General features: G+C 40.0%; 43 protein-coding genes (2 of these 43 running past the window's edge). 30 read left to right on the plus strand and 13 right to left on the minus strand.

What is annotated here, in order from left to right; translation table 11 throughout:
* From E0E36_RS12005 to E0E36_RS12025, 5 genes are all read right to left on the minus strand, one after another.
* On the minus strand, positions 1-648 hold the 5' end (the start) of the coding sequence (locus E0E36_RS12005) for a hybrid sensor histidine kinase/response regulator transcription factor (protein WP_130856162.1). The gene continues 3,510 nt to the left of window position 1, outside the view; 648 of the gene's 4,158 nt are visible here — the first part of the coding sequence; it begins with the start codon at positions 646-648; its stop codon lies beyond the left edge, outside the window.
* A gap of 298 nt (positions 649-946) precedes the next feature.
* Positions 947-1,981 (minus strand): glycosyl hydrolase, encoded by a 1,035-nt coding sequence (locus E0E36_RS12010; protein ID WP_130856163.1) that lies wholly within the window; start codon positions 1,979-1,981, stop codon positions 947-949.
* 645 nt (positions 1,982-2,626) lie between these two features.
* A complete protein-coding gene (locus E0E36_RS12015; protein WP_130856164.1) occupies positions 2,627-3,700 on the minus strand; it encodes a glycosyl hydrolase in 1,074 nt (357 codons plus the stop codon).
* A 322-nt stretch (positions 3,701-4,022) separates the two neighbouring features.
* The gene (locus E0E36_RS12020) at positions 4,023-5,180 is read right to left on the minus strand and encodes a PepSY-associated TM helix domain-containing protein (RefSeq protein ID WP_130856165.1); all 1,158 of its coding nucleotides are present in this window, start codon (positions 5,178-5,180) and stop codon (positions 4,023-4,025) included.
* A 125-nt stretch (positions 5,181-5,305) separates the two neighbouring features.
* The gene (locus E0E36_RS12025; RefSeq protein ID WP_242627195.1) at positions 5,306-6,391 is read right to left on the minus strand and encodes an aldose epimerase family protein; all 1,086 of its coding nucleotides are present in this window, start codon (positions 6,389-6,391) and stop codon (positions 5,306-5,308) included.
* Positions 6,392-6,676: 285 nt separating this feature from the next.
* Here E0E36_RS12025 and E0E36_RS12030 point away from each other — a divergent pair, with 285 nt between their 5' ends.
* The 3 genes from E0E36_RS12030 (at position 6,677) to E0E36_RS12040 (ending at position 9,257) form a co-directional block, all read left to right on the plus strand.
* Positions 6,677-7,081, plus strand: coding sequence for a hypothetical protein (locus E0E36_RS12030; RefSeq protein WP_130856167.1), 405 nt, complete (start codon positions 6,677-6,679; stop codon positions 7,079-7,081).
* A 514-nt stretch (positions 7,082-7,595) separates the two neighbouring features.
* Positions 7,596-8,276, plus strand: coding sequence for a PALP domain-containing protein (locus E0E36_RS12035; protein ID WP_130856168.1), 681 nt, complete (start codon positions 7,596-7,598; stop codon positions 8,274-8,276).
* Positions 8,277-8,447: 171 nt separating this feature from the next.
* A complete protein-coding gene (locus E0E36_RS12040; protein ID WP_130856169.1) occupies positions 8,448-9,257 on the plus strand; it encodes an AraC family transcriptional regulator in 810 nt (269 codons plus the stop codon).
* Positions 9,258-9,268: 11 nt separating this feature from the next.
* On the opposite strand, the gene E0E36_RS12045 is transcribed toward E0E36_RS12040, so the two are convergent.
* A complete protein-coding gene (locus E0E36_RS12045; RefSeq protein ID WP_165446972.1) occupies positions 9,269-9,958 on the minus strand; it encodes an RluA family pseudouridine synthase in 690 nt (229 codons plus the stop codon).
* A gap of 150 nt (positions 9,959-10,108) precedes the next feature.
* On the opposite strand from E0E36_RS12045, the gene E0E36_RS12050 reads away from it, so the two are divergent.
* Both E0E36_RS12050 and E0E36_RS12055 read left to right on the plus strand, forming a co-directional pair.
* A complete protein-coding gene (locus E0E36_RS12050; protein ID WP_130856171.1) occupies positions 10,109-10,864 on the plus strand; it encodes a hypothetical protein in 756 nt (251 codons plus the stop codon).
* Between the two features lie 17 nt (positions 10,865-10,881).
* Positions 10,882-12,078, plus strand: a complete 1,197-nt coding sequence (locus tag E0E36_RS12055; protein ID WP_130856172.1) for a DUF5009 domain-containing protein — start codon at positions 10,882-10,884, stop codon at positions 12,076-12,078.
* 87 nt (positions 12,079-12,165) lie between these two features.
* Here E0E36_RS12055 and E0E36_RS27750 read toward each other — a convergent pair whose 3' ends face one another.
* Both E0E36_RS27750 and E0E36_RS12060 read right to left on the minus strand, forming a co-directional pair.
* Positions 12,166-12,330, minus strand: a complete 165-nt coding sequence (locus tag E0E36_RS27750) for a hypothetical protein (RefSeq protein WP_165446973.1) — start codon at positions 12,328-12,330, stop codon at positions 12,166-12,168.
* 142 nt (positions 12,331-12,472) lie between these two features.
* Positions 12,473-13,495, minus strand: coding sequence for a GntR family transcriptional regulator (locus E0E36_RS12060; RefSeq protein WP_130856173.1), 1,023 nt, complete (start codon positions 13,493-13,495; stop codon positions 12,473-12,475).
* Positions 13,496-13,719: 224 nt separating this feature from the next.
* Between E0E36_RS12060 and E0E36_RS12065 the strand changes: the two genes are divergently transcribed.
* From E0E36_RS12065 to E0E36_RS12100, 8 genes are all read left to right on the plus strand, one after another.
* Positions 13,720-16,704: a SusC/RagA family TonB-linked outer membrane protein gene (locus E0E36_RS12065; protein WP_198140328.1), complete on the plus strand. Its 2,985-nt coding sequence runs from the start codon at positions 13,720-13,722 to the stop codon at positions 16,702-16,704.
* 223 nt (positions 16,705-16,927) lie between these two features.
* The gene (locus E0E36_RS12070) at positions 16,928-18,427 is read left to right on the plus strand and encodes a RagB/SusD family nutrient uptake outer membrane protein (protein ID WP_242627196.1); all 1,500 of its coding nucleotides are present in this window, start codon (positions 16,928-16,930) and stop codon (positions 18,425-18,427) included.
* Between the two features lie 30 nt (positions 18,428-18,457).
* Positions 18,458-21,034, plus strand: a complete 2,577-nt coding sequence (locus tag E0E36_RS12075) for a glycerophosphoryl diester phosphodiesterase (RefSeq protein WP_130856175.1) — start codon at positions 18,458-18,460, stop codon at positions 21,032-21,034.
* Positions 21,035-21,115: 81 nt separating this feature from the next.
* Positions 21,116-23,401, plus strand: a complete 2,286-nt coding sequence (locus E0E36_RS12080) for an early set domain-containing protein (RefSeq protein ID WP_168204538.1) — start codon at positions 21,116-21,118, stop codon at positions 23,399-23,401.
* A 6-nt stretch (positions 23,402-23,407) separates the two neighbouring features.
* Entirely contained in the window at positions 23,408-25,534 is a 2,127-nt protein-coding gene (locus tag E0E36_RS12085) for an SGNH/GDSL hydrolase family protein (RefSeq protein ID WP_130856177.1), read from the plus strand.
* A gap of 51 nt (positions 25,535-25,585) precedes the next feature.
* Positions 25,586-27,865, plus strand: a complete 2,280-nt coding sequence (locus tag E0E36_RS12090) for a TIM-barrel domain-containing protein (protein ID WP_130856178.1) — start codon at positions 25,586-25,588, stop codon at positions 27,863-27,865.
* Between the two features lie 136 nt (positions 27,866-28,001).
* Positions 28,002-30,296: an FAD-dependent oxidoreductase gene (locus E0E36_RS12095; RefSeq protein WP_130856179.1), complete on the plus strand. Its 2,295-nt coding sequence runs from the start codon at positions 28,002-28,004 to the stop codon at positions 30,294-30,296.
* 31 nt (positions 30,297-30,327) lie between these two features.
* Positions 30,328-31,971, plus strand: a complete 1,644-nt coding sequence (locus tag E0E36_RS12100) for a sodium:solute symporter family protein (protein WP_130856446.1) — start codon at positions 30,328-30,330, stop codon at positions 31,969-31,971.
* A 42-nt stretch (positions 31,972-32,013) separates the two neighbouring features.
* Here the strand turns inward: E0E36_RS12100 and hrpB are convergent, their stop codons facing one another.
* Complete coding sequence (hrpB, locus tag E0E36_RS12105; protein WP_130856180.1) at positions 32,014-34,506, minus strand: ATP-dependent helicase HrpB; 2,493 nt, start codon at positions 34,504-34,506, stop codon at positions 32,014-32,016.
* A gap of 44 nt (positions 34,507-34,550) precedes the next feature.
* Positions 34,551-35,678: a DUF418 domain-containing protein gene (locus E0E36_RS12110; RefSeq protein ID WP_130856181.1), complete on the minus strand. Its 1,128-nt coding sequence runs from the start codon at positions 35,676-35,678 to the stop codon at positions 34,551-34,553.
* 174 nt (positions 35,679-35,852) lie between these two features.
* Here E0E36_RS12110 and E0E36_RS12115 point away from each other — a divergent pair, with 174 nt between their 5' ends.
* The 14 genes from E0E36_RS12115 (at position 35,853) to E0E36_RS12180 (ending at position 51,749) form a co-directional block, all read left to right on the plus strand.
* Complete coding sequence (locus E0E36_RS12115) at positions 35,853-36,602, plus strand: tyrosine-protein phosphatase (protein WP_130856182.1); 750 nt, start codon at positions 35,853-35,855, stop codon at positions 36,600-36,602.
* A 205-nt stretch (positions 36,603-36,807) separates the two neighbouring features.
* Positions 36,808-37,725 carry a nucleotidyltransferase family protein gene (locus E0E36_RS12120; protein WP_130856183.1) on the plus strand — a complete coding sequence of 306 codons (918 nt, stop codon included), beginning with the start codon at positions 36,808-36,810 and terminating at the stop codon, positions 37,723-37,725.
* A gap of 31 nt (positions 37,726-37,756) precedes the next feature.
* Entirely contained in the window at positions 37,757-38,851 is a 1,095-nt protein-coding gene (locus E0E36_RS12125; RefSeq protein ID WP_130856184.1) for a mannose-1-phosphate guanylyltransferase, read from the plus strand.
* 19 nt (positions 38,852-38,870) lie between these two features.
* Positions 38,871-39,314 carry a VanZ family protein gene (locus tag E0E36_RS12130; RefSeq protein ID WP_165446974.1) on the plus strand — a complete coding sequence of 148 codons (444 nt, stop codon included), beginning with the start codon at positions 38,871-38,873 and terminating at the stop codon, positions 39,312-39,314.
* Between the two features lie 138 nt (positions 39,315-39,452).
* A complete protein-coding gene (locus tag E0E36_RS12135; RefSeq protein ID WP_130856186.1) occupies positions 39,453-40,844 on the plus strand; it encodes a UDP-glucose 6-dehydrogenase in 1,392 nt (463 codons plus the stop codon).
* Between the two features lie 458 nt (positions 40,845-41,302).
* A complete protein-coding gene (locus tag E0E36_RS12140) occupies positions 41,303-41,929 on the plus strand; it encodes a response regulator transcription factor (protein ID WP_013665289.1) in 627 nt (208 codons plus the stop codon).
* 467 nt (positions 41,930-42,396) lie between these two features.
* Positions 42,397-43,725: a T9SS ring complex lipoprotein PorK/GldK gene (gene porK / locus E0E36_RS12145; RefSeq protein WP_165446975.1), complete on the plus strand. Its 1,329-nt coding sequence runs from the start codon at positions 42,397-42,399 to the stop codon at positions 43,723-43,725.
* 73 nt (positions 43,726-43,798) lie between these two features.
* Positions 43,799-44,833: a type IX secretion system ring subunit PorN/GldN gene (gene porN / locus E0E36_RS12150; RefSeq protein ID WP_130856188.1), complete on the plus strand. Its 1,035-nt coding sequence runs from the start codon at positions 43,799-43,801 to the stop codon at positions 44,831-44,833.
* A gap of 257 nt (positions 44,834-45,090) precedes the next feature.
* A complete protein-coding gene (locus E0E36_RS12155) occupies positions 45,091-45,753 on the plus strand; it encodes a hypothetical protein (protein WP_013665292.1) in 663 nt (220 codons plus the stop codon).
* 7 nt (positions 45,754-45,760) lie between these two features.
* Positions 45,761-46,567 carry a type IX secretion system motor protein PorL/GldL gene (gene porL, locus E0E36_RS12160; RefSeq protein ID WP_013665293.1) on the plus strand — a complete coding sequence of 269 codons (807 nt, stop codon included), beginning with the start codon at positions 45,761-45,763 and terminating at the stop codon, positions 46,565-46,567.
* Positions 46,568-46,607: 40 nt separating this feature from the next.
* Entirely contained in the window at positions 46,608-48,140 is a 1,533-nt protein-coding gene (gene porM, locus E0E36_RS12165; RefSeq protein WP_130856189.1) for a type IX secretion system motor protein PorM/GldM, read from the plus strand.
* Between the two features lie 61 nt (positions 48,141-48,201).
* Entirely contained in the window at positions 48,202-49,143 is a 942-nt protein-coding gene (fcl, locus tag E0E36_RS12170; RefSeq protein WP_130856190.1) for a GDP-L-fucose synthase, read from the plus strand.
* 249 nt (positions 49,144-49,392) lie between these two features.
* Positions 49,393-50,829 carry a lipopolysaccharide biosynthesis protein gene (locus tag E0E36_RS12175; protein WP_130856191.1) on the plus strand — a complete coding sequence of 479 codons (1,437 nt, stop codon included), beginning with the start codon at positions 49,393-49,395 and terminating at the stop codon, positions 50,827-50,829.
* 20 nt (positions 50,830-50,849) lie between these two features.
* A complete protein-coding gene (locus E0E36_RS12180) occupies positions 50,850-51,749 on the plus strand; it encodes a glycosyltransferase family 2 protein (RefSeq protein ID WP_130856192.1) in 900 nt (299 codons plus the stop codon).
* Positions 51,750-51,799: 50 nt separating this feature from the next.
* Here the strand turns inward: E0E36_RS12180 and E0E36_RS12185 are convergent, their stop codons facing one another.
* The 3 genes from E0E36_RS12185 to E0E36_RS12195 form a co-directional block, all read right to left on the minus strand.
* Positions 51,800-53,539, minus strand: coding sequence for a phospho-sugar mutase (locus tag E0E36_RS12185; RefSeq protein WP_130856193.1), 1,740 nt, complete (start codon positions 53,537-53,539; stop codon positions 51,800-51,802).
* Between the two features lie 98 nt (positions 53,540-53,637).
* Positions 53,638-54,009, minus strand: a complete 372-nt coding sequence (locus E0E36_RS12190; protein WP_130856194.1) for a helix-turn-helix domain-containing protein — start codon at positions 54,007-54,009, stop codon at positions 53,638-53,640.
* 72 nt (positions 54,010-54,081) lie between these two features.
* Positions 54,082-54,591, minus strand: coding sequence for a UpxY family transcription antiterminator (locus tag E0E36_RS12195; RefSeq protein WP_130856195.1), 510 nt, complete (start codon positions 54,589-54,591; stop codon positions 54,082-54,084).
* A 384-nt stretch (positions 54,592-54,975) separates the two neighbouring features.
* Between E0E36_RS12195 and E0E36_RS12200 the strand changes: the two genes are divergently transcribed.
* The 3 genes from E0E36_RS12200 to E0E36_RS12210 form a co-directional block, all read left to right on the plus strand.
* Positions 54,976-55,731 (plus strand): GNAT family N-acetyltransferase, encoded by a 756-nt coding sequence (locus E0E36_RS12200; RefSeq protein ID WP_130856196.1) that lies wholly within the window; start codon positions 54,976-54,978, stop codon positions 55,729-55,731.
* A gap of 298 nt (positions 55,732-56,029) precedes the next feature.
* Positions 56,030-56,923 carry a glycosyltransferase family 2 protein gene (locus E0E36_RS12205; RefSeq protein WP_130856197.1) on the plus strand — a complete coding sequence of 298 codons (894 nt, stop codon included), beginning with the start codon at positions 56,030-56,032 and terminating at the stop codon, positions 56,921-56,923.
* A gap of 41 nt (positions 56,924-56,964) precedes the next feature.
* Positions 56,965-57,671, plus strand: partial view of a DegT/DnrJ/EryC1/StrS family aminotransferase gene (locus E0E36_RS12210; RefSeq protein ID WP_130856198.1) — the 5' portion only. The gene runs 373 nt beyond the window's last position; the window shows 707 of its 1,080 coding nt (coding positions 1-707); it begins with the start codon at positions 56,965-56,967; its stop codon lies beyond the right edge, outside the window.

The following is a 57,671-nucleotide window of genomic DNA, read 5'->3' on the forward strand; positions in this document are numbered from 1 at the left end:
CTGGATTGGATAAAAGGGCTTTAGGGTTTTGTTGTGTTGTGTGAACACCTGTAGCCCCGCATCCTGACTGCCTATCCATAGTAAGCCTTGGCTGTCTTCAAATATAGCCGTTACCATGTTGGAGCGCAAACCTTCTAGATTTTGCGTGGTATATCTTGTAAAAGATCCGGATTCTTTGCGAAAGCGATAGACGCCCAAGCCGTTGGCAGAAATCCATAAAACATTTTTGTCGTTTGAGTTGCTTATACAACCTACGTCCATTTTGTATTGACCTTTGACAGAGGCCAGGATTGGATAGTGTGTGAAAGATTCGGTTGTGCTATTATATTTGCTGACACCTTTTCTGGAAGAAACCCAAAGTATTCCTTCTTTGTCAATCAGGATTGTTTGTACATAGTTACCCAGTAAGCCTTGAGGCGACGAAACATCATAGCTGAAGTTTTTGAACACCTTCCCGTCGAAACGGCTTAAGCCATTCTCTGTTGCGATCCAAATAAAGCCGGTATTGTCCTGCTTAATATCCCGTATATTGTTAAACGGCAATCCATTTTGCAAAGTATAGTTATAATGACGGTAGATCGCACTGTCGTTAAAGGCAAATGCCGCTAAGGGAAGAAACAAGAGCCACAGATAGACCAGAATAGGCATAAAGCGAGTGATTCATTTTACTACCTGGTAAAAATACGAGAATTTACTTGGATTCATTGTGCTTTGTTGATTCTCTTAAATCGAAAATCCCTGAAGACGACTAGCGAACAAAGATGGAACCCATTTGAATAACGTGATATATTGGATGAGGCAAATTCAGCAGAGAGGAAATTTTCGTAAATTGTAAGATCCCTTTGAAAAAGAGTGGTTGCTATGGAACAAAACAGGATTCTTTTTCCTGAAGTCCTGTTTTGTTGATGAAAATTAATCAAGAAAAGCTACTGTTTCTATCTATTACTTATGGTGTTTCGTTTTCTTGCGCCCACAATTTTGGGGCAAAGGCTGAATAGGGCGTAATCCATCTATATAATCCATAATGGGCTTCAGTGCCTGAGAAATAAGGTTCATCTAGCAATTCGTAAATAATAGCTGCTTTAATTTGCGGGTTGTTCTGGCATTTGGTTAAGAAACTGTTGAGAAAATTCCGCTGGACGCTATCGGGTTTGGAGCCACCCGGGTTTTTTGAACCAGTTTCCGTAAACCAAATGGGCTTGGTGAATTTATCCGCCAGATATTCGGTGATGTCTGGAATAAAGTATGGTGAACCGGCAGCAAGCGTTTCCATATTGTCATACCAATGATAAGCAACAATGTTAAAGTTAACTCCGTAATTTTCAAGCATTTGTAAGTACTTGTAATGCAGCCATCCGGCTACAACCATCGTTTGCGCCGTTGGATCGGCTGCTTTTACACCCTCATCCATTCCCTTTAAGTGTGCTGCAATGATCTTAAATTTAACAGAATCATAATCCGACACATTTCTTCCTGAGCCACTTATTATGCACGCGTTGTCCAGTTCATTTCCTAAATTATAATAAGTGAAATCATTTTTATATAGGGATGCAAAATTAAAAGCACGGGTATAACCGCTTTGATAAGCTGTAGTTTCTGTGCCTGTAAAATCCAGCGTGGCAGCGGGAACCATTGGCAATAAAGTGATACCTGCTGAGTCAGCAGAACTTTTAATTTTTGTGTAAAAGCTAAGTGGTGTTATTTGGCCTGTAGTTGGAGAGAAAGGTACGTCGATACGATAGATACTCATTCCAAGCTTCTTAAGGAGGCCTATTTGCTTATAAGCTGGTGTAGCGCCGTAAGCAGTTTGATTAATTGGATGTCCATTGACACCTAGCATAAAATCACTTCGAAGAAGATTGATAGCTCCCGTTTTTTTGATAAGGGATGTTGAATTTAATTCTTTCTTCAATGACTCTTTTGAACAAGAGAAAGCAAATATGCCGATTAAAGCATAATAGAATAAGTGTTTTGTTTTCATAATCTGACTTTAATTTTTCATAAAGTTAATTGTTTTCTAAGTTATTAAGATACTATGTGGAAAAAAGATTCAGCGGTTCTGCTGTCGAATGATATTTTTTGATGGCTAAATTATCTGTAATGGTTTTCAGGTATATTGATATTATTTTAAGAATAAATGACTTATGACTTGTAACTTAGCCTAGTTTAAAACAGTAGTATGAGGTTTAGTCTAGAAAGCTTGAGTATATCCTTATGTAGGGAAATTGAATATACTGATGTATTTAACATTCCTTATCTTAGAATTGACAATCGATGGATAATAACCGCAAGTTTTGAAAGTGAAGAAGACATCGAGATAAATGATTTGATAAATTACACTTGGCGGAAGTTTGACCTAAACGATCTAAAAGCACTGACTACACTGACTAGGGTAGATTTTAATTGCATTTGAGAATTTAATAACCTTAGAAATTTTGCTCATTTTTATACAAAATAATACACATGTTTTACCTAAGGCAATAAATGCGCTGTTTTATAGTTAGCTTTGATTAGGTTAAAAACAAACGAGGATCTATTATGAGATAATAAGACTTCTACTAAGGTTACGGTTGGATACTTGATCAATGTAGAAACTGCTTATCTCGCCAGAGATAAGCAGTATTTTTTATGGGATAGAAAAGGCTATTCGTTGTATCTGTTCTTCTGCCCACAACTTAGGCTGATACTGCTTGTAACGCTGAGTCCAGGTAAAAAGGCCATAATGCGATTCAATGCTATTAAAGACAGGTTGATTAAATAGCTCGTATACCATCATTGCTTTTACTTGGGGGTTGCTTTTACATTTCATGTACATTTTGTTGAGAAAGGCACTTTGAACATCGTCAGCTACGTTTCCCATTGTATTTCTTATATTAACTTCTGTAAACCAGATCGGCTTTGAGAACTTCGTGCATAGGAACTGCGTTATATCGTCAATGTTATAAGTTTTGGCGGCTAGTTTGTCCATTTCGTCATACCAGTGATAGGCGACTACATCATAATTCACACCATAATCTTCCAACATTAACAAATAACGATAGTGCATCCAAGAAGCATTAACCATCGTTTCTGCTTCGGAATCAATAGACTTTATTCCGTCATTCATTCCTTTAAGGTGTGCAGCAATTATCTTAAACTTTTTCAAATCATAGTGAGACGACAATGTGCCGGACATCTTTGGTAATATACATCGATTGTCCAATTCGTTAGCTATGTTATAATACTTAAAATAATCTTTGTAAATTGCGGCAAAATTTCGCCCTCTTTGGTAGCCAGATTCGTACGAGTCTTGTTCAAAACCATCGAAATCCATTTGTACATGATATAACATTGGGAGCAATACAATGCCCATTTCGTCAGCGAGCCGGCAAAATTCCATTAAACGATTGTGCATTTTACTATATCCATTTTCATCAACCGCTATGTCAATTCGATATATATTGAACCCTAAAGATTTTATTAATTCCAGTTGTTCCTTTGCGGACAAGGCTTTGTATGCTGCTTGTGTAACAGGATGCCCATTTGCGCCGAAAAAGAATTTTCTTGCTGTTGAAGTGTCGGGCCCTGGTGTTACCAATGTGTCTGGCGGCGGAACGGGTTCTAGATCGCTCTCGCCACCTCCGGGAAATGGATCTTTGCCGCACGCTAAGGCTGCTAGCATTATAGCACTGCTTAAAATTTTACGTAAAACCTGCTTCATATTTCAATTTTTAAGTATTGAAGAAACATGGAGATATGGCGCTCTTAAACGGTAGGATCGGGCTGAAAAAATTAGTTGCTCGCAACATATTCTCTAAGTTTCGGTCGGATAGTGTAAAAATATGTATAAAAATGTATATAAAATGTGATAAATGTGAGAATGTGAAATTTCGGTCTTTATGTGCCTTTAAAAGCACTTTTATTGCTTGGAAATATTGGTTTCTAATTGTCAAATTGATGGTTGAGAACGATCAATCGAATAATTAACAGGAGATGCGGTATGTTGAAAGAAGAGATGCGGAGGAACTGATATTTGGCGAAGCTTAATTCACTATTTCGTAGTGGTTATGAACCTGCTTCTTGATCTTTGAATTTTTCTTCTTGTTCTTTCTTTTTAGCCAAATGATAAATCCTGTTATAGGAAGACTGGAGCCAATTAGGCAAGAAAGAAATGCGAGTAATTTGGTAGGTAAACCGTAAAGACTGCCGGTATGAATAGGAAAAATTAAACGCCGTACCTTCATACCTTTTGAACGCGTGGCATATAATTCTTTTTTGACAAGTTCTCCTGTGTTTCGATCGAAAAATAACTGGTCTACTACATTAGCTATTGACGCATGATGTTGCTCTTTGCTCACGCGAACGAGATTTATCGCGTCTTCCGGAAAATATAAGGTTACATCGCTTGAATAAGGAAGCAATCTTTGGGTTTGACTGTACATTTGCTCGAGTGATCCTTTTTGCTGCGATTTATTCTCTCCGCTGTGAATCAGTTCTTTTTGAGGTCCTTTCCCGTCAAATATAAAAAAAATGCCATTATTAAACCATTTATAGCTCCATGTTAGCCCAGTGAAGGCGATTAGAAACAAAATAGGAAGGCTATAGAAACCTGCTACTGCGTGTAAATCCCAATTTACGCGTTTAAATTTTGCATCCCATTTTATCTTTAAACGTTGTCGAAGAATTTTACTGTTTTTAGGCCACCATAAGAATAATCCTGTGATTAAAATGACTAAATAAGACAGGCAGCAGATGCCTGTAATGACTTTTCCTGTTTTACCCATTAGCAATTGTCTATGCAGCTCTTCTGAAAATGTGAAGAGATGTTGCTTTCCTTTAATATCTTGTTGAAGTTTTCCGGTGTAGGGATTAATCGAGAAAAGGTGTCGTGTCAAACGATCGCCCCGAGTTTGAAAGAATACGGCTTCTTGATGGTTCGTTTTCTCCCGTATTACCAAAGAGTTAATTGCTGCACCCTTCGCATATTGAAGAGCTAAGTTATATAAACTGTCAATGGATAAAGGGAGTTGATAAGCATCATTGTTTGACTGTGCGTAATATAAAGATGGATAGAGTAGGGGGTCGAGTTCATCTTCAAAAACTAATATAGCTCCGGTAGCTGCGGCGATGCTAAAGATGAGACCTACTGTTAAACCAACCCATAAATGTAACCAGGCAAAGATTTTCTTAGCTTTCTTCATGGACGGAGCCTCTTGAAATATTTATTTTTATTAAATCTAAATAACAAAGTAACGATATCGCGCAGATATTCACAAATTATTTTGTGATTTCAGGGAAGGCTTTGAGAGGCAATGGGATCAGGTAGCTATTCAATACTGAACTGATAAATACAAGTGCTTTTATATTGTTCACCGGGGTTTAGCGTAACGGATGGCCAGGTTGGTTGATTGGGTGTGTCGGGGAAATGTTGCGTTTCCAAGCAAATAGCGCCATATTTCTGAAAGGGAATATTATCTTTTCCTTTTTGCGTCTTATCTAACGTGTTACCCGTATAAACCTGTAATCCGGGCTCGTTAGAGAAAACAGTCAATTTGATGCCGCTTGTGGGAGAATATACACTTGCGGCGGGAATCTCTAGATTTCCATCTGTATCTAATACCCAGTTGTGATCTAAACCTGACACAAACACCAATTGTTTATGAGTGCTATCTCTATTTATGGCGCTTCTTATACTGGTTGGAACGGTAAAATCGAAAGGGGTATTAGAGACGGAGCGGATTTCACCAGTAGGAATGGCGTTGGAATCTACCGGGGTAAAATGTTTAGCTCTTACAAAGAGAATATCGTCAAGCACTGTTTTTTGAGGATTACCGCTTAAATTAAAAAAGCTGTGGTTTGTTAAATTGATAACGGTACTTTTATCAGTTTCTGCTTCGTAATTGATGATTAAGGCGTTTTCGTTTGTGAGCGTATATCGCACCTTTACTTTAACATTCCCCGGAAATCCGGATTCTCCATCAGGTGAAAGATAGGAAAGTACCAGCATGCTGTCGCTTAGTTGTGAGCCTCGGAATACCTGTTGACGCCACCCCTTACTCCCACCATGGATGGCATGTTGTCCGTTATTTTTGTCTATTTTAATGGTGTCTCCGTTTAATAAAAAGGTGCCGTTGGCAATGCGGTTAGTAACACGTCCCATGATAGCCCCGAAAGAATTTGGTTTAGCAAGGTAGTCCTGGATATTGTCAAAGCCTAGAACAACGTCCAATAATTTACCATTTTTGTCGGGTGCTAAAAGGGAAACAATTCGGCCACCGTAGTTCGTAATACTTACTTCCATGCCTTTTGTATTCCTTAAAACGTATAGATGAGTGGAGTCCCCGTTAACAAGTGCTTTAAAATTGGCACTTTTTAAGTCCGATTTTGCTTTTGAATCAAGAATTTTTTGCATACATGACGTAGCAACCGTTATTATGAAAATGCACAGGAAAAAGTTGTATTTTTGATTTAGCATGAAACGAGGCTTATTAACTACCAAACATACAAAAAACCATGCTATTATTAGAATTTCTCTGTTAACGCGAGGATATGAGACTTTTTAAGATCTCGAGGTGTTTGACGTTTTTGCTTGCTAAAATAAATTTTAACAAAATTGCAGAAAAAATGTTACCGAAGACAAAGATTACTGCTAAGTTGTGTTATCTTTAATTAAAAAGGTGCTTTCAAATGTCGCTGTATGGATACAAAGGAAATAACTTTTGTTAAAAAACGAATTGAAACAAATGCTTCAAAGGTTTACCTGATTCAATTGTTTTCAGTAAATCATTTAGTGACAAAAATCGATATCGGCCACTTCTGCCATTCTTTAGAAAAAGGACCTATTCATGGTGCAATGTTCCATGCAGCTATTTTTTTTGATGATAAGGAGTTTGCAGCATTTCCTTCGCAACCTATGACGTATGTTTATAGCCCGCATGAAGAGGGTGATGTCATGATGCATATTAAGGCAATTTATAGCTATGATGTGGCTAATAGATTAGGCAAATTGCATTATTATGATATAAACTATTTGATTAACCAGCCAGGAGACATCGTTTGCCTTGATGAAATCTCGGAAATGCCAAAAGACGATGAGAGCTAATCGGCTATGCGATGTTTAAGTTTTGGATTAAACATATTATTCTATTTGACCTAACCATTCAGAATTGTCAAAGATTTTCTGAAGTGTAATTCGAACTCTGATCGCACATTCCGTTTTACAGCGGATAACAAGAACACGATATTATTTGTATAAGCAATGATCAACAGCCTGATACTATCTCTGGAGATGAAATTGTTTACGAAACGCAGCTATTAATTAGCACTTAGTGATGTAAATTACGTCTGATATTTCTATTAATCACAGTCATGATATTGTGATAAGCAATTTCTTTATTCCCTGTTTTACTATAGTGAGCAACGGCTAGTGTGCAATAGCGTGAAAAAAGTACCCTTTTTTATGATAAAAACACCCGTTTGCAAAGCATCCATATAGTACATTTGCTGTTTACGTACTTTTAGAAGCTTTTTGTGTACAAATTTTTCCGGGAGACAGCAGCTCTAACCTATTGGATTGTCCGATTAAATGATTTATACAAGTCCGAAATACAATTAAAATGACTGATAAACATTTTCTTATTGATGAAAGTAACGCTTTTTATGCACATCCAGACGCCTCAACCGATAACTCGCTATTGGAAATTCACTATCAAAGTTGTGGTGTGACCGGAATTGTTTACGGAGAATATATCCGTCTTCCGCGAAAAGGCTGTTTTACGAAAGGCGATATGAAATTGAAATTAGGATCCTATAACAAAACAGGAATCTCCGATTTCTTCGTTGATAATGACCATAACGTATACTTGGATGATGTCGAAGCGTATTTACGGACCTTCAGTCCTTCAACCGAGATTTACAAACTGAGAGCGAGTGAACACGGTCTCTTGAAGCAAAAAAATTGGGAACTTTTTATGCCTAAGCCCCGTTCGGATATCACACAAGCTGATGAGAAAGAAGGCTTGATACAGTTAGCCCATGGGGATGGTATCATCCTTGCTCAAAAACTAGCCATTCAATTTGGATTACAGATAGATGCCCGGTCGGGGGTTAACTTACTGGCCGCCATCTGCCTGAAGATGATGTCAATAAATGAACTTACAGCACTTACACTCCTGCATGGTATTTGGAACGAGGATCAATCGAAAGAACTTGTATATCAGGCAGAAAGTGATGTTAATTACTATAGTGATAGGATTACATTTTTAGAATATCGGGTCGTTAATGAGATGCTTATGTAAAACGTTTACTTCCCATATATTCATTACAGATCCCTGTCGTTAGTACATTGCCGTTTTTGGCAGACAAGCACGGATGTCCTTTATGTAAGGCATTCTCCATTTCTAAAACTCTTTAGCATGATGATTGTTTTTTCCTTTATTTTAACAAAAATTTAAATACAATTTCAATCTATGCCATTAAATCCAAAGCTAACGCGTATTCAGGGACACAATCGAATCAAAGAAGCTTTAATACTTGATGCTGAATGCTATATAATTCTTTGGATAACAGGGGGTAAAGGTGTTTTAAAGATCGACTGTGAGGAGTATGAGCTTATAACTAATCGAGTATTTTATATGATGCCCGGCCAAAAAGTATCGTTTGTTAAGTTGCCGCAGACAGGGTATATTTTACATTTTACGGAAGAATTTCTGATTAATTCAACAGAAAATAGGGGAAAGAACATCTTGTTGGAGTGGTTGTTCATACCTCAAGTTTTTTTTGATCCGGATGATATACAGTTATTGGATTTTAAATCGCTTTGGGAAATATTGGAGCGAAATTGGAAGCAGGAATCTTTGGGTTTTCTAATTGCAAAATTAATCAATTTAATTTGGGTTTATCCACAGGCCATTCAGATGAGAAGTAGAGATAGCCGATTATTAAAAGAAGAATGGACGTTAATAAAGCATTTGAAAAGAAATGTCGAGCTGTATTACAAAGAGCGTAAGGATTCGAGTTTCTATGCAAAAGAACTGAATGTGCCGCTTTGGCGTTTAAATAAGATTGCCAGACAGGTGTTGGGTTCTTCTGTACATGATATTGTGCTGGCAAGAACCTTACTGGAGGCAAAACGGCTTCTTACTACTACACGTCGTTCCATAAAAGAGATCAACTTTGAACTGGGATTTAAAGATCCTTCTTATTTTAATAAGGTATTTAAAAGACTTTGTGGTGTCTCGCCGAGTACCTATCGTACTCAAGAAAGACGCTCTGATTAAGTTCGCCTATCCTAGAGAGAAGGAATTTGCTTAAAGCTATTCCATAATTGTGCGTCGGGAATCGGCGCTTCCAAGTAAACCGATCGATGGTCGATAGGATGTGGAAAACGCAATTGCTTGGCATGTAGTGCGATAGCTCTTCTGGGCTTCTCGCGTGGAAAGCCGTATTTATAGTCGCCAACTATGGGACAACCGATGGCTGCTAACTGCGCTCTGATCTGATGTGTGCGACCCGTAAAGGGATATACCTCAATTAAAAAGAAATCGTCCGCTTTTTCTAAGAGGCGATAAGCCAATTCTGCTTTGACACTATGGGGTTGGGGTTCGTTATGGGTATAGCTGATGTTCTGCTCTTTGTCGCGCGTCAGCCAATGAACTAGTTTGTCAGATGGGACAAGGGGAGGATTCGCGACAATAGCCCAATAAGTCTTTTCAACCAGTCTGGCTTTAAAGAGGGCTATCATGCCTTCGAGAGCCACAGGTGTCTTAGCAAAAAGTAATAATCCACTTACCCTGCGATCAAGCCGATGGACCGCGCGCGTTTGTATGTCCTTATGATGCTTCTCACTTAAATAAGCACTCAGCATTTCCTCCAATGCTCTTTTTTCTTTGGCAGAGGCCTCTACCAAATAACCGGATGGTTTATTGATAGCAACTAGGTGCTCATCTTCGTAAAGAATATGTTGATCTATTTTAGGCATAAACAGCATTCGCACGATATCAATGCAAAGATAATAAAAAGATCATTTCGGCTATATAAGAAAGGAAAATCTAACATAGACGAAAAAAATTAACTTGTAATTGCTTGATACCCTAGTTATTGCTATATTCATTGGGTCATTAAAAAAGCCATGCTACGAACCATAATATACCTACTTTTACTCCATTTTTTGCCTACTGGTGTCATTGCCCAAAGCCAGTACCCATCACATACGGCCTTTGCTACTTCTCTTGGCGTTCAATTAGGTTCAGCCGGTATTGGTGTCGAATTTAATTATCCGATTTATAATAATTTGAGTATAAGGTGGCAAGCAAATTACTTGCCTGAAGTGCGCAAACACTATCATGGGTTAATATATCAACCACAGCGGACATTAACGGGCGTGAATATGGATTGGCAACCGCTTTTTGGAGGGAATAGTTGGTTTGCGCGGAAGTGGTTTGTTGCTTTTGGTTTCTATTACTTTTTGAAACATCAGATGAGTACATTTAGGGAATCCAGGGTGATTGGTGAACCGAGGGAAAAGTATTACGAAGTTGATTTGGGTAAAGTAAGACCTTATTTAGGTATGGGGATTGGCCGGCTAGTGCTTACTGAACGTCTTTTTCTCAATCTGAATGGTGGATTTTTTATTCCCACCGCCAAAACCAAGGTTGAAATGGTTCATAAAGAACAGTATGACCCAAGCGTTATTGATCGGGTTGAAAGAGAAGAACAGAATAGATACAACCGTGTCTGGGCACATCTGGCAACCTCACTGAACATCCAAGTTGGGTTGTTTTATAATTTTGCATATCGATTTAATACCTATCAATGGCAGCCTAAGGAATGGAATAATAAAAAGAAGAAAAATTATAGACCATCAAAAAATCAACAATTCCGTTAAAGCTAATACATAGCAATATGAACGTAAAGAAAGTTGCTTCCGAAAGAATCTTGTCAGTTGATATCATGCGTGGTCTTACGTTGCTGCTGATGTTGTTTGTGAACGATTTGTTCGAACCGGGAGTCCCTGCTTGGTTACTCCATACAAAGGTGGATGTTGATGGAATGGGACTGGCGGATTGGGTGTTTCCCGGCTTCTTATTTATAGTGGGAGTGTCAGTGCCATATGCGATCCGTTCTAGACTGAATGAGGGAGAATCGAAGAGGCAAATAATCGGACATATCGCGGTGCGTACCCTGAGCTTACTTATTATTGGTGTTTATATCGTTAATATAGAACGTTTAAACGAATTGCTTACCGGAATGAGCAGGTATGCTTGGGCAATTTTGCTTTATGTGGGTGTTTTTTTAATTTGGAATAACTATCCTGACCGGCAGGAGCAGCGAATTTTTTTTGCATTAAAAGGATTGGGACTGGTAATCATGCTGATACTCGCTTTTATTTTTAGGGCGGGTGAGCCTGGAAATGTGTTGTGGTTAGAAACAAGTTGGTGGGGTATTTTAGGATTAATAGGTTGGGGATATTTTGTTGCGGCTTTAGCTAGCCTACTATTGAATGGACAAATAGTAGCACTTCTTTGTTTATGGATTTTTTTTGTTATATTGAATGTACTGTCTAGCTCGGGTACACTGGTTTGGCCCGAAATGATCAATTCAGTATTTGGGGTAGTACTTGACGGCAATATTCCCTCTATTGTTCTAATAGGGGTAATCGTTGGTATTCTAATCAAAAGTGAGAAGCTTGCAAAGGAGAAGATCGTATTCCTAATTAGCTTAATGGGAACGTTCAGTTTACTGTTGGGATTCTTTCTTCGAAACTGGTTTATTCTATCTAAGATTGGCGGGACACCAAGCTGGGCATTCGTCTGTAATGGTATAAGTCTTTTAATATATGTTTTTTTATATTTTTTGGTTGATATAAAAAGATATAGTACGCGCTGGGGTAATTTATTTCGTTTTGCAGGAAGAAACTCCTTAACAACCTATTTGGCTCCGGATGTCATTTATTTCGTCTGTTGGGGTTGGGGGATCTCTTTTTTTTATAAGCAAACATCCAGTCAATTATTGGCGATAGGAGGTTCGATGATATGGGCTTTTCTTATGCTTGGATTTGCCTGGCTCTTAACACGTATGCATATACGCTTAAAATTATAATATTAAAAGTAAACGAATATAAATTGAAGCGAATTGCCGAAGCAATTCGCTCTATCATGATGGTTAGCGTTATTCGTTGTGGTACAGCTAGTTGATACTTGCTGGTGCGGCCTTTTTGTAAAAAACCTCTCCATTGTCGCTTAATAAGTTAAGCGCGTTGACTAAATTATTCACTTCTTCCGCCTTTACTTCCCGGAGCACGATGGTGACCTCCCCTCGGTATCGCATATAAATATAAAATAGTGTTAGCATCACATTTCGCTAGGTAAGCAAATGTAGGTTTTTGAAACGGTTTGTCAATCAACACTTTTGGAGCATTATTTCTCAAAAAAGCGAGGTGTTATACGATGGAGGAAAATTATTCTTGAACTACGTCGCACGAAATAGGCCTATATTAAAGAGAGTTTCTTAAGATAAGCTTTGTTGGATTACGATGTCTAATAATTTTTTTTCCTTCAATAGTTTCTGCTACTTTTTTTGCCATCGCCTCAAAATCAGATGAAATTACAGTAATGCCTCCTTCCAGGATTTCCTTGACGTCCGTGTCGTTATAGGAAATTAAACCAATATCCTCGCCTAGACGATATTTTTTTCTGCGAGCAAGTTTGATGAGTGCTACATCATCTGTGTCATACCTGCTAAAGGTTATGTATACATTGCCTCTATAAAAGTTGGCAGACGAAATCTCGTGTTGAATAATATAAGGATATTGATGCTCCTGGCAGAATTGCAAGAAACCTTCGATGACCAAACGAGCATGAAACGCTTCAGGTGGCACAATTAATATCAACTGCTTATATTTTGCAAGCTGCGCTTCAACTTCCGATAGTGCATCGTAAATATCAGACTTGAAGTCCTGATAAATGGAAGAATAATTTCCCTGAAGATGAGCTTGGTCGAAATCTATCAAGATCCTTTTAGGAGCAGGTATGCTATTTAATATGGTAGAAACATCCTCTTTAAGGTAAGCCGCGATTACAAAATGCGTATAACTGTGAATGTTTTCGGTAATAAGTTTTTCGAAAACCTTGGAATTATGATGATGAAAATAAACGTCAATATCTGCTTTATCTTTAATGGCTTCAAACAGCGTATGATAAAATTTGTCTCGCATAAGATTCATTTTATCAAGCAGGAGAAAAACGCGAAAACTGTGATCAACTGATTTTTTCCGCACATAGTACCCCTTTCTGTAAACCGACTCAATAATTCCTTTTTCGAGCAGATAGTTCAAACCTTTTAGAACCGTTTCCTTACTGATACCAAACTGATGCTCAAATTGCTTAAGTGAGGGTAAGCGCTCGTTTAACTGTAGTTCACTCCTTTCAATTAATTGCAATATATGGTCGACGAGCTGTAGGTATTTCATTCGTTGCGCTGAAGAATCTCTGTTCTCTTGCAGGTTTTTAGTTTCCATATACGTTAAGGTGTTATTCCTACCAAAGCAAACCAGGTTTCTTGAAGATAATTGGTTTATAAAAACACTTTGGCAAGCGAAATTAAAAAAAATGTTTGGAATTTGAAATTGATTTCCTAATATTGCGATGTGGTTTTCTTACCAGACCAGACCATACCAATTAAAACTAAATTAATGAAACCATGTGTAGGCTTTTTTTAATCTTTCTCTGCGCTCTAATCGGAATGGGAACCGTGTCGGCGCAACAAAAACGAACAATTTCAGGTGTAGTTGCGGATGAAATAACTGGACAACCCTTACCTAGCGTTACTATATCGGTGGCTGGGAAACAACAGCGAACAAAAACGGACGCAAAGGGAAAGTACATACTTGAATTAGAACCCTCTGACCGAACTCTAACCTTTTCGTTGGTCGGCTACGAAACGCAAACCCAAACGTTTCAAGAAAATCGAACATTACTTAACGTACTGTTGAAAGAAAAAAAGGAATTATTGAATGAGGTTGTGGTAGTGGGATATGGTACCCAACGAAAAATCGAGACGACGGGTTCTATTGCTTCCGTAAAAGCTGATGAGCTGACCCAGATGCCGGTTGTGAATGTGGCGCAAGGACTTCAATCGCGGGTTTCAGGTGTTCAGATTAATCAAAATTCAGGCTCGCCGGGAGGAAATGTGAGTGTACGGATACGGGGAACGAACTCCATCAATGGTAATTCGGAACCGCTTTATATTGTAGACGGAATACAGATTTCAAACAGTGGGGGTATTAATGATGTCAGTCCGCTTTCTACGATTAACCCGAATGATATTGAATCGGTCGAGGTACTGAAGGATGCTTCGGCTTCTGCTATATATGGTGCGCGGGCGGCGAATGGCGTAGTACTGATTACTACAAAAAGAGGCAAAGAAGGTGCTACCCGCATTGCGCTGGAGAGTTACTATGGGATACAGAAGGTAGGTAAAAAACTTGATCTATTAAATGCGACTGAATTTGCTACATTAGAGAATGAGGTGTTTAAAGATAATTATTATCCAGATCCTGCATCTTTGGGTGAGGGCGTAGATTGGCAGGATCTAATTTTTCAAAGTGCTCCTATTAATAACCAACAGTTAGCTATAAATGGAGGTAACGAAAAAACACAGTTATCGCTATCCTTAAATTATTTTAAGCAGGATGGAATTATTGTGAATTCTGATTTCACACGTTATTCGTATCGCTTAAATGTGGATCATAAAATTAGTGATCGCCTGAAAATAGGAACGAGTATTTTAGGTAGTTATTCTACGAATAATGGTGTTAATGCGGGTGCCGAAACATTAGATGGTGGCGGGGTGGTAACCGGAAGTGTTTTGGGAGCAGCTGTTGGTGCTCCACCAGTATTGCAGGCGTATAAACCCGACGGTTCAGTATTTCCATTTGGCGAGCAAGGAAATGGTAGGTATAGGGAGGTAGTAAACCCGCTCAATTTCACCGAAATCTTACAGCGAAATAATATTAAAAGGACCTTGATCAATTTATTTGGCGAATATACGATTTTGCCAGGTTTGGTTTACAGAGCCTCCTTTAATTCGGATATTGAGAACCGTTTATATGATAACTACTCTCCCTTGTCTATTTTAAATGCTGCTGATATTAATGAGAATTCGGGTTCGGGGTCGAAGGAAAATCGCGACTATCTTAACTTGCTACATGAGAGTTTATTAACCTATACAACTAAAATTGGTGAAGATCATTCCTTGAAATTTACGGGTTTGTTTGCTACGCAAACAGAAAAATATAAAATGAACAGGATCAGCGCAACGGGCTTTCCAAATGATGCGACGGCAAATGAAGCTTTACAGCTTGCTTTAAACCGGACGGTATTGAGCGAAAGAACGTCGCAAAGATTGGATTCTTATATGGGGCGGGTTAACTACGGATTTAGAGACAAATACTTTTTGGATGTTACAGCACGTGTGGATGGATCAAGCAAATTTGGAGCTAATAATAAATACGGCTTTTTTCCCGCTATATCCGGCGCCTGGCGAGTAATTGAAGAACCTTTTCTAAAGGATATAAATGGGATATCTGATTTAAAACTCCGCGCTAGTTATGGTATCAGTGGAAATGCTGGGGGTATTATACCCTATCAGTCGCTCGCAACGGTAGCTTCTAATGGTGGCTATAATATGAATCATACATGGCTTACCGCGATCGGGCCGATGGGTATTGCGAACCCAAATTTACGCTGGGAAAAATCGAAGCAATTGGATATTGGGCTGGATCTTAGCTTATTTAACAATCGGCTATCGTTTGTAGGAGATTATTATCATAAACGTACAGACGATTTACTATATGTGCTGGCCCTTCCTTTATCTTCCGGATATCCTACCATGACGGGGAATTATGCATCCTTGGAGAATAAAGGAGTAGAACTGGCGGCGAATGCGACAATTTTTGAGGGCGATTTCAAGTGGTCGGTAGCGGCTAATGTGACGATAAACAGAAATAAAGTGCTGGATTTAGATGGCGGCGTGACACAGGAGCGGTTCATTACAAATTATACACTGCTCAAAGTGGGTGAGCCGCTTGGTGTTTTTAAAACCTACGTCTTTGATGGAATCAACCAAAGTGCAGAGGAGATTGTTCCGGGCTACGATGGCCGAGTAGGTGGGCATAAAGTAAAGGACATCAACAATGATGGAATTATTAATTCGAATGACCAAATCATTACAGGAAACCCTAATCCTAAATTTATTTATGGCTTCTCTACCAATTTAAGCTATAAAAACTTCGATTTGAGCGTATTCTTATCGGGAACACAGGGCAATGATATTTATAACATCAGTAGACTGTCATTTGAAAACCCCATCGGGCAACGGAATCTATTTAAAGGGGTGGTGAATCGTTGGACACCGGAGAATCACAGCAATCAATATGTCAGTCCTTTCGTAGGGGGAAGATTGCCGATAAGCGATTACTCCATGGAAGATGGTTCTTACCTACGCTTACGTAATGTGACTTTGGGATATAGATTGTCAGGACTAAAAGGTGTATTGCGTGATCTGAGAATATACGTAAGTGGCAATAATCTTTTTACAATTACTGATTATTCGGGTTATGATCCGGAGGTAAACACTTTTGCAGGTTCAAACAAGGAGATTGGGGTTGATAATTTGGTTTATCCGCAAGCCAGATCATTCATAGCGGGTATTCAGGTGAATTTTTAAGTGCTCTCTAAAAAGTAAACAGATGAACCCGACACGAAGGCTCCATCTAACCATTAAACCGTCGGAGGCAGCATGAACCGAGTGAACCGAACGAAGTGAGCTCACGAATACCTTAGAATACCAATTTAATGAGTAAACGAGCTCATGAATACCATTGAAAATAAATACTTATGAATAATGCCTTTAGAAACATGCAATAATGAATAAACAAAAATGTAAACAGATGAAAACTTTTCAATATAAAAAACTTTGGAAATTATTGTCGGTATTGATAATAACTTCTACCTATACTTCCTGCAGCATGGAGGAAGATGTCTATTCTTCTATTATTACTGAAACTTTTTACAAAACAGCTTCGGATGCTGAGAAAGGTCTTCTCGCAGCCTACGGCGCCATGGGAGGTTTGTATTCGGGGCCGGCCGCAACCTTAGTGCCCGATCTGAGCAGTGATCAGATTTTTCCGCGTGCGGTGGTGGGTCGAAATTCACTGACTCTTTTTACGCTAGATCCAACCTACACGATTCAGCGAAGTCAGGGCAGATTAAATGAATCGCCACAGCAAATCTGGACCTCCTGCTACAGTGGTATTGAACAGGCCAACTGGGTACTTACAAAGGTGCCGGAAATTACCATGGATGAAAATAGGAAAAAGCAAATTTTAGGTGAAGCATATTTTTTGCGAGCATTTTACCATTGGATGCTTACAAAGAACTTCGGTGAAGTTCCCATAAAGATTAACCCTAGTGTAACGGAGGCAGATGCTTATACACCTAAAAGCGCAGTGTCGGATGTGTACAGTCAGATATACAGCGATTTGGACAATGCGTATGCCGCAGGTTTACCTTCCTACCCGTCGATAGTGCCCGGAAGGCCCTCGCGGGAAGCTGTTTATGCGCTTTATGCGAAAGTGGCATTGTATAACGAAGACTGGTCGACTGCACTGGAAAAAGCACAATTGGTAATCAGTTCGGGAACTTATTCGCTCATACCGAATGTGGTAGATTTATACGCGTATACAAAGGAGGAAGATGCGCGAAAGGAAATGATCTGGTCTTATGAATGCGATCCTATTTCGCCGGGAAATGGCCACCAATTGGTTGGACTTTGCGGTCCATCGGGTAGTGCGGGAGTAGAATATGCCCGTACATCTTTCGGTTCTATGTTTGCGTATATGTCATTTTTCAATTCTTTTGACCCGAGCGATCAAAGAAGGCGGTTGTTGGATACTACTTACTTGAATAGGGATGGAAAATGGGTTCCGCAAAGGAATATTTCGCCTTTTACGCCGCAAGCAGTTTTAATTAAAAAATACCAGGATCCGGTGTCTACAACCGGAACGATTCGGAATATTCCCATTTTGCGCTTGGCCGATGTGTATTTAATTGCAGCGGAGGCAGAAGCAAAATTAAATGGGCCAACAGTGCTGGCTTACTCTTACTTAAATGCTGTTCGTACGCGCGCTGGCCTGCAAGAGATAGCGCCTGGCTTAGGAAATGAAGGTTTTATTGATGCGGTAATACAAGAGCGAGCATGGGAGTTCTTTGCGGAAGGCGATCGCTGGTATGATTTGACAAGAACCGGTAAATTTATGACGGTTATCCCGACAGCAACAAACGATGTGTATCCGCAACGGAACGTGCAAGCGAAATATCGGTATTTTCCCATTCCGCAGGATGAAATAAATGCTAATGATAAGTTGGTGCAAAACCCTGAATGGAATTAAGTGATGACAAATTGAGAAAAAGAAATCCCTATGAATGATCGCCTATTTATTTGTATCAGCTTGGTTCTTCTAAGTTTAACCGGCTTTGCTCAATCTAATGTAGATTTGGAAAATGAGTATCTTAAGTTGCAGTGGACGAAGACAGCGCAGGGCTATCGGTTGAATCAACTTATTTTAAAAGATGGGCAGCACGCCGATTCGGTAGTTAATACGCTGGGCGAATACACGATATTGTACAGCAAAGATGTACCAGATACAAGCAGTCCTAATGGGCAGGCTTATCAAATTAATTTATTTAAAGCTTATCCGCATAATTTGAAGATGTGGAAAGAGGCGCTTCAGCCAGTTCCCTTAAATACGGCGGGTAATCCGATTTCGTTTTTTCCTGAAAAAGTTGATCGAGTTGGTGGGAAACTGCGCTTTAAGCAGGATACGGATGTACTTTCCTTGGAGTCACTATGGCAGTTAGACAGTTCGGCGAAAGACATTTTGGTGGAGATACGCCTTACGGCGAAAAAGGCTGGATATTATGCCATAGCGAGCCCAACACTGTATCCGATAGAAGAGCAGCATTTAAAATGGGCGATCCTTCCGGGTTACTTCCAAGGAAAAAAATTGGAACCAAATTTAATGCTGGCATACGGTTACGGACAGGGTATACCAGCTAAACCGGTTATTGTGCGCGAGCGGGTCGCTAGCACCTTAGCTCCGCTCGTGCAGCAGCTGAATGGTCTAAGTTTGGCAGTAATACCGGCGCCGGGGACAGGAAGGGATCCTTGGGAGTCGGATACCATCACGCAACGTAAATGGCGCTTGGGCTTGTCTTTAATGAACCGTACGGGGCAGCTTTCGCCTACCTTATATCATCCCGTTTTAGGTGAAGATAGCTCCTACATGCATGCGGGCGAGCAGCGCGTTTTTCGATTTAGATATGCATTAAATACGGATAACTGGTTTGCGCTTTATAAGCACGCAGTGTATGATATTTATCGGTTCAAAGATTTTCTAGCATTAAAAAACACGAATGAATCACTCACCCATCGCATTGGTGCTATGGTTGACTATCTGAAGAATGAATCGACTTCTCTTTGGAACACCTATGATTACCAGGGATTAAAAATAGGCGCACAAGCATACTTAGGGCCCATCGCCGGATCTGACCGCGACGCAGTTAAGAATTCAGACTACGGTGCGATGTGGATGACGGCCAAGTTAAGCGGTGATACGGTACTTCAAAAAGGACGACTTCCTTATGCGCGCAACTTTAAATTGGTTCAGCAACAGCAGGATACCGGTTTTTTCCAGGGCGCTGCAATTGGCCAGTATTACTTGTGGAAAGGCAAGCGTTTTACCGAAGAATGGGGCGACTACGTGGAACCCATCGCTCTGACTTATTATACAATGATTGATCTCGGAAATATACTGTTATATCAGCCGCAAGACGTGGAACTGTTAAAACGCTTGCGGGCGGGCGGAGATAAGTTGTTGGATTGGCAAAAGGCGGATGGACGATGGGAAGTTGCTTATGATCGTAAGACAACGCATCCGGTGTTTAAGGAATTGACGGACCGACGACCGACTTTTTATGGATTAGTGGTTGCATATCGTTTGCTGGGCGACAAAAAATACTTGGAAGGTGCTAAAAAAGGCGCTGATTGGTTGATGGAGGAAGCGGTAAATAAAGGTTCGTTTTTGGGGGTTTGCGGGGATGTGCGTTTTGCACCGGATTTTGCAACAGGCCAGACAGCGCAGGCATTTCTTGACTTGTATGACATCACTAAAAAAGAAGCTTATCTAAATGCGGCTATCGAAACGGCCCGTTTGTATACAACTTCTATTTATACACACCCCATTTCCTCGAAGACAAATAAGCATGTTAAGGGAACCGAGTGGAAAGACTGGCAAATTAGTCAAGTTGGTTTAAGCTTTGAGCATGGTGGAATCTTTGGTTCTGCTAATGTCTCCGGTCCAATTTTATTGGCCAGTCATGCGGGTATGTTTGTGAGGATGTTCGAACTTACGAAAGATTCAATTTTTATTGATATGGCACGTGCTGCGGCATGGGGAAGAGATGCATTTGTTGATCCGGCTAGTCACGTTGCTTCTTACTATTGGAGTACGATGAATGCAGGACCCGGACCGTTTCCGCATCATGCCTGGTGGCAGATCGGATGGATTATGGATTACCTCCTTTCGGAGGCTTCCTTAAGAACGAATCAGCTGATTGCTTTTCCAAGAGGATTTCTAACCCCTAAAGTTGGCCCTCATCAGCCTTATGGCTTTGCAACAGGCAGCTTGTTTAATGAAGAGGTGGAACTACATCTTCCAAAAAAAACGATCCGGTTAACGAATGAGAAAATCGACTATTTCTGCGCCAAAGGTATCGCGAACGATACCTATTATGTTGTGTTGATGAATAACAGCACAGAAGATCAACAGATAGAGTTGACTACCGACAGCCTATATGAGCATAAGCTAGGGAAGCCAACCGGAAAGCTGGTTTTGTTAGATCAAACAGGGGTGGTTTTGCGCAAGAGGGCGCAGATAGAAAATAAGATAGCTATGCACATTCCAGCCTATGGTTTAAGAGTAGTAAAACTTGATTGACAAACCTCCCAATGGATAAAAAAGCGCTTATGCGTTTTATGAGTGCAAAAATATAAATACAAACGAACTAGTTATTTACGGATGAAACCAATGATAAATCGAAAGTTAACAGTCTGTTTTTTGTTTGCAGGCTTATTGTTTTTCAATAGGCTTGCAGCGCAGATGCTGAATCTTGCTAAAGGAAAGCCGGTTTCCGTTACTCCTAAAATTTCTGATAATCCTGGCGAACACTTTGTCGACGGGGAGGATGCCACCTTGTTTTATGCTTACCCGACAGCTCCTATTAATAGAATAGAGGTGGACTTGCAGGGGACGTTCAATATTGATCGTATACTTCTTAGAGGTTTTAAGGGAACAGATACCCTTCGGATCTTTACGATTAACGTTTCTGAAAAGAAGGAGGTATTTGTTAATGTACTGCCAGCGAAAAAGCTGATAACGTTTACACCGGTTACTGCCAGTAAGTTAGTAGTTGAGTATAAACCCAAGAATAATACGGTGATGGGTGAATTAGAAGTCTTTGCTCACGAGCGGCAACCCGTAATGGTAAACCAAAGTGGTTATAATACAGGTGCAGTAAAGCGGTTTACGGCCCCACTTGCTGCGAATGGAACACCCTTTGTTATCGCGAAAGCGGATGAAGACAAAATGCTGTTTGAAGGGGTAATAAAAAATAAAATAGGTGATTTTACGGCCTTTAATCCAGAGGGCTCGTCCAGTTATAAAATAATTGTTAAAGGGCAGGATGTAGGTGTCTCTTTCCCATTTACAATAGCTCCCTATTTAATCGAGCGTGTTTCCTATAAACCAGCCATACAGTTTATGATAGATGATAGGTGTTGGTACGGAAATACAAACAGTTTTAAACCAACGGTGCAAGATGCAGGTTGCCCTTTTCTAGGAATCGCTTGGCGGGATAGCCATCAATTTTCTTTTGAGTTACAAGCCTTAATCAACCTGTATTTCTCGAATCCTGACGCCTTTTCGGTAGATCGCATGCCCATTGAAGGACAATATATTGGTTTGAGGAAAAGGCTCCCTGAAAATACGCCGGAAATTGTTCGTCTCATATATTATGCAGTAGACATTTACTTGAGGGGAAAAGTGAATCATACCTTATTAAAGGAACAATTGGCTTATTTCCTATATGCATATCCGTATTTAAGTGAATATATACCGAGAGAGGTATATGAAGAAGCAAGGGACTATGTGTTTGCTATCTGGGAAACCGCTGACAATAATCGATGGCGCTGGCACGATATTGAGCATAGTGCCAATCTTTTTCAAACTTATACCATTATGGGAACGGGTAAGGGGCAGTTTCCTCCAGGGCACTCAATTGTGCCAAACCTAATGCTGTTTGAAGTCGCTAAACGCGAAGGAAGAAGGGATGCTATACGCTACTGGGATGCAGCGATGAAGCAAACGCAGTGGATTGTTGACAATGTGGATTGGAAGGATCCTGCAACTACGAAAGGACAACGAATGAATGAGTACGTAACGATGCAATCGTTGGGTTATTTTTTAAAACAGTATCCCGATAAGGCACCAAAAAAGTTGCTTGAAAAGATAAGGTTGTGGGCTGAGGTGGCCATCTCACGTTCGGATAATATGTGGGACTTTAGAAAATATAAAGAAGATAAATGGGTAATCCCTGAGATTAAATCGGCCAACGATCCGACGTTTAATCCGAATGGTAGTTTTAATGAGCCCGGTAATATTGCTGGATTTCCGGTAGCTGCTTTGGTTGCAAAACAGGTGTTGACTGACGAGAAGCTGAACAAGCGATTAGAAGAAATAGCGGTAGGACAGATTGATAATGTGTTTGGTAGAAATCCCGCTGGCAGGCATTATAGCTACGATGCTTGCACTGATTTTGAAGGGGCCGACCTAGGTTGGTTTCAGGAATATGAAGGCGGAGCAGGCATGTTGCAAACGGTAAGAGGGGTGTTGGATGGTTCACCGAAGGAGGATGTATATCCGTATGATTCTTACGGAGGAGATCCCGGCCATACGGAAGGTTGGGTCACTTTTAACACAGCCTGGATGGAAGGGATTGCCTATCGGAACTACGATTTAACGAAATTGAGCGTAGTTGGCGAATCAAAGAATAAAGAACTCCTAGTGCAACTGGCTGTACCACTGAACTTAAATCCTTTGGTACAAGAACGAGCCGAGATACGGGTAACTAAAAACGGCAAGGATGAAACGACGCTGGTACTGGAAGAGGAAGGAACAGATGCCTTGTATTTTAAGAAAAGATTGAAGTTGGAAGAGTTACCCTACCAAATAAAAAAAGGTGATGTACTTACTTTTTCTTACGGTTTGGCACATTTTAGTAAGGAAGCGGCTATCACTATTGATTGATTTATAATGAGGTTGAAATTTTGTTACATTTTCTTATTGTTGAGCTGCGCTATATGGAAAGTGGAGGCGGCTAAGTACTTGTTTTTAGTGGCCGGCCAGAGCAATAGTGTAGGAAAGGGCAATGCTTCTTTAGCTCCTGCTGTAATGCCGGGAGTGGCTTATGAATATGTTTACCAAGCAGACTCATTAAGACCGCTGATTGATCCCGTGGGCGCTAATGAGTTGGATTTTGAATCAGCAAGCTCAGGAAGTGCCTGGCCCGCTTTTGCTGATACTTTTTATCAACTTACGGGCGATACGATTGTATTAGTGCCAGCTTCCAGAGGAGGGAGCTCCTGTCATGAAAAAGCCGAATTGGATAATTATGGGACATGGGCGGTTTCCGGAAGATTGTTTAATAATGCTTTACGCAAAGTAGAGGCCGCTATGAAAAAGACCGGCCTGCCACTTAGTGGTATTATTTGGCTACAAGGGGAGAGAGACGCTAATGCGATTAATAGTGGGAAGTTAGCGCAAGCAGCATACGAGCGAAGTCTTAAAGAACTGATCGTACGCTTTAGAACAGCCATGCATGCTAGTACGCCATTTTTTATAGTTAAAACCGGTTATTACAATAACCATCCGAGGGCAGGTTTTGATCAGGTACGGGCCAGTCAAGACCACGTAGCTAAACAGATGGATTCGGTGTATATCGCTTTTGAAGGAACAAATCTTTTTATAAACAGCGGTTTAATGACGGACGAGATTCATTACAACCAAGAAGGCTTGAATAAAGTGGGAGATTCATTGGCGTTTAAGGTTGCCAACAAGCTCGGTATAACTGAGCAGAACTTGCCTAAAACAGGAGCATTACAGATTAAGGGGATTGACGAGTTTAAGCTGCGCAAGGGAGCGGCTAATTTTTTTAAAAAAGCCAGGGAGCGAAAAAAGCTACGTGTAGGCTATATTGGGGGAAGTATTACACAGGCAGATAAAGGGTATCGTAAACAGACTACAGAACTTCTTAAAGTGTTATTGCCCAATAATGAACTTGTTGAGCTAACAGCAGGAATTCCTGGAACGGACGCTGATTTAGGAGCCTGCCGACTGGCCGACCAATTATTGTCAAAGCAGCCGGACCTCGTTTTTATAGAGTTTGCTGCAAATGGTGGTTTTCCGCAAGGAATGGAAGGGATTATTCGGCAAATTAAAAAAACTGATCCGCAAATCGATATCTGCTTGATCTATGCAGCGACGGTAGGACAACTAAAGGCCTACCAAGAAGGAACTATTTTAACCCATATTGCTAAAATAGAACAACTGGCCGATCACTATCAGTTGCCTTCGGTACACATGGCTTTATACCTGGCTTGGATGGTACAACAGGAAAAACTGATAGCAAAAGGTGATGCTGGAAATAAACTTGGAAAACCAATTTTTACCGAAGATGGCGTTCACCCACTACCGATTGGAGGAAACTTATATGCTGCTGCGATAGTAAGGATGTTTCGTGCTGCACTTGAGCTTTTTTTGTCAGGAAAAGAGGCTGCGCCTGATTTGCCTTCTGCACTGTATGTTGATAACTGGGAGCAAGCGCAATGGATAAGCCCTCAAGAAGGCGCAATATTTTCGGATGATTGGAAAGAGATTCCGACTACCGGAAAACTGCAACAGTTTGGCGTGTGGTTTCCTACAGTCATGACGGCCGATCAAGCGGGAGCCAGCTGCACGATCCGTTTTGAAGGAGATGCTGTTGGTTTATTCGATATAGGGGGGCCGGAAGTTGGACAACTTAAGGTGACGCTGGATGGCAGAGAAGTGCAACTGCTTGTTGATAAAGGTGTGCGTTACAACGTTGTGTCTGAAGGGCAAACCGTACTTAACCGATTTAATATCAATTGTAACAACCGTTACAGGGGACAGTTTTTTATGTTACAGACCTCACTTGGAAAACATGAGGTGACGTTTAGTATAGATAAAATAATACCTGACAAAAGGGAGATTTTAGGAGCAGATCAACTAGATGATATTACCGCGCATCCGGAGAAATATGCGCATGCTCAAATCTACATAGGAAAAATTTTAGTAAAGGGTGATATTTTAGATGAACCGTCCATGTTAAAAATCGCATTTCCATCACACAGGACAATGTGAATTTTTAACATGGTAAGCTCCATCTGACCGATGGAATAAAGTTATTTACAGATGAAAAATAAAGGTCTTTTGTTTTTATGTTGTTTCGCCTGCTTATTTGCGAAGGCCACAAACTTGCCTGATACATTATTTATCAGAAGAGATCACTATACTTTTTTTATCATACCCCAGGGCTTGCGCTATGGTATTTTATTAAACCGGCAGCACATTGAGGCTATATCGCCACACGCGCAAGCCGGAATCCGTTTTGCAAAAGGAGCGGAAAGACCTCCACTTCCTGCTAATGCGAAAGGAATATTAAAACAAGAGGAGAGCCTGTTGCAGTTGGCTGTTGAAAATGAGCAAAGCATGAAAGCGCGATTGAGTGTTTTCTTTGATACAAATTATGTAGCCTTAAAACTGCAACCGTTTATATCCAATCAAGTGGATAGCTTGTTTACGATCGATTTTTGTACCGCTGCTGCTAGCCCGGCCTATGGCTTAGGCGATCATGGAGGTTATGGAGACAACATGGCCATTCGTAATTTTATAGAGGATGATTTTGGCAATCGGGACAATGGGCATCGCTTTATTTCTACGTTCTCTATTTTTCCACAAAATCAATTTGCGCAGGTTCTTTTCGAAAAGCGAACAAAACGGGTAGCGATTAGCGATAGAGAAAACCGTTTAGGTGCTGTAGGTGTTAAGGAGGCTAAAATTTATTATCTTCTTGGTAGGCCGAGAACGATCTACAGTAGTTATAAGCAACTAAAAATTCAGGAGGGATACCCAGATATTAAACCAAAATACCGCTTTTTCGAATTGGGGTATGAAGCATTTGGCTCATTGGGATGGAATACTTTTCAGCATTCGGTGCAAGAAGATTTGGATCATTATTTGAAAAATGGGTTTGGACCTAAATGGGCCGTGGTAGGTTCGGGGTTTTGGAAAGGAGAAAGAAAAAATCCAAGTGAAGGCAGTACAACAAGTTTTGGTATATGGGATGACCTGAAGGAAGGAGGGAGAAAGGATGGATTGCCTTCTCCGAGATACCCCGATGTGAAAGGCTTTAAAAAGTTTTTTGCTGAGCGGGGAATAGATTTATTAGTGGGATTGCGTATTAATTTTAAAGCTCCTCGGCAATATCAAGGTAACTTTTATGAGGCCAACGATGGGCCTTTCACCTTGCAGGGTTTGGATTCAAGCTATTTTGTGACGGATGCCGCGATGAATCCGGAGACCTATAAAGTCGTTTTTCCGCAGGGAAACGTGTTTTTGCTAAATGGTGGGAATAGACGAGCGATTGACTGGTACGTGAGGGGCACAGACAAATGGGGAGTGAAGGGATTTAAGGAAGATCTCATGTTATTGGACGGTGCCAAGTTAAATAATGACGCCAAGGTTGATGAGGTGAATCGGGCCTTGATTGATAAAGAATACTTACTAATGGCCAGAAACGGAGCTTATGCTGTGCCTGGTGATATTTTACGTCTGGAGGATACCCAATATGGTCATGACCAGGATCGGCCCCTTATTAATGGATTGAATTATGCTGCAAGTGGTGTATCTGCTGTCTATCTAGATATTGTGGCGGGTAAATATTTAAAACTGCCGCTTACGAACGATCAAGAACTATATTTTGCCAGAAATGCAATGCTGGCAGCTGTAAGCCCGGTGATGGCGATGGGACTAGGTCCATGGAATATTACAAATACCCATTATAAGGATGCAGTCAAGAAAGCAGCGGATTGGCATACCCAATATGCGCCTTATCTCTATAGTGCGGCAGTTAAAAGTTTTAAAGAAGGTTATCCGTATACGATGACACCGTTGCCAATTGCTTTTCCTACAGATACAAATACGTATTATTTAGCGGGGAAGGAACACCGGCAATATGCTTGGATGTTGGGTGAATCCTTATTGGCTACTCCAGTGTACGGAAATGATTATGCCACCGCTACTTCTCGGGATGTCTACTTGCCGGCAGGGAGGTGGATAGATTTTGAAAAAGGGACCGTTTTTAATGGGCCTTGTACATTGCGGGAATATGAATTCCCTACCGACAAGTTACCTTTATTTGTAGGTGGGGACGGGATTTTAGTAAGGAAACAAGGCGATGCGTTTTACGCAGATATATATCCGGTATCAGAAAGAGCATTTTTGTATGATTTCTATTTTCCGGATGGCAGCGGAAAATCTACTGTTAATAAAAGAGGAAAAGGCATCATCAAGGAAAATGTGAGGGTGAAAGATCTGGCGACGAATAAAGAGGTTGAACTGGAAGCAAAGCATAAAAACTTAGCTTGGTCCTTTAGGCTGTTGCCAGGACATCGATATGAAATTTACGAATGAAGTTTCCACGGCAATAATAGGAAAATGTTTAAAAAAGGATTGGTGAGCTTATAACCATTTAGGGATGCGATTGAAACAAATAATAAGAAACGAAGCTACCGACAAAATAAAATTACATATCAATAAATATTAACAGATGAAGTTTAAAGAAGAATTCGTAGCAGCAGGAAGGAATAAGTATGTAGAAGTACTAAAGGCTGATCTTGTTATAACCGGTGGTGGATTGTCCGGTGTTTGTGCAGCTATTACGGCGGCGCGCAAAGGCTCCAAGGTGGTGCTTGTACAAGATCGCCCCGTACTTGGTGGTAATGCCTCCAGTGAGATCCGGTTGTGGATATTAGGGGCTACTTCTCATATGGGTAACAACAACCGATGGAGCCGAGAGGGAGGGGTGGTTGATGAATTATTGGTGGAAAATACTTACCGCAATCCGGAAGGAAATCCTGTTATTTTGGATATGATTCTTTTAGACAAGGTGGCTCAAGAACCCAATATTACCCTATTGCTGAATACGATGGTATATGAGGTCGAGAAAGATGGGCCCGATCATATTTCGGCACTGAAAGCATTTTGTAGTCAGAATTCCATTGAATATCAGCTTCAGGCACCGTTGTTTTGTGACGCTTCCGGAGACGGTATTGTTGGCTTTTTAGCGGGCGCAGCCTTCAGAATGGGGGCCGAAAGCAAAGAAGAGTTTGGTGAACTGATGGCTCCGGGAGCTGTATACGGAGAATTACTTGGTCATAGCCTATATTTTTATAGTAAAGATGTTGGTAAGCCGGTTAAATTTATACCGCCTTCATTTGCAATGGATGTAACGAAAGAAATTCCCCGATTTAGGAATTTTAATGCCAAAGAATTTGGATGTAAATTGTGGTGGGTAGAGCATGGGGGCAGAATGGATACGGTGCATGATAGCGAGAAAATAAAATGGGATTTGTGGAAGATTGTCTATGGTGTGTGGGATTATATCAAGAATTCGGGAAATTTTCCGGAAGCTGATACGATGACCTTGGAATGGGTAGGTGCAATTCCGGGGAAAAGAGAAAGTAGAAGGTTTGAAGGGGATTACATGTTGACACAACAGGACTTAGTGGAGCAAAGAAAACATGAGGACGCCGTGGCTTATGGCGGATGGTCTATTGATCTACATCCTGCGGACGGCGTGTTCGGTGAAAATAATGCTTGTGACCAGTGGCATAGCAAAGGAGTTTTTCAAATTCCTTATCGCTGCCTTTATAGTCGTAATATTAAGAATTTATTTCTGGCGGGACGAATTATCAGCGTAAGCCATGTGGCTTTTGGAGCGACTAGAGTGATGGCTACAAGTGCCTACGTTGGGGAAGCGGTGGGGATGGCAGCTGTTTTATGCAGACAGTTCGAATTAAATCCGGCGGCACTCTTACAGGAAAAAAAAATAGACACACTACAACGGGAATTAATAAAGATAGGTCATTATATACCGCATATAAAGCAGGCTGATCCCTTAGATTTGATGCAGCAAGCGTCTATAAATGCTTCTTCTGTGTGGGAGTTTAATGGATTTGATGCCATAGATGTTCAGTGGAAGCCCTTATTTATTGCTGCTGCCCAATTGTTGCCTATACCCAGTGGTAGGTGCCCGTCGTTTAAAATAACCGTCAAGGCTACTCGTAATACTACATTAGTGGTGGAGTTGCGAAAAAGCAGCAGAATAGGGAATTTTACGCCGGATATGCTGCTGACTAGTCAAACGTTCGACTTGAACGAGGGAGAGCAACTATTGGAATTAACCTTTGACCTGACGCTGGTTGATCCTACATACGTGTTCCTTGTGTTTAAAGATAATCCGAATATTTTACTTCCTTATACGGAACAGCGGGCTACGGGATTGGTTGCTGTTTTTAATGGGGTAAATAAAGCCGTGTCAAATTATGGAAAGCAAATCCCGCCTTTAAATATGGGCGTTGACACATTCGAATTTTGGTGTCCGGCGCGGAGGCCGGAAGGGCAAAATATATTGTTAAGCGTCTCTAAAGGATTGCATATTTTCGATCCTAGGTTTCTTATAAATGGTGTAGATAGACCAACTGTTAGAAGCAATGCCTGGGTTGCGGATCCGACAGATCCCAATCCATCCATCGAGATTGTTTGGAATAAAAAACAAAGGATAAGTAAGCTGGTCCTTTTCTTTGATACGGATTTTGATCATCCAATGGAATCGGTACTAATGACCCACCCGGAACGCGTGATGCCTTTTTGTGTGAGAGCGTATAAGATTCTAGACGATAAGGGAAATACTATATATGAAAAACAAGATAATTTTCAAACGATCAATGCTATATTATTCGATGGTTCCGTGGAAACAGAAAAATTGATTGTTAGCATGGCACATCCTTCGAATAACGTTCCGGCAGCCTTATTTGGAATACGCTGTTATGCTCAAAGATAATTGTATTTAACAAATAAAGACCTAGATTGTGATGAATAACATCGATTATGTAGTAATGGCTGTATTTGCCCTTCTGATTTTATGTATTGGAATGGTGTTTACTTATTCAGGAAGTAAAAATACATCGACTTTTTTTGAAGCTGGGGGGCAAACACCGTGGTGGATTAATGGCCTCTCCTTATTTATTAGCTACTTTTCGGCTGGTACTTTTGTTGTATGGGGATCAATTGCTTATCAAGGAGGCTTCGTGGCTAATGGTATACAGTTAACCATGATGCTAGGTGGGTTGATAACAGCAATTTTTATTGCTCATCGATGGAAGAAAACAGGTGCGCTTACTGCCGCAGAATACATCGGTGTCCGTTTCGGGGTAAAGACGCAACAATTTTATACTACTTTAACGTTATTGTATAGCTTGTTTTCTGTGGCGGCTGTGTTATACCCAGTTGGGAAGATGGTAAATGTTGCTTCGGGGATTTCTATTGAAGCCAGCGTGCTTATTATTGGAGGTATTATTATTTTATACACAGCTGCGGGAGGACTTTGGGCCGTTTTGGTAACAGATGTGGTGCAATTTGTAGTTTTATCTGCCGCGGTATTAATTGTAATTCCACTGGCGCTAAAGGATGCAGGGGGTATCCAGACATTTGCCTCCAATGCTCCGGACCATTTTTTTGACTTTTTTAACAGTGAGTACAGTATAGGATTCTTTTTTGCTTTTCTTTTATATCAAACTATTTATATAGGAGGAAACTGGCCCTATGTGCAACGTTATACCAGTGTTTCCAATGAGAAGAATGCGCGTAAGGTGGCGTTTTTATTTACAGGGTTATATTTGATCTGTCCGTTTATTTGGATGTTACCTCCCATGCTTTACCGTGTGATTAATCCCAATTTACAGGGCATAGAAGCGGAAGGAGCTTATATGATGATGGCACAAAAAGTGTTGCCTGCAGGCTTAGTGGGCTTGGTGCTTTCAGGAATGATTTCGGCTACGGCAAGCAAAGCAAACACTACACTGAATTTAGTTGCAGTGGTTTTTGCGAATGATGTTTATAAAAAAATTTTTTTTCCGAAGGCTTCTGACAAAACCTTAGTATGGGTTGCAAGAGTCTTCACTGTGCTTTTTGGATTGCTGACAATGGTTATTGCTATTCTGATACCTAAAGTTGGCGGAATTGTTGAAATGGTATTGAGCACGGCGGCAATAGCGGGCGGTTCACTCTTCGCTCCCTTGATTTGGTCATTATTTTCTAAGAAACAGACCGCAAAATCGATTGTTTTTGCATCTATTGTCAGCTTAGTGGTAAGCATATGGATGAAAATAGGCGCACCATTTATTATGGGTATAAGGTTAGATCGCTTTCTGGAAACTTGCCTCGGAGTAGGTTTGCCCTTAGCTATTTTAGCACTATTTGAATTGATCAACCGAAAGCAACATTATGCGGCGTTTTCAAAAAAAGAGGAATCCATACATGAGTATAACGAGCGACAAGATTCTGTGAAGCAAAATATATTCGGTATAAAAGTTATTGCTTTTTCGATAACACTTGTTGGTTTTGGAATCGCTTTATTGGGAATAGGAGCTGATGATGGTTTAGTAGCAGTGATTGTTGGTGCCGGAATTATGTTAGGAGGTGGTGCCATTTGGAAATCCATTTTAAGTGCTCAATGAAATTTTATGCAAATTACCATGGTAGAAAATAGATAGCTAAACTCAAGGGTACATTCGCTTATTGACGCCTCGCGCGGCCGGCGCATCTATTGGATTTTCAGGCCAGGCATGTTTGGGGTATCTTCTTTTAAGCTCTTTTCGGACTTCAAAGTAAGCATTGCTCCAGAAGCTTTTTAAATCCGCAGTTATTTGAACAAGTTTAAAACCGGGAGAAAGCAGATGAAGGGATACGGGCGTTTTTCCGTCATTGATGGTAGGCGTTTCGAGTAGACCAAAAACTTCTTGCAAACGCACTGCCAAGATTGGCGACTCGCCATTTGGTAAATAGCGAAGCCTAATCTGAGATCCACTGGGCACTGTAAGCTTGGTTGGTGCCAGTTTTTCCAGCTTTCTTTGCAGCTCAAAGGGAAGCCAATGGACCAATATCGAAATTAGGTCCAACTTTTTCAAATCCTCTGCTTTTCGGCACTTAGTAAGATAGGGCGCTAGCCATTCTTCTACGCAATTAAGCAAGCTATCGGTATCAGCTTTAGGCCAATATGCTTTCTGATCCCAGAATTTCAAGCTCATTACGCGATTCTGCCATTGTTCAACCTCCGTCGTATAGTTAAGTAAATGTAGCCCTTCTTTCTTTATTACCTTTAAAAGCACTTCGGTAACCAGATCGGGGGGGATTTGCTGTAATGGCCTTGTCTGAACGATTAGGTTGTCGATTTTCCATTCTTCTCTTGCAAGAAAAGCCCCGTTATTTGAATCCCACTGAATGTTTGTATCGTGTGTTGTCAAAGGAAAAACATCTTCTTTCTTTAGTGGAGCGGCAAGAAATACCTTGCCCTCTCCTCCTCGAAAATCAATATGGGCTATGACCAAAAAGTCTTCGTTACATAAGCTATCACTTAGAAGGAGTGTTGCCTTCCGTCCATTGGCCATGAAGAAGCGGTTGCTGCCCTGCTCTATCTTGCGGGCAATGCGATCGGGATAAGCATAGGCCACAAGGCATCCACTAACGTAAGGATCGGGATCGTCATTGTTCTCTTCAATACCAAATAGCTTTCTATAATAGGCGGCAATCTTAATCACTTTGGAGAAAGACTGATGATACATACGGTTTTTTCTCGCTCTTCTTAATGCTTCAATTCGCAAATTTAAATCGGTTTCAATCGTATTACTTAGGGGATCGCGTTCTTCCAAAAGGGCAGCAATATCTGTTGCTAAGTGCAAATGTAATTTTTCGGATGCTGCTGCGGATAGCACATGCGCTAACCTGGGATGGCATGGTAAACGATGTATCATTTTGCCATGAGCGCTTATCTTTCCATCCATGATGGCCTCGATACGAGTTAAGATCTTTTGTGCTTGCAGAAATCGTTCGAGCGGCGGTGGTGTTAACCATTTTAACTGGTCCACAGATGAAATCCCCCACTTGAACAGTTCTAAGGTTAAAGGCATCAAATCCGCATCGATAATTTCCGGATTGCGATAGGTTTTCATTTTAGCCTCTTGTGTTTTAGACCACATGCGATAACAAGTTCCAGGGCCAAGTCTACCGGCCCTACCACTTCGCTGGATTGCTGAGTCGAGGCTAATACTAACCGTTTGTAAGCTTGACAAATTAGTTTTAGCGTCGAATATTGCTTGGCGCGTAAAGCCACTATCAATGACGACGCGAACGCCTTCGATCGTGAGGCTGGTCTCGGCAATGGAGGTTGCCAGGATGACTTTCCGACCACCTTTTTCATCGGGGAGGATGGCTCTTTGTTGTGCTGCTATTGAGAGCTGCCCATATAAGCAATGGATAATTGCAGTTGTCTTTTTTATTTTCAAGAGATCTTTACATCGGTTAATCGCCGCCTGTCCAGGAAGAAAGACAAGTATGTCTCCGATGGTTTCATGAAGTGCTCGCAATATAGTTTGAACACATAAAGACGGAAGACTTTCCAAGTTTTGCTCTCCTGTATAGATAATATCTATCGGATGTGTTCTCGAAGGACATTCAATAGTTGGAGCTTTTAATAACTGTGCCAGGTTAGGTAAATCGAGCGTTGCCGACATTACCAGTAATCGCAAATCGGGGCGTAAGATTTCTTGCGTTTCCAGACAGAGTGTTAACGCAGTATCGGCATGAATACTTCTTTCGTGAAATTCATCAAAAATAATTAAACCAAATGCTTCGAGGGCATTATCATCTTGTATCATGCGCGTCAAAATACCTTCGGTTACCACTTCTATCCGTGTGCTATTGCTTACTTTATGTTCAAATCGAATCCGATAACCTATGGTTTTTCCTATATCTTCATCTAATAGAGATGCCATTCTCCCTGCGATCGCGATTGCAGCTAAACGACGGGGTTCCAGTAATAGAATTTTTTTGCCTTTGAGCCATGGTTCATCCAATAAACGCAAAGGAAGCAAGGTGCTTTTTCCTGCCCCCGGAGAAGCGCTAACCAATAAATTGGGGTGTTTTTTTAATGAATCCTGAACTTTTGAAAGGATTTGCTGAATGGGTAGTTGTGGCTCCTCTAAAATAGATAACATGGAGGTCAAACTTACGGAATAGATTCGGAATGATCAATGCTATCTTATTGGCTAAGTGGTGCGTCTTGTTCTACCATTGAATGTAATTTCTTTTTTTGAAGAGGCTGGTTTTTATATAAATTGGTAGTGCTTCGCCAGATCCATTCAAGCGGGCCAAAGCTGAATTTTTTGAACCAATAAATCGAAAAAATGATTTGTGCAAAATAGAATAAGTTGGCTAATATGATAATGGAAAGCAATTCTCCATTTTTTACTTGTTTATAGCCAAATTCAAAGAGAAGAAAGAAGAAAAAAGTTTGTAATACATAATTCGTTAAACCCATGCGGCCTAAATTTTCCAAGGCTGACCAAAAAAGCCGCCATTTTTTTCTGTACCAATAAAGTAAACAGATGCCGCCGATGTAGCAGAATGAAAGCCATAGACTTTTTAAGGCACTCAACGTAGCTGTATAATATAACGTACTGCCAATAATTAAAAACACGCCAAGTGCAAGCGACCACAGAAGTAAGGATTTTTTTAATAGCTCAGTACGAAAACCCTTAGCATTAAATAGATCAACTGTACCGGCCCAGTAACCAAGATAGAATAAGCTAAGAATCATCAGGAAATGACCGGACGATAATTGATGGATAATACGTTGCGAGAAGCCTAAATTGGCTATTAAGGACATGGAAGAAGAACTTTTAATATGATGGCCGAATTCGGAAGATAAGCAAGCTGCAACAACTAAAATTGCTATTATGAATAGAAGATGTCTTTGATTCAGATGTCTAACAGGAATAAGTAACAAACCGATAATGGCGTAGATATGCAATATATCAAAAGCATAAAATTGATTATGCAGTAAACCAATAATAAATAAAACAAACAGCCTCCATATAAACTTGATTGTAAATGGCTGACCCTTTCTTTTAGCATTTCTAAATTGGATATAAAAGCTTAAGCCGAATAAGAAGGAAAATATTAAGTAAAATTTTCTTTCTACGAAAAAACTTAAGAAACTCTTGATTAAAAGGTCCGTTTCATTGCCGATTTTTTTTCCTTCGGATTGTAATTCAAGAAGATATATAGATGCCGCGTGAGCAAGGATAATTCCGTACAAGGCAAATCCCCGGAGAATATCGAGGATGGAAATTCGTGGTGAGTCAGTTTTTAATAAGGTATCGGCCATGGTAATACAAAGGTAAGCTGGAGACCCAATTAATGGAGACCATGGATACGAACTGATATAAAAACGGGCAATTATACGAAAGGGTGGGAAGTGTTGATTATTTATGTACAACGCTTACAAAGATAAGTGGCGGAAAGCAAGTACAATATACTGATGCGGAAATCGTTTATGTTGATGAGGAGAACAGTGATGTTTAATTTGTTTAGACGAAGTGGACATGCGAGTCTAGAGTGGGTTGAAGTTGATATACATTCACACCTATTGCCAGGCATCGATGATGGGGCGCCAAATGTTTCGGTATCGCTGCTGTTGCTAAAAAAACTTTTGTCTCTTGGTTTAAAATCGTTCATATTAACGCCCCATATATATGATGAGGTATTTCCTAATACGAAGGAGACAATTGATTATGCTCACGAGAGGTTCTATGCTGAAATGGAACGAGCCGGTTTAGCAGATATATATACCCATTCATCTGCGGAATACATGCTTGGCGAGAAATTTGAAGCGCTCTTAGAAGAGCAGTGTTTAAGACCATTTCCAACCAATCATTTACTGGTTGAAATGCCATGGTCGGCCGAACCGATTGCGTTGGAACAGATAGTAAGTCGCATTATCGCAAATGGGTATATCCCAATCATCGCGCATCCCGAACGTTACAATTTTTATTCATCGCAAACAAGGAAGTACCATGAATTAAAAGAGATGGGGTGTTTGTTGCAGTTGAACTTACTTTCTCCAATAGGTTACTATGGAAAACAAGTTACAATAACAACGCAATATCTTATTAATAAAAATATGTATGACTTTTTAGGAACTGATTTGCATCACCATCAGCAATTAACTAAAATAATCAGCTATGTAAAAAGTGGACGCGCTTATAAGGAGTTAGGGCATTTATCTATAAAAAACGCTGAATTGCTATAGTCGATCATGCTACCTTTCGTTTAACGGTTGGTATATTGGATAATAGTACTCAAAAGCGGTCCGTTTGTATACAATTTACGGACATTGCGTTTAAAAAAAATATTATTTATCCGATATTCACCCCGATAAATTTCCTGGCGAAATCGTTTACGTTTGCGAGTCGTCAATATTAGTTCCTTTAAAAATTGATTTAAATTAATAGCAAATGAAACCGACTTTAGTAATCTTAGCCGCTGGAATGGCGAGCCGCTATGGTGGAAACAAACAAATTGATGGTTTTGGACCGAATAACGAAACAATTTTGGAATATTCTATTTTTGATGCCATACGTGCCGGATTTGGAAAAGTATGTTTCATCATTAGGAAAGAACATCAAACTGTATTTGAAGAGAAGTTTGCAAAGGCCCTGAAAGGCCAAATGGAAGTTGATTATGCATTTCAAGAGCCTCAATTGGCAGAATACGGTTTTAATGAGTATATTGAGCGCACTAAACCTTGGGGAACCGGACATGCGCTGTTGGCTGCAAGAAATGTAGTTAAAGAAAATTTTTGTGTGATTAATGCGGATGATTTTTATAGTCTTATAGCTTTTCGGCGAATGGCGGCTTTTCTGGCAGATGAAGCTAAAGATGATTACTTTGCGCTATTAGGGTATAAGATTGACAAAACTTTATCGGATAGTGGCCCTGTAACGAGAGGGGTTTGTGCCATATCAGATTCAAGTGAATTGAAAAGGTTGGATGAGCGAGCAAAGGTTTACAGAAATTCTGAAGGTGAAATCGAGTTTGTTCAGCACGATGGGACACCTGGCAAGTTAAATGTCGACGATCTTGTTTCAATGAATTTTTGGGGTTTTACTCCAGCGATATTTTCGTTACTTGAGCCTTTGTTTGTTACTTTTGTACGTGAAAATATAGCGGATCCGAAAGCCGAATTTCTCATACCGGAGGCAGCGCAGATCTTGCTACAGAAAGGACAGGCAAGCTTTCGGGTGATCCCTATTGACGCCCCGTGCTTTGGAGTAACGTATCAAGAAGATAAACCGTTGGTTAAAAACGAACTGTCTGATTTAGTTGAGAAAGGGGTTTATCCTAAGTACTTATGGAAAGAGGTAGCTGTTTAGCATTTTTTTGCGCAGTTATAAAAAATTATATATGAATAAAAATCATTATGTTGTTATTATGGCCGGGGGCGTAGGTAGCCGTTTTTGGCCAGTTAGTAGAACATCACTTCCTAAACAGTTTATTGATGTGCTTGGGTTAGGTAAAACCTTAATTCAAAGTACTTACGAGCGATTCAAGCAAATTGTTCCGGAGGACAATATTTATGTGCTAACAAACCATAAATATGTTGAATTGGTAAAAGAGCAGTTAGGGATTACCGATGAGAACAGAATTATCGGTGAGCCGGCCATGCGCAATACGGCGCCTTGCATCGCCTATGCCTGTCATAAATTGCAAGCTTTAAACCCTAATGCAACACTCGTTATTGCCCCTTCTGATCATCTTATTCAAGATACGGAGCGTTTTCTGTCGGATATCAAAATGTCTCTGGAAGCAGCGGAAAACAGCGAAGCGTTGATTACCCTAGGAATAAAGCCGTCAAGACCGGATACGGGATATGGGTATATTCAAATTAGCGACGAGACGCTTGCCGGATTTTCAAACTTTAACAAAGTCGCTTCCTTTAGAGAGAAACCCGTTTTACAAGTAGCGCAAGAATATGTTTCGAGTGGTAAGTACCTCTGGAATGCAGGTATTTTCATTTGGAATGTGCAATCTATTCTTGCTGAATTGCAAAAGTATGAGGAAAAGTTAAATGCAGTATTTATGGCTGGATATGGAAAATACAATACACCGGAAGAAAAAGCTTTTTTGGAAGCGTATTATCCGGCATGTGAGAATATATCCATTGATTATGCAATCATGGAAAAAAGCGAACGGGTTTATGTCCTGCCTGTAGATTTTGGCTGGTCTGACTTAGGAACATGGACGTCTGTTTATGGGTTAAGTCAACAGGATAATAGCGGCAATGTGCTTATACCAGACGCTAATAATGTGATTCTATACAACAGCAGCAATTGCATGGTTAATGTGCCGAGTTATAAAAAGGTAGTTTTGAAAAATTTACATAATTATATTATAGTGGAGGCAAATGATACGTTGATGATTTGTCCGATCGATAGTGAACAAGAAGTAAAGCAAGTTGTTGCAGATGCGGCTAAGCAATTTGGTGAAAGTTATATCTAAATATTCTTTGGATTCCATTATGAAATGGGTATGGAGAGTGTGGTGCTTGCTGTATTTTATCATCTTATTCTATGTGGTTTTTTTTGCAGGAAGAAGGCCGAACCCCACATTTGAAAGCACTGATTCGCGACCATTATTATTAATCCCATTTAAAATGAAGTGGTATTTATACAAACATGCAATCGATGTAAATAGTGTGTACCTCGACATATTGGGCAATATTGTAATGTTTGTTCCGCTACCACTTTTTCTTTATATAGTATGGAAGGTCAAGCGACCGCACACAATGTTTTGGATCGGTTTTATCGCGAGTTTTATAGTAGAGTTTACTCAGTATATCACCGGTGTAGGGCTTGCCGATATCGATGATCTCGTATTCAATTCGCTTGGAGTTCTTTGCGGAGTAACTATAATTGACGGCATAAAGCGAACAGCCTTTGAAACTGAAAGATCTAATAATTGAAAAGGAGGCTAAACACCGCATCTCTCTGTTCAAGATTCGTGAAAGAAATGTAACGCTTTGAGATTTTGTCATTGTTTATTTTTGTAACGCACGGCACATAAAAAACATTTAGTTTATAATTTGAATTTATCCTTAAAAATGACTGTAAAAAAAATCTGTTGTATCGGCGCTGGCTATGTTGGCGGCCCAACAATGGCTGTAATAGCCAAGCAATGTCCTGACATACAAGTTACGGTGGTTGATCTCAATGAGGCTCGGATTGCGGCCTGGAATGATCACGATGTTAATAAAATTCCCGTTTATGAACCGGGATTGAGTGAAGTTGTTTCAGAAGCAAGGGGAAGAAACCTGTTTTTTTCAACTGATGTGGATCAAGCTATTAATGAAGCAGACATGATCTTTATCTCAGTGAATACCCCGACAAAAACATACGGAGCAGGAAAAGGACAAGCAGCCGATTTGAAATGGATCGAACTTTGTGCGCGACAAATCGCCCGCGTTAGTAAATCGGATAAAATAGTTGTCGAAAAGTCCACGCTTCCCGTCCGCACGGCTAGGACCTTGAAGGATATTTTACAGCATACCGGAAACGGTGTTAAATTTCAAATTCTTTCTAATCCGGAATTTTTAGCGGAGGGCACGGCTGTAGAGGACTTGTTAAAACCCGACCGCGTGTTGATTGGTGGCGATCAGGACGAAGAAGGAAAGAAAGCGATTGAAGCGCTGGTCAATATATATGCACAGTGGGTGCCCAGAGAACGGATTCTTACTACCAATGTATGGTCGTCTGAACTGTCAAAATTAACCGCCAATGCTTTTCTAGCACAACGAGTTTCATCGATTAATGCGCTCTCGGAACTGTGTGAACATACTGAGGCAGACATTAATGAGGTAGCCCGTGCTATCGGAACAGACAGTCGGATAGGTCCTAAATTTCTGAAGGCTTCGGTAGGGTTTGGTGGCTCTTGTTTTCAAAAGGATATTTTGAATTTGGTGTATATCGCGAGAAGCTACGGACTTACGGAAGTTGCCGACTATTGGGAACAGGTGATTATTATGAATGATCACCAAAAGAAGCGATTCGCGAACAAGATTATAAAAACGCTTTATAATACGGTAAACGGAAAGAAAATTGCGTTCTTAGGATGGGCTTTTAAGAAAGACACCAATGATACGCGCGAATCTGCGGCGATTTATGTAGCCGATCACTTACTATACGAACAGGCTCATGTCGGTGTTTATGATCCTAAGGTACCCGAGCAGCAAGTTTATACCGACCTTGACTACCTAGCTACAAGATCATCGGATGAGAACAGCAAGCTTGTACAAGTATATAATGATCCTTATGAGGCTTGTAAAGACGCCCACGCCGTGGCTATCCTTACCGAGTGGGATGAGTTTAAACACTATGATTGGCAGCGGATCTACGATAACATGTTGAAGCCGGCGCATATCTTTGATGGACGAAATATTCTCGATAAAGCGAAGCTTGAGAATATTGGATTTAAAATTTGTCCGATAGGGAGCTAGTAGAAACGAAAAGTAATTATCAGACTTTTACCAAGTCGAATTAAATTAAATAGAAGGCTAGAATTTTCTGGCCTTTTTGTTTTAATATAAATTTTGTAACAACAATTTTTGCACATTTTTATTTAAGTTTTCTCATAGATAGGTAGATTGTGTTCATTCTGTTAATAATAACGGTATTATATAACCTATTATTATATAGATCGTTAGTTGTTTTTTCTCTTCATTGTTAAATGCAATTGAGATGTGAAATGTGAAACCGACATCCTTTGCTATACAATATTTTACAAAGAGTGAAATAGGCATAAAAATATTTTTTGTCATCTTTGTTAAGACCTAAAAATTCTGGTACTGGACTGAATATTGAAGAAGGATTAAATTCTTGATGAAATAATCATATAGAATTTACACCGATCTAGATTTAACAGGTAAATACATAACAACTGTTTAAGTATTTTATTATGAAAGCAACTATAGGTATAGTAGATGATCATGCGCTGGTTTTGGAGTCTTTAATCATGCTCATTAATAATCTTGCCGATTTCCAAGTCACGATGCACGCTACCGACGGACATGATTTGTTAAATAAATTGAGACGACAAGAAAGCTATCCAGATATATTATTGATTGACGTGCTTATGCCCAATATGAGCGGTGCAGAGCTTACTGGCAAAATCAAGTTTACCTATCCGGATATAAAATTAGTTGCCCTTTCCGTTTTAAGCGATTCGATCAGTGTACTTCAAATGATCCGAGCAGGCTGTTGCGCATACCTTACAAAAAATATGAATGTTTTGGAACTCAATTTGGCACTAACTGAAGTATGGGCAAAAGGGTATTATAACTCTTATTTGACAGAAAAAAGTGTAGAAGACATCGCGCTTCAAATAGATCTGACAGATCGGGAGAAGGAATTCTTGTATTTGGCTTGTAGCGACTTAAATTATCATGAGATCGCAAAACGCATGTTTCTGTCGATTAAAACAATTGATGGTTATCGAGCCAGTTTGTTTGCTAAATTCAAAGTGAAAAGTCGAACCGGACTCGTTTTACAGGCAATTAAACATAAATTCGTCCACATTAGCTAGTGATAACCCGTAATTCTTAGCCTTATTTCCTAAAGACCTTTTGTTAAACAAATGTATAATGCTGTCTATACCTGTGTATAAATAGGTCAGAAATCGAGTATGGCGGCTTGTAGCCGAATACCTACTTTTGCATAGTAGTTCCCATGATGGAGAGAACGACGAATGAAACGAAATAAAGAAGTCTATCAAAATTATGACCTTAATCAGGATATTGTAATTTGGGAGCGAGTATGCTCAATAAGCCATAGTCTATTATTTACCATATAAAAATGTGAGTTTATACACATTTTGTTGAGAAAATAGTGCATTTAAAGAAAGATCAATTTATTTTGATGGCTTATGGCTCAATTGGTATATAAATCATCAAAATCACGTTGCAAAATATTTGGTGATAAAATAGAAAAGTGTAAATATCGGAACACCTCTTTATAAAGAGCTGTTCACTGCCATTAAAAATGATAATTGAAATGAGAGCTTTAAACAGATTTAGTCGGATTGCCGGTCGTGCTGCGTTTGGTGGTATAATGGCACTGGCATTATCCATGACGGCGTGTAAATCAAATAAGTTATATGATTCTCCCCGAGTTTCGTCTTTCCGGGGTAATAGGCTGCCGGCACCTCCGGGAATGGTATACATCCCTTCGGGAACGATCTTCTATAAGAGTTCGCAAGATAGTAGCGACATGGGGAAAAACGTAAGCTTAAGTGCATTCTTTATCGATGAGACGGAAGTCACAAACAGACAGTACCGCGAATTTGTAAACTGGGTTGCCGACTCGGTTGCTGTTGTTGATTATTTAAAAGACGATCAGTACTTTTTAAAAGAAGACAACACGAATGAAGACGGCGCTAACGACGCAAATGTGGAACGACTGATTGATTGGAAAAGGGTGAAAAAAGAGTCTCCCTTATGGCTAAGTAAAAATCCGGAAATTCAAGAGAAGCTGCGTCCAATGTTAACCATGAAGGCAGGTAAAAGAGTTTTAAACGATGCCCTGCTAACTTATCGCTTTTCTTATTTAAAAATGGACGGCAGGAACAATGATCAATATGTAACAGACACCGTGGGAGTGATGCCAGTAGACGACATTTGGTCAAAAGATTTTCCAAATGCTCAAATGCATGCTATGGATGCAAACTACTTTTATCATAAATCTTTTGACTACAATCCGGTGGTCGGTGTAAGTTGGAAACAGGCCCGGGCATATGCTGATTGGCGAGGAAAGGAGATTATGGCAAGTTTGCAAAAGAACTCCTATCTAAAGGGGTATCAATTGACTTTCAGCTTACCTACCGAAGCCCAATGGCAATATGCCGCAGAAGGGAAGCTTGATCCGGTAGATACGATTCAACGGACCCGATTAACAATCGATGATCGCAAATCAGACAAAAAAAGACTTGCAGTAAACTTTAAGCAAGGAGAAGGGACCTATTCAAGAGATGGATCTACCTTTACGGTTCCTGTAAAAGCTTATACTCCGAATGCATTTGGCGTATATAATATGGCCGGAAACGTGTCGGAATGGACGTTGGATGCTTTCAGCCCCTCAGCCATTGAATTTGTGAACGACTTAAATCCCGTTTTATTATACGACGCCGATGATCGTGCAAGTTATGCGTTGAAACGGAAAGTAGTTAGGGGTGGATCTTGGAAAGATAATGGAAGCATGCTGAATAGCGATGCGAGAAATTACGAACAACAAGATGAAGCACATTCCTATATTGGATTCAGGTGTGTAATGTCAGCTTTTGAAATGGCAACCCCACAAGTAAAAACAAGAAAGTACAAAAATTGATGGTTTCAAAATTGCTCCTTAGAGCGTATCTCGAAACGCTAGAAAATCATTGTTGAGAAAAAGAATAATAATTATGAAAATGTTTTTGACCGGTATATTGAGTTTCTTCTGCTTTTTCGGATTGTTGGCGCAGGAAACTCCGGATACAACTATTGTAGAAGAGGGAATAAGTGGAACGATCCCCGATTCGATGGCAGGCAATGGTAGTGTGTTATTGATCGATACTGTGCCCCAAACGGATGGCTATTATCAGGTGAGTGATTTACATGACGCTGTACCTTTTGCTTATCCAAAGGTTAATCCAAAGAATATTCGTTTTTACAAGCGCGTGTGGAGAGACATCGATTTGAAAGATAAAGAGAACTATATTTTTGCTATCCCCGGAGCTTCATTGATGGAGGCTATTATGAAAAGTATCAAAGAAGGTAAATTAACGCCTTATAATCCGGAAGATGATGGTTTTAAAACGAAGCTGACTGCAAGAGAGGGAGAAGCTCGCTTTACAGATAGCGTGCTGGTACCGATTTTTGACAACGAGGGAAACCAAATCGATGCCAAGATGACTTTAAACGAATTTAACCCGGAAAAGGTGACGAAATTTCGTATTAAAGAAGATATATTTTTCGATAAACAACGAGGCAAACTGGAAACAAGGATTATTGGGGTAGCGCCTTTGATGACAATCAATTCTTCGGCGGAATTGGCGGAGTCGGTCGGAGAAACACCCGCCTTTTGGCTGTATTTTCCACAATTGCGATACACGTTGGTACAACTGGATGTGTCTGATCCCGATAAGGAGCTCTATGATATGACAATGGACGATCTATTTGTACAGCGTAAATTTTCAAGCAAGATTGTACGACAAACTTCTCCAAGTCAACGGATGCAATATGCGGCCGACGGACAGGATACGACAGAAAGAGACATCCAAGATAAGATTCAGCTTTATAAGGACCGTTTATGGCGCAATCCCAAAGGGGTCAACTCGGATGATTTAGTTTCGAAGGACGAGGATTATTTGCGAGAAAAGAAGGAAAAGAACGACCGAAAGAAGGAAAAGGCAGTGTTGAGAAATGAACAGGCTGAGGGTAAAGAAAGTCGTCAATAGTAGTCATTGATACTTTTAAACGTTTTATAGATTGTCAAAACTTAGGTTACGATCACTGGTAGTAAAGGCCATACATGCATAAATGTGTAGTTATACTCGATTGATATGGGGCAAAACAGAATAACAATTATTTGATAAAGCCTTCATGATTTTTAAACTTACACGAGGGATGAATAATGGAGTTTACGAACTCTTGAGCAGCCCTTAAGCGAAGATCGGACGGCTTCATCGCCTTTAAAAATGCAAATTATATACGGATGAAAAAAATCTTCATATTTTTTATTACAGCACTTGCTAGTCTGCAAGTAAAAGCGCAGATTTGGGAAGAATATTCTAGCTTTTATCCCGGTGTAGGCATTCATGTGGGAACTAGGGGGCTCGGAATAGAGGGAGCTTATCCGTTATCGGACGCATTCAATGTTCGATTGGGAGCAAGTATCTTTCCTTCCTCTAAGATGAAATTAGGTAATCGGGTGTTTGAAATAAACCGTTCAGACGTAACTTTATTGGCGGATTGGCAGCCGCTTATTGGGAAAGACAGTTGGATTGCCCGTAAATGGATTGTTAGTGCTGGAATAGGATACTTTTTTGAGAACAGGTATGAGCGTTATGTTGGAACGCGCAAGGTGGCTGATCAAAAGAAGGATTATGGCGTTGAATGGGGGAAATTAAGACCTTACATAGGAACAGGAATAAACGGAATAAGGCTTTCACAACGATTAAATATGGCGGTTAATGTAGGGTATTATATCCCTATAGAGTCGACAGCGATAAAAATCTACGAAAAGGATCCTGTTGACATACCAAAATTACGTGAAGATTTAGATTCTTTCCCTTACAATATGGTGCCCGGGGTAAATGTACAAGTTGGAATATCGTATATCTTTTTTAAAAACAGTTATAATAAATATTTCCAATAATTTAAGTATGAAGAAGAAAGACAATTCAAATTGGCTACACGTAGCTATCTCATGGGGAGCCAGTGTGGTAATCTTAGGAGCTCTGTTTAAAATACTCCATATTGGCGGAGCAATGGCAAACTACATGATCGGAGCAGGTTTAGGTGTAGAGGCTCTATTGTTTTTTTTAATGGGTTTCAACCCGCCGCCTAAGGATCCTGAATGGGAAAGAGTTTATCCTGAGCTAGCCGATGATTATAGCGGAGAATTACCTAAAACTTCGGCGAGGCCGATACAAAATCCGAACGCCTCAACTACCCTCGCCTTGGATAAAATCTTTGCTGATGCTCAGGTTGGACCGGAGACCATTGCCAGTTTAGGTAAGGGTTTACGTTCGTTTAATGAAAAAGTGACCGCCATTAGCAACCTTTCCGATGCTTCTTTTGCGGCCAACGAGTTTACAGAGAAGCTTCGTTTAGCTTCATCTAAATTCGACAGTTTAAGTGTTGCCTTTGAAAAGGCGTCGGCCAATCTTGTTGCCATGTCGTCTACTAACTCGGACACTCGTGGTTACCATGATCAGGTACAACAATTGACTCAAAACCTGAGTTCCCTAAATGCGATGTACGAGCGCGAATTAAGAGATTCAAATGCGCATCTACAGTCAATGAATAGGTTCTATGAACAGCTAAGCTCTACTATGCAGAACTTCAATGAATCTTTAGACGACTCAAAAATGTTTAAAGATGAAGTGAACAAGTTAGCGAAAAACCTTGCTGCCTTAAATGCAGTTTACGGCAATATGTTAAGCGCTATGAACCAACCGCGCATGTAGTTTTCCGGATATTATTCATTGACAATTAAAAACTTAATTAATGGCTTTAGGAAAAGAGACCCCAAGGCAACGGATGATTAATATCATGTATTTGGTATTATTGGCCATGCTGGCGTTGAATGTATCAGATACCATATTGGATGCCTTTAAGAATATAAATGATAGTTTGGAAACTTCGAGATCGAATGTCAACAATTCGGTAGAACAGTTATTTATGGCTTTTGAGAATACCAAGCTAAAAGAAGAGCCGGAACGCGCAAGACCTATCTATGAAAAGGCGAAACAGGCGAGAGCTATAGTAGGTGAGCTGAACGAGTATATCAATACACTGAAGAAGGAGTTTGAAAAGCAGGGTGGTGGTTATGATGAGGATACAGGGGATTTGTCGCAACGCGATAATATGGATATAGCCCCTGGGTTGATGATTAACAAGAAGAAGGGTGCTGAGTTAAAAGAGAAAATAAATGGCACAAGAGAAAAGTTGCTGGCATTATTGGACGAAAAGGATAGGGGAGCAGTAACATTTTCTCTGGAGGCTAACGATCCGGAGAAACGTGTTAACGGAAAGAAAAAATGGGAAGAAATTAATTTTGGCGATGGCACTCCGTTGACTGCTGCCATGGCTATCTTAACCAAAATTCAAACCGATGCACAGAATGCAGAGTCGGATGTGGTGAAACGCATCTTAGGGAAAATGGACCAGGCTGTCGTAAACCTGGATCAATTTGCTGCAGTAGCAGTTGCCCCTACCTCTTATCTGATTCAGGGACAGCCATACACTGCTGAAGTTTTCTTAACGGCTTATGACTCTAAATCAGATCCGTCTATTTCTGTAAACGGGAGTGCTTTACAGGTAAGTAATGGAAAAGGGGTGTATAACGTTAACACCTCTAAAGAAGGCGTCTTTACATGGACCGGTGTTATTAAAGTAAAACAAACGGATGGAACGATAAAGGAATATCGCACTCCCGAACAACGTTATCAGGTATCGAGACCATCGGCCGTTGTTTCTCCGGACAAAATGAACGTGCTTTACATCGGTGTTGATAACCCCTTATCCATATCCGCCCCGGGAACACCGGCCGATAAGATTAAGGTCAGTATGAGCGGTGGCAGTTTATCGGGTTCAAACGGGAAGTACGTAGCGCGTGTGTCATCTCCCGGAACGGCTAAAATATCGGTGTCAGCTGAAGTGGCACCAGGTAAAGTGCAAACCTTGAGTACAACGGATTTTAGGGTGAAGCGGATCCCGGATCCCATCGCTAAATTTGGTGGAAAGTCAGGTGGTGCGATGGCTTCCGTTGCTTTAAAAGCACAAAATGCCTTGTTTGCAAGTTTAGAAAATTTTGATTTCGACGCTAAATTTAATATTACCAAATTTACCATGATCTTAGCAAAGCCACGAGCCGATGCCATTGTTCTTTCAACTAGCGGAAACTCCTTAAGTGCTGCGATGAAGTCGGCTTTGAATGGAATAGGCCCGGGAACAAGAGTTATTTTTGATAATATTATTGCTGTTGGGCCTGACGGGGCTCCAAGGCAGTTAAATGCGGTGGCATTGTCTGCCAATTAACATTATCTTAACTTTTGAAGGTTATGGTATGCCTTAGCATTCTTTAATAAAATTGATTTATATGGAAAAAGATTCTAGAATTTATATCGCAGGCCATCGTGGCATGGTTGGCGGCGCTATTACCCGTCATTTGAAATTAGCAGGTTACACTAATTTAATTACTAGAACTTCTGCTGAATTAGATCTTCGTAATCAAGGGGCCGTCCACACATTTTTTCAGGTAGAAAAACCGGAATATGTCTTTTTAGCAGCCGCAAAGGTAGGAGGAATTGTAGCAAATAATACTTACAGGGCTGATTTTTTATATGACAACCTGTTGATGGAATGCAATATAATTCACGCAGCATATCAGCAGCAAGTTACGAAGCTTATGTTTCTAGGTAGTAGTTGTATTTACCCAAAAATGGCTCCTCAACCTTTAAGAGAAGATTACCTTTTAACGGGGCCGCTTGAGCACACGAATGAACCTTACGCGATTGCTAAAATAGCAGGTATAAAATTATGTGAGGCTTATAGAGATCAATATGGGTGTGATTTTATAAGTGTCATGCCTACGAATCTGTATGGAATAGGCGATAACTACCATCCTCAAAATTCTCATGTATTACCTGCCCTGATTAGACGATTTCATGAGGCGAAAATAGCTAATGCTCCTTCTGTAACGATATGGGGGACAGGGACACCTAAGCGGGAATTTTTATATGCAGATGATCTGGCTGATGCTTGTATATTTCTAATGCAAACCTATTCTGAAAAAGAATTAATAAATGTTGGAACTGGAGAAGATTTAACTATTAGCGAGTTAGCTGAGCTCGTTAAAGATGTTGTCGGATTTGAAGGAGAAATTAGGTACGACACATCTAAGCCGGACGGTACCCCTCGGAAGCTTATGGATGTCAGTAAATTACATAAATTGGGATGGAAGCACAGTGTAGATTTAAAGGAAGGGCTCGCACTCGCATATGATGACTTCTTGCATACTCAGATAGTTGCTGAGCGCTAATTTCAACCCATCAACGCTTTAACCCCTGTCGTCTTTTAAAGATAATAGGGGTTATACTTTAATGAGGCCCTTTATGTTTTAGTCCGAGCGTAGAAATGGTGCTAAAATTTCGAAGGTCTGTATAATTTACACACTTTTATATTCTCTCTAGATTGCTTTTCTCACAAATAGAACGTTCATTTCTCACCGTGCGTAATTCCGAATTTTACGCTTAGTTTTACCGCGGAAATAAAACAGAAATAAGAAGGAATGGACAGTTCGAAAAGTTTGGTGTTGAAAGGAATTTTTTGGAATGGCGCGCAACTGGTAATTAATCAATCTTTTGCATTTATAGTTAAACTAATATTAGCTAAATTGTTATTGCCAGAACAATTTGGGCTAATAGGCATGGCCGCGGTTTTCACCGGATTTGTACAAGTGCTTACCGATTTGGGGTTTGGTGCAGCCTTAATTCAGAGAAAAGAGGAGGACTTAAAGCCCGTGCATTTTCATACCGCATTTTGGACAGGATTGTTATGGTCAATCGCCTTGTTTCTTCTGATGAGTTTTGTGATCGCTCCGCTAGCTGTCGAGTTCTACCATGAAGAGCGGTTAAGGTTGTTGATTCCTGTGATCAGTTTAGGTATTCTTTTTACTCCCATCAACTTGGTTAATAAAGCTCAGCTATCTAAAAAGATGGAATTTAAAAAAATTGCCAGTATAGAAGGAGCCGCTAATATAGTGGCAGGCATTCTCTCTATTATTCTTGCATTTGCCGGAGCGGGGGTATGGTCATTAGCTTTCAATTCTTTTGCTATGGTAACTTTTGCTATCCCTTTTTACTTCAAAGCCACAAATTGGCGTCCGAAATTTCAATGGAATAGGCAGGCGTTTAAGGATGTGTTCGGATTTGGTGTGCTTGCGTCTGGCACGAATCTCGTGAACTACATTATCAACAATATTGATTACCTGCTAATTGGAAAATTTCTTTCAGCGGCATTGTTAGGCGCATATTCTTTCGCCTTTGTATTAACCGATTTGTTTAGAAGCCGCTTGATGGCGGTTATAAACAATGTAATGTACCCACTTTATGGTAAGAAGCAGTCGGAACCAGCAGCCATTAAAAAGTATTATCTAAAAGTAGTAAGCTACAATTGTATCATTGTATTTCCGGTCATGTTGTTGTTTTTTACCTTAGCAGAACCGTTTGTATTGAATTTTTTTGGTGAGAAGTGGCATGCCTCCATTATCCCTTTACAGATATTAGCTGCCTCAATTATGATTCAGATGCTAGTAAATAGCAATACTGTTTTGATACGAGCCTTAGGTCGGCCGGGCTTGGAAATGAGGCTTCAAATCATTAAGGCAGTCGTTTATATCCCGTCGCTTGCTTATGGTGTTTATGCTGGGGGGATTATTGGTGCTTCTTGGGCAGTATTTTTCAACAAAATATTTAATGTGATCGTTGCGCAGTATGCCTTTAGGTACCTGCTGGATCTGAAAATAAGCACATTGGAATTGTTAAGTGAGGTGAAAGCAGCTGTGATTGGTTCGTTAATAGCTTATGGAATCGGGTTTTTGTTACTCAATATAGCACATATGAATTTCGTTGCAGTGGCTATAGTCATGGTAGCCGTTTTTGCTGGCGTAATATATAAGATGGTAGGTCAGGAGTTAATGTTACATCTGAAACCTCAAAAGAAGTAAAATATATTCATGCTGATCAAATGAAAGAACTATCAATAACCTTTGTTTCTATTATAATTCCTACTTATAGGGATTGGCCGAGGCTTGCGTTATGTATCAGCCATCTGAAGAAGCAATCTTGGCCAACGTCAAACTTTGAAGTGATTGTTGTTAATAATGATCCAAATGATTTTGTACCATCCTCGATTATGAACGATTTACCGCAGAACTTCAGTATTATAAATGAACAAAAATCCGGGTCATATGCAGCACGTAATGCCGGCATTCAATTAGCAAAGGGCAATATCCTTGGATTTACGGATTCAGACTGTATACCTGATAAAGATTGGATAAGGAATGCGGTTACGCTATTTAATGCCAAAGCATGTGATCGAATTGGAGGTGCTATTGAAATCTTTTATGATAATGAAGAAAAACCGACGGATGCGGAACTTTACGAGAAGGTGTTCGCCTTTAAACAAGCCGAGACAGTAAATGCTAGTGGTGCTTGTGTAACGGGGAATATGTTCAGTTATCGTTATGTTTTCGATAAGATAGGACTTTTTAACGAGACGTTATTTTCAGGAGGCGATTATGAGTGGGCCCGGCGCGCGTCAGATGCGGGCTTTTCTATCATATATGGCGAAGATGTAAAGATATTTCACCCTGCGAGAAAGTCAATGCAGGAGTTGATAAAAAAAGCAAAAAGGGTTGGAGGAGGGACGGCTCATCAGTTACTTGGGGCAAAAGGCGCTGCTATTAGAGATTATCTGAATACTTTTGAACCCTCACGATATGCCTTGCATATGCTTAGACTTTACGGAGGAGAACTTTCCTTATGGCAAAGGCTGAAAGTATTTGGTTTACGTCTATATATAAAACATACAATGAACTTAGAAAAGATGAAAGTTGTATTTGGAAAGAAGGCGAATAGAGAATAAAGTATGCTGGGTTAATTTTTGAAATTTATCCAGCATACTACTTTATTATTCTACTTTAATAAAGTATTCATCATTTCCTCAATTTTACGGTCTAGCGCTTCGCTGACTTCTTGATAGTTTTCCAAGGTGTCCAATGGGAGTTTGGCGCTGCAATAAAACTTAATCTTTGGCTCAGTCCCAGATGGTCGAGCGGAAACAACACTTCCGTCTGATAACACAAACTGAAGTACGTCTGATTTTGGCAGCGCGAGGGAATCTTGTTTTTTTGTTATCAGATCAGTGCTTATCCCGTTTTCGTAGTCTTTTAATAAGGCGACGGTACTACCACCTAATACTCTTGGCGTCTCTGTTCGTAATTTTTGCATCATCAATTTAATCTCTTCTGCACCGCTTTGACCTTTTTTCGTTAAAGAAACGAGCTTCTCTTTATAGAAACCATGCTTTATATACAAGTCAACTAATGCCTCAAAGAGCGATTTCCCTTGATTTTTATAATAAGCGGTCATTTCGGCAATAAAAGCACACGATACGACAGCATCTTTATCTCTCACTAAATCACCAACAAGATAACCATAGCTTTCTTCTCCGCCTACAAGAAATTTCTCCTTATGCAGAAGTTTGGTCATCAATTCACCTATGTATTTAAATCCTGTTAGCACTTCATAGCACTGTACACCGTGGCTGAGAGAAATATCACTTATTAAATTCGTTGTAACAATCGTTTTGCAAGTGTAATCAGTTTGTGCTAGACTCCCTTCGTCTTTCTTGGAGCTTAAAACATAATCTACCAAAAGGGAGCCGATCTGATTTCCGTTCAATAGTTGAAAATCTCCTTTTAAATTTTTTACCGCAACGCCAACTCGATCGGCATCGGGATCCGTAGCTAAAAGTAAATCTGCATCTAGTCTAACGGCCTCTTGCAGGCCTATGGACATCGCTTCTTCCTCCTCAGGATTTGGATAAACAACGGTCGGAAAATTTCCGTCGGGAATTGCTTGCAATTCAACAGTGGACACATTTTTAAAGCCCCATTTGGCCAGCACTTTCGGAACCAGGGTGATTCCTGTTCCGTGGATAGGTGAGTAAACGATCTTAAGGTCCCCTTGTTTTGTGATAATATTTGGCCTTAATGATAAAGCAGCCAGTTTATTAATATAGAGGTGGTCTATTTCCTCATCAATCTTCCGAATAAGCTCTGACTTCCTTGCAAATTTTACGTCATCGATTGACAAAGCATTTACTTCCCCTATTACATTTTTGTCGTGAGGTGCTATCATTTGACCACCGTCACTCCAGTAAGCTTTATAGCCGTTATATTCTTTTGGATTATGTGAAGCCGTTATCATAACACCGCTTTGGCAGGCAAGCTCTCGGATGGCAAACGATAATTCGGGCGTAGGCCTTAATGCTGAAAAAAGGTATACCTGAATGTTGTTTGCTGAAAAAACATCAGCCACTGTCTGAGCAAATAAGGATGAAGAATTACGGCTATCGTAACTTACGACGACTTTTATTGCTTGATTTGGGTAAGTTTTCTGTAAATAGTTGGACAAGCCTTGTGTGGCTTTTCCAACCGTGTAAATGTTCATTCTATTTGTGCCCACGCCCATAACACCTCTGAGGCCTCCTGTGCCGAACGACAGATCTTTGTAGAAAGCATCGTTTAACTCTTCGATATTATTTTGGAGGATTAGGTCCTTGATAGCACTTTTTGTTTCTGTGTCATAATTGCCGTTCAGCCACTGCTGAACTTTTTTTTCGATGGATAATTCTAAGCCGTTAATTGTCATAGGTAAATCAATATGTATCTTAAAGCGGTATAACAGGTACGCACGAAATGCGAAACCCCGATATAAAAGTAACAAAAGCTCTTAAAAAACGAAAGCCGTTAAGATTTTTTCGGCTCTTGTTTTACTTGGTTAACCAGGAGACGATTATACTCCTCTAAAATTCTGATGTATTTGTCTTTCCAATAGCTGCTACTAATTTCGGGGCCAGTTTGTGAATCCTCCTCTGACGTTTTTGCTGGCGCTATTACTTTTTGAAATTCGTCTTCAGTGAACAATTCAGGGAATTCTTCTGAAAAATCATGTTTCAATGCGCAGCCAATGCGGAAAATGATTTCAGGTTTTAAATTTTTTTGGTTGAACCAATTGTATATAGATCTTCTATTTACATTTGTCAAACGCGCCAGTTCGCTTATACTGTAACCATTACGCCTGATAATTCTTTCAATAATATGGCCATAATGTTTGTCCATAGATGTCTGCATTAGGATTAGATTTGCTTGGGTTTATTTTCAAAAATACTCTGATGATTCTTTCATCGGTCGTTAAGCACGTAATAAGTTTTGCTGTGAAACGCTTACTTTAGCTATCAGTGCGCAATTAAATTGCTCTAAAACCATGACGACGGATTTTCCCTTCACCGTTATGACCTCTCCCTGCCAATCGGACAAAATACCTGCTCTTACTTTGATGCGATCCCCAGGATTTACTTGATCAAATGAAACGGTTTCTAACCCCTCGTAATTTTTGGCAACCAAGTTCTTTATCATGTCGATCTCTTCTGGCGTGAGTTTTGCAGGTTTGCCACAGTGATGTACAATATTAACGACACCCGCGGCTTGTTCAACACGGCTTTGTTCAAGAGCGCTAACCTGCGCAAATACATAAGATGAAAACAGTGGGATTTCTACTATTTTTTTTCTGTCTGCCCATTGTCTTTTTGTTTTAATCAGAGGACAGAAAGATTCAATTCCCTGTTGAAGTAGAAGTTGATTTACTTTTTTCTCCCATTTAGGCCGTGTGTAAATAGCGATCCATTGTCTTTGATTTCTCATTTTACTAGCTTTGTTATTTGTGCACTATGCTGTCTTTGTAATCACTACAAATGATCAAATTAAGAGTCAAATTTAGCCTCTTGTTGGCGTCTTTTGGTTGATTTTCATCCTTTTGTAGCATATTTTATGGCTATATGTGCACTTCAGCTCAAATGTTAACGGAATGCCACGGAATTGTGAGAAGAAGCTCCTTTTTTATGATCAAAGCAGCATGGATAACGCGATTTCCTTATAAATGTGTGAATTAATTCACATTCTTATCTACAGATTTCAAAAGAGGCGCTCTTATTTGGCAAAGGTGCGTTATACTTGCAGAATATTGAAGGATGGATACATCTGTTTTTCCCAACTACAACTAGAATAACTGTCAAAATTTTACCATGTATGTATGAGGTTCGGCGTTTAAAAAAGACCGATGTGCGATTAGCCAACGCAATATGCGAATCTTTGAAGTCTGCCTACGATCCTTATGTATCGAGATTCTTTGTTCATCAAGACGAGGGATATATCAGGTTTTTTCAGTCTATTCTTGATCATCCTGCTTATGCAACTTATTATGTATATGATCAGTTGTCTGACGAGTTATCTGGTTTTGCATGTTTTCAATTTTTAGAAGGAATTATTTTTTTAAAGCACATTGTTGTCGATAATCGGATGCGTGGAAGCAGAATAGGAACGAAGCTGCTGACCGATGCCATGGCAGATATTAAACAAACCCTACCCAAAGGCGATTACCTATTTCAACTTCATGTTTTCGAAAGGAACAGCAGGGCCTTAAGTTGGTACTTAAGCATAGGTATGGAACCTTTAGATTGTACGTACTGGTACGATTTAAGATCATTGACCGATATCAATAGCCCGCTAAATGGTATGAATAAACAGCTTTTCTCGACACAAAGGGATAATTTTGGGTTTGAACAAATCTACTATAACGAAAACTATATAGGTACCATACTGGCAAGAAGAACACTGATAGTGAAAAATGAAGACATGCTTAGCCAACATCCGGTTTTATGCGCTGCGCTGCGACATTTTAAACTTTCTTTTATAGGTTACATTAGTAGTGAGCCGCTCCAATATGAACTGGTAGATACGGCGTTATTAATGAGCAAGCCGGCAGACCTACTCGTTTTGGCTTAGCCATTCAAAACCGTGTATCTGTAGTTGATGTGTTAATTCGTGTTATTGTGTGAAACTATCTACACAATTTCGTTGATATGCGCTATTTGTTACCATAATAGCTCTGAAATAAGGATTTTATTGTTGATTTAGTAATCTTTGCAGTGGATTTATACGATATAAGTTTTGACGGATTTATATCAAGAAAAAATGACCACTGTAAGTGGAATGGCGAAGCTCTTTCTTTTTGTATAAATTGTTCTTTTGCTGAGTTTAATAATTTCTTAATCGAAAATTGAACGGTTCAAAGTTATCTGTAATGGTCAGTGTAATAATTCCCTGTTTTAATTGTGAGGGCTATCTATCAAGAGCCGTCGAAAGTGTGTTGAACCAAAAGTACAAGGATTGGGAAATCGTTTTTGTAAATAACAATTCAAGTGATGGCTCACAAAAAATAATCGAAAAGTATGTTAAGCAGTTTCCTGAAAGGATGTGCTCCGTGTATGAGTATAAAAAAGGTGCAGGCTTTGCTCGTAATACAGGCTTAAATTTGGCAAAAGGCGAATGGATTCAATTTTTAGATGCGGACGATGAAATTTTGCCAGACAAGCTTCTTGACCAGCTTGAGATAGGAGTGGATGCAGATGTGGTTATTGGGTCCTTCACCCGAGTTTACCGTACCAAGATGCGACCATGCAACTTTAAGGTTGTGTCAGGAGATAGTATTTGGAGGTCTTTATTTTTTTCACGAGCTGGGATAACTAGCGCAAACCTATACCGTAAACACTCATTACTCGCAATTGACGGATGGAATACTACTATCAGTTCCTCTCAGGAGTATGACTTGATGTTCCGGCTTCTCAAGAATAATGTCAGCATAAAAATGAGTGAAAAAATATGCGCAATAATCTATGAAGAACAAAACTCGGTCTCAAGGCCTTCCGATTTAAAAAAAAGACAGAAGATCGGTGAAAACTACGTCGAATTACGAGTAAGGATAGCGGAGCACTTGAATGCTATTGGGGGGTGGGACAAAAAATTGCGCAAAGATTTCGCAGTATCAATTTACAATATGTTATTGGGACTGAGAGGAGCTTCTGTATCAAGTGCCTCAACCAAGATGAGAAGCCTTAACCTTACGGTGCCAATTCAATATAAGGTGCCTTTAATTTTAAAGCATTATATCAAGCGATTTATCATCAGAAGTATTTAGTGTCATTCAAATAAAAACAAGGATCGAATAATTTCCAGCGTATGATTTATGTTACCCAACCGTTTATGCCTCCTCTTGACGACTATCTTGCTTATATTAAAGATATTTGGCAGAGGCATTGGCTTACTAACAATGGCCCTCTTGTGAATCATCTTGAACTTCGCTTAAAACAATACCTTGATGTTGACCATATGGTATTCGTAACAAATGGAACAACTGCGTTACAGATAGGGCTTAAAGCACTTGGAATGAAAGACGAAATCATTACCACGCCCTTCTCGTTTGTCGCAACAACTAGTTCACTAGTTTGGGAGCATTGTAAGCCGGTTTTTGTTGATATTGACCCTAAAACCTTAAATATAGATCATTCCTTAATTGAAGCGGCCATTACGGAGAAAACAACAGGTATAGTTGCAACTCATGTTTATGGTAATCCTTGTGAGATAGACGAAATACAAAGAATAGCGGATAAGTACAACTTGCGCGTTCTCTATGATGCTGCGCACTGTTTTGGGACGAAGTATAAAGGAAAGTCGATTTTTAGTTATGGAGATGCTAGCGCACTTAGCTTACATGCAACGAAAATTTTCCATACAATAGAAGGTGGCGCTATATTCACTAAATCCCCTCAACTGTTAAAGAAAATTGCTTATATGCGTAATTTCGGATTTAGTAACGTAGACGAAGTGTATGACATCGGAATCAACGGCAAAAACTCGGAATTTCATGCTGCCATGGGGCTAGCCAA

Origin of the sequence: Olivibacter jilunii, assembly GCF_900607235.1 — a bacterium.
Lineage (GTDB): Bacteria > Bacteroidota > Bacteroidia > Sphingobacteriales > Sphingobacteriaceae > Olivibacter > Olivibacter oleidegradans.

Excerpts from the sequence above, each read along its gene's own strand:
- E0E36_RS12010 (WP_130856163.1), bottom strand. The coding sequence starts at position 1,981 with ATGAAAACAAAACACTTATTCTATTATGCTTTAATCGGCATATTTGCT.
- E0E36_RS12015 (WP_130856164.1), bottom strand. The coding sequence starts at position 3,700 with ATGAAGCAGGTTTTACGTAAAATTTTAAGCAGTGCTATAATGCTAGCA.
- E0E36_RS12020 (WP_130856165.1), bottom strand. The coding sequence starts at position 5,180 with ATGAAGAAAGCTAAGAAAATCTTTGCCTGGTTACATTTATGGGTTGGT.
- E0E36_RS12025 (WP_242627195.1), bottom strand. The coding sequence starts at position 6,391 with ATGCAAAAAATTCTTGATTCAAAAGCAAAATCGGACTTAAAAAGTGCC.
- E0E36_RS12030 (WP_130856167.1), top strand. The coding sequence starts at position 6,677 with ATGGATACAAAGGAAATAACTTTTGTTAAAAAACGAATTGAAACAAAT.
- E0E36_RS12035 (WP_130856168.1), top strand. The coding sequence starts at position 7,596 with ATGACTGATAAACATTTTCTTATTGATGAAAGTAACGCTTTTTATGCA.
- E0E36_RS12040 (WP_130856169.1), top strand. The coding sequence starts at position 8,448 with ATGCCATTAAATCCAAAGCTAACGCGTATTCAGGGACACAATCGAATC.
- E0E36_RS12045 (WP_165446972.1), bottom strand. The coding sequence starts at position 9,958 with ATGCCTAAAATAGATCAACATATTCTTTACGAAGATGAGCACCTAGTT.
- E0E36_RS12050 (WP_130856171.1), top strand. The coding sequence starts at position 10,109 with ATGCTACGAACCATAATATACCTACTTTTACTCCATTTTTTGCCTACT.
- E0E36_RS12055 (WP_130856172.1), top strand. The coding sequence starts at position 10,882 with ATGAACGTAAAGAAAGTTGCTTCCGAAAGAATCTTGTCAGTTGATATC.
- E0E36_RS27750 (WP_165446973.1), bottom strand. The coding sequence starts at position 12,330 with ATGCTAACACTATTTTATATTTATATGCGATACCGAGGGGAGGTCACC.
- E0E36_RS12060 (WP_130856173.1), bottom strand. The coding sequence starts at position 13,495 with ATGGAAACTAAAAACCTGCAAGAGAACAGAGATTCTTCAGCGCAACGA.
- E0E36_RS12065 (WP_198140328.1), top strand. The coding sequence starts at position 13,720 with ATGGGAACCGTGTCGGCGCAACAAAAACGAACAATTTCAGGTGTAGTT.
- E0E36_RS12070 (WP_242627196.1), top strand. The coding sequence starts at position 16,928 with ATGAAAACTTTTCAATATAAAAAACTTTGGAAATTATTGTCGGTATTG.
- E0E36_RS12075 (WP_130856175.1), top strand. The coding sequence starts at position 18,458 with ATGAATGATCGCCTATTTATTTGTATCAGCTTGGTTCTTCTAAGTTTA.
- E0E36_RS12080 (WP_168204538.1), top strand. The coding sequence starts at position 21,116 with ATGAAACCAATGATAAATCGAAAGTTAACAGTCTGTTTTTTGTTTGCA.
- E0E36_RS12085 (WP_130856177.1), top strand. The coding sequence starts at position 23,408 with ATGAGGTTGAAATTTTGTTACATTTTCTTATTGTTGAGCTGCGCTATA.
- E0E36_RS12090 (WP_130856178.1), top strand. The coding sequence starts at position 25,586 with ATGAAAAATAAAGGTCTTTTGTTTTTATGTTGTTTCGCCTGCTTATTT.
- E0E36_RS12095 (WP_130856179.1), top strand. The coding sequence starts at position 28,002 with ATGAAGTTTAAAGAAGAATTCGTAGCAGCAGGAAGGAATAAGTATGTA.
- E0E36_RS12100 (WP_130856446.1), top strand. The coding sequence starts at position 30,328 with ATGAATAACATCGATTATGTAGTAATGGCTGTATTTGCCCTTCTGATT.
- hrpB (WP_130856180.1), bottom strand. The coding sequence starts at position 34,506 with ATGTTATCTATTTTAGAGGAGCCACAACTACCCATTCAGCAAATCCTT.
- E0E36_RS12110 (WP_130856181.1), bottom strand. The coding sequence starts at position 35,678 with ATGGCCGATACCTTATTAAAAACTGACTCACCACGAATTTCCATCCTC.
- E0E36_RS12115 (WP_130856182.1), top strand. The coding sequence starts at position 35,853 with ATGAGGAGAACAGTGATGTTTAATTTGTTTAGACGAAGTGGACATGCG.
- E0E36_RS12120 (WP_130856183.1), top strand. The coding sequence starts at position 36,808 with ATGAAACCGACTTTAGTAATCTTAGCCGCTGGAATGGCGAGCCGCTAT.
- E0E36_RS12125 (WP_130856184.1), top strand. The coding sequence starts at position 37,757 with ATGAATAAAAATCATTATGTTGTTATTATGGCCGGGGGCGTAGGTAGC.
- E0E36_RS12130 (WP_165446974.1), top strand. The coding sequence starts at position 38,871 with ATGAAATGGGTATGGAGAGTGTGGTGCTTGCTGTATTTTATCATCTTA.
- E0E36_RS12135 (WP_130856186.1), top strand. The coding sequence starts at position 39,453 with ATGACTGTAAAAAAAATCTGTTGTATCGGCGCTGGCTATGTTGGCGGC.
- E0E36_RS12140 (WP_013665289.1), top strand. The coding sequence starts at position 41,303 with ATGAAAGCAACTATAGGTATAGTAGATGATCATGCGCTGGTTTTGGAG.
- porK (WP_165446975.1), top strand. The coding sequence starts at position 42,397 with ATGAGAGCTTTAAACAGATTTAGTCGGATTGCCGGTCGTGCTGCGTTT.
- porN (WP_130856188.1), top strand. The coding sequence starts at position 43,799 with ATGAAAATGTTTTTGACCGGTATATTGAGTTTCTTCTGCTTTTTCGGA.
- E0E36_RS12155 (WP_013665292.1), top strand. The coding sequence starts at position 45,091 with ATGAAAAAAATCTTCATATTTTTTATTACAGCACTTGCTAGTCTGCAA.
- porL (WP_013665293.1), top strand. The coding sequence starts at position 45,761 with ATGAAGAAGAAAGACAATTCAAATTGGCTACACGTAGCTATCTCATGG.
- porM (WP_130856189.1), top strand. The coding sequence starts at position 46,608 with ATGGCTTTAGGAAAAGAGACCCCAAGGCAACGGATGATTAATATCATG.
- fcl (WP_130856190.1), top strand. The coding sequence starts at position 48,202 with ATGGAAAAAGATTCTAGAATTTATATCGCAGGCCATCGTGGCATGGTT.
- E0E36_RS12175 (WP_130856191.1), top strand. The coding sequence starts at position 49,393 with ATGGACAGTTCGAAAAGTTTGGTGTTGAAAGGAATTTTTTGGAATGGC.
- E0E36_RS12180 (WP_130856192.1), top strand. The coding sequence starts at position 50,850 with ATGAAAGAACTATCAATAACCTTTGTTTCTATTATAATTCCTACTTAT.
- E0E36_RS12185 (WP_130856193.1), bottom strand. The coding sequence starts at position 53,539 with ATGACAATTAACGGCTTAGAATTATCCATCGAAAAAAAAGTTCAGCAG.
- E0E36_RS12190 (WP_130856194.1), bottom strand. The coding sequence starts at position 54,009 with ATGGACAAACATTATGGCCATATTATTGAAAGAATTATCAGGCGTAAT.
- E0E36_RS12195 (WP_130856195.1), bottom strand. The coding sequence starts at position 54,591 with ATGAGAAATCAAAGACAATGGATCGCTATTTACACACGGCCTAAATGG.
- E0E36_RS12200 (WP_130856196.1), top strand. The coding sequence starts at position 54,976 with ATGTATGAGGTTCGGCGTTTAAAAAAGACCGATGTGCGATTAGCCAAC.
- E0E36_RS12205 (WP_130856197.1), top strand. The coding sequence starts at position 56,030 with ATGGTCAGTGTAATAATTCCCTGTTTTAATTGTGAGGGCTATCTATCA.